This window comes from Virgibacillus sp. JSM 102003 (genome assembly GCF_041949995.1).
Lineage (GTDB): Bacteria > Bacillota > Bacilli > Bacillales > Amphibacillaceae > Lentibacillus.
The window spans coordinates 57,672-114,182 of sequence record NZ_JBHFQH010000007.1 but is presented as its reverse complement, the minus strand read 5'-3'; the positions used below and the strand labels follow the sequence as shown (position 1 = coordinate 114,182).

At 39.4% G+C, this 56,511-nt stretch carries 66 protein-coding genes (2 of these 66 running past the window's edge); 49 read left to right on the top strand and 17 right to left on the bottom strand.

Going from position 1 to position 56,511, the window contains the following annotated elements:
• A protein-coding gene (locus ACE1TG_RS09855) for a bifunctional 4-hydroxy-2-oxoglutarate aldolase/2-dehydro-3-deoxy-phosphogluconate aldolase (RefSeq protein ID WP_375052201.1) crosses the window boundary here: on the top strand, positions 1 to 515 show its 3' portion. Its footprint begins 124 nt before the window's first position; the window shows 515 of its 639 coding nt (coding positions 125-639); the start codon falls outside the window, past its left edge; it ends in the stop codon at positions 513 to 515.
• A gap of 826 nt (positions 516 to 1,341) precedes the next feature.
• Here ACE1TG_RS09855 and ACE1TG_RS09850 read toward each other — a convergent pair.
• Positions 1,342 to 1,584, bottom strand: a complete 243-nt coding sequence (locus tag ACE1TG_RS09850; RefSeq protein WP_375052200.1) for an MFS transporter — start codon at positions 1,582 to 1,584, stop codon at positions 1,342 to 1,344.
• Positions 1,585 to 1,859: 275 nt separating this feature from the next.
• On the opposite strand from ACE1TG_RS09850, the gene ACE1TG_RS09845 reads away from it, so the two are divergent.
• Positions 1,860 to 2,333 carry a GNAT family N-acetyltransferase gene (locus ACE1TG_RS09845; RefSeq protein WP_375052199.1) on the top strand — a complete coding sequence of 158 codons (474 nt, stop codon included), beginning with the start codon at positions 1,860 to 1,862 and terminating at the stop codon, positions 2,331 to 2,333.
• An 89-nt stretch (positions 2,334 to 2,422) separates the two neighbouring features.
• Here ACE1TG_RS09845 and ACE1TG_RS09840 read toward each other — a convergent pair whose 3' ends face one another.
• The 3 genes from ACE1TG_RS09840 to ACE1TG_RS09830 all read right to left on the bottom strand — a co-directional run bounded on the left by ACE1TG_RS09840 (position 2,423) and on the right by ACE1TG_RS09830 (position 4,303).
• A complete protein-coding gene (locus tag ACE1TG_RS09840; protein WP_375052198.1) occupies positions 2,423 to 3,067 on the bottom strand; it encodes a hypothetical protein in 645 nt (214 codons plus the stop codon).
• Positions 3,068 to 3,101: 34 nt separating this feature from the next.
• Positions 3,102 to 3,914 (bottom strand): undecaprenyl-diphosphate phosphatase, encoded by an 813-nt coding sequence (locus ACE1TG_RS09835; RefSeq protein ID WP_375052197.1) that lies wholly within the window; start codon positions 3,912 to 3,914, stop codon positions 3,102 to 3,104.
• A 74-nt stretch (positions 3,915 to 3,988) separates the two neighbouring features.
• Positions 3,989 to 4,303, bottom strand: a complete 315-nt coding sequence (locus ACE1TG_RS09830; RefSeq protein WP_375052196.1) for a PadR family transcriptional regulator — start codon at positions 4,301 to 4,303, stop codon at positions 3,989 to 3,991.
• Positions 4,304 to 4,506: 203 nt separating this feature from the next.
• On the opposite strand from ACE1TG_RS09830, the gene ACE1TG_RS09825 reads away from it, so the two are divergent.
• Entirely contained in the window at positions 4,507 to 4,986 is a 480-nt protein-coding gene (locus ACE1TG_RS09825) for a GNAT family N-acetyltransferase (RefSeq protein ID WP_375052195.1), read from the top strand.
• A 180-nt stretch (positions 4,987 to 5,166) separates the two neighbouring features.
• On the opposite strand, the gene ACE1TG_RS09820 is transcribed toward ACE1TG_RS09825, so the two are convergent.
• Complete coding sequence (locus ACE1TG_RS09820) at positions 5,167 to 5,397, bottom strand: cation transporter (RefSeq protein ID WP_375052194.1); 231 nt, start codon at positions 5,395 to 5,397, stop codon at positions 5,167 to 5,169.
• 414 nt (positions 5,398 to 5,811) lie between these two features.
• The gene (locus ACE1TG_RS09815; protein ID WP_375052193.1) at positions 5,812 to 6,303 is read right to left on the bottom strand and encodes a hypothetical protein; all 492 of its coding nucleotides are present in this window, start codon (positions 6,301 to 6,303) and stop codon (positions 5,812 to 5,814) included.
• Positions 6,304 to 6,816: 513 nt separating this feature from the next.
• Between ACE1TG_RS09815 and ACE1TG_RS09810 the strand changes: the two genes are divergently transcribed.
• The 7 genes from ACE1TG_RS09810 to ACE1TG_RS09780 all read left to right on the top strand — a co-directional run bounded on the left by ACE1TG_RS09810 (position 6,817) and on the right by ACE1TG_RS09780 (position 12,885).
• On the top strand, positions 6,817 to 7,452 hold the full coding sequence (locus tag ACE1TG_RS09810) for an AbiU2 domain-containing protein (protein ID WP_375052192.1): 636 nt from the start codon (positions 6,817 to 6,819) through the stop codon (positions 7,450 to 7,452).
• A 279-nt stretch (positions 7,453 to 7,731) separates the two neighbouring features.
• Positions 7,732 to 7,866 (top strand): hypothetical protein, encoded by a 135-nt coding sequence (locus tag ACE1TG_RS09805; protein ID WP_375052191.1) that lies wholly within the window; start codon positions 7,732 to 7,734, stop codon positions 7,864 to 7,866.
• A gap of 57 nt (positions 7,867 to 7,923) precedes the next feature.
• On the top strand, positions 7,924 to 8,607 hold the full coding sequence (locus ACE1TG_RS09800; RefSeq protein WP_375052190.1) for a response regulator transcription factor: 684 nt from the start codon (positions 7,924 to 7,926) through the stop codon (positions 8,605 to 8,607).
• Positions 8,608 to 8,643: 36 nt separating this feature from the next.
• Positions 8,644 to 9,678, top strand: a complete 1,035-nt coding sequence (locus ACE1TG_RS09795; protein ID WP_375052189.1) for a sensor histidine kinase — start codon at positions 8,644 to 8,646, stop codon at positions 9,676 to 9,678.
• A gap of 176 nt (positions 9,679 to 9,854) precedes the next feature.
• Complete coding sequence (locus ACE1TG_RS09790; protein ID WP_375052188.1) at positions 9,855 to 10,640, top strand: ABC transporter ATP-binding protein; 786 nt, start codon at positions 9,855 to 9,857, stop codon at positions 10,638 to 10,640.
• Positions 10,624 to 12,558, top strand: coding sequence for an ABC transporter permease (locus tag ACE1TG_RS09785; RefSeq protein ID WP_375052187.1), 1,935 nt, complete (start codon positions 10,624 to 10,626; stop codon positions 12,556 to 12,558). Before ACE1TG_RS09790 ends, ACE1TG_RS09785 begins: the two co-directional genes overlap by 17 nt.
• Positions 12,559 to 12,699: 141 nt before the next feature.
• A complete protein-coding gene (locus ACE1TG_RS09780) occupies positions 12,700 to 12,885 on the top strand; it encodes a GNAT family N-acetyltransferase (protein WP_375052186.1) in 186 nt (61 codons plus the stop codon).
• Between the two features lie 163 nt (positions 12,886 to 13,048).
• Here ACE1TG_RS09780 and ACE1TG_RS09775 read toward each other — a convergent pair whose 3' ends face one another.
• A complete protein-coding gene (locus ACE1TG_RS09775) occupies positions 13,049 to 13,180 on the bottom strand; it encodes a hypothetical protein (RefSeq protein ID WP_375052185.1) in 132 nt (43 codons plus the stop codon).
• A 303-nt stretch (positions 13,181 to 13,483) separates the two neighbouring features.
• On the opposite strand from ACE1TG_RS09775, the gene ACE1TG_RS09770 reads away from it, so the two are divergent.
• A complete protein-coding gene (locus ACE1TG_RS09770; protein ID WP_375052184.1) occupies positions 13,484 to 14,278 on the top strand; it encodes a LytTR family transcriptional regulator DNA-binding domain-containing protein in 795 nt (264 codons plus the stop codon).
• A gap of 242 nt (positions 14,279 to 14,520) precedes the next feature.
• Positions 14,521 to 14,694, top strand: coding sequence for an aspartyl-phosphate phosphatase Spo0E family protein (locus ACE1TG_RS09765; protein WP_375052183.1), 174 nt, complete (start codon positions 14,521 to 14,523; stop codon positions 14,692 to 14,694).
• 506 nt (positions 14,695 to 15,200) lie between these two features.
• Here ACE1TG_RS09765 and ACE1TG_RS09760 read toward each other — a convergent pair.
• From ACE1TG_RS09760 to ACE1TG_RS09745, 4 genes are all read right to left on the bottom strand, one after another.
• Positions 15,201 to 15,689, bottom strand: coding sequence for a hypothetical protein (locus ACE1TG_RS09760; protein WP_375052182.1), 489 nt, complete (start codon positions 15,687 to 15,689; stop codon positions 15,201 to 15,203).
• Complete coding sequence (locus ACE1TG_RS09755; protein ID WP_375052181.1) at positions 15,690 to 16,154, bottom strand: hypothetical protein; 465 nt, start codon at positions 16,152 to 16,154, stop codon at positions 15,690 to 15,692.
• Positions 16,155 to 16,563: 409 nt separating this feature from the next.
• Positions 16,564 to 18,036, bottom strand: coding sequence for an MDR family MFS transporter (locus tag ACE1TG_RS09750; protein WP_375052180.1), 1,473 nt, complete (start codon positions 18,034 to 18,036; stop codon positions 16,564 to 16,566).
• Complete coding sequence (locus ACE1TG_RS09745) at positions 18,033 to 18,893, bottom strand: TetR/AcrR family transcriptional regulator (protein WP_375052179.1); 861 nt, start codon at positions 18,891 to 18,893, stop codon at positions 18,033 to 18,035. Before ACE1TG_RS09745 ends, ACE1TG_RS09750 begins: the two co-directional genes overlap by 4 nt.
• A gap of 368 nt (positions 18,894 to 19,261) precedes the next feature.
• On the opposite strand from ACE1TG_RS09745, the gene ACE1TG_RS09740 reads away from it, so the two are divergent.
• The 9 genes from ACE1TG_RS09740 to ACE1TG_RS09695 all read left to right on the top strand — a co-directional run bounded on the left by ACE1TG_RS09740 (position 19,262) and on the right by ACE1TG_RS09695 (position 25,298).
• Positions 19,262 to 19,573 carry a TIGR04104 family putative zinc finger protein gene (locus tag ACE1TG_RS09740; RefSeq protein WP_375052178.1) on the top strand — a complete coding sequence of 104 codons (312 nt, stop codon included), beginning with the start codon at positions 19,262 to 19,264 and terminating at the stop codon, positions 19,571 to 19,573.
• A gap of 404 nt (positions 19,574 to 19,977) precedes the next feature.
• Entirely contained in the window at positions 19,978 to 20,667 is a 690-nt protein-coding gene (locus ACE1TG_RS09735; protein ID WP_375052177.1) for an RNA-guided endonuclease TnpB family protein, read from the top strand.
• 11 nt (positions 20,668 to 20,678) lie between these two features.
• Entirely contained in the window at positions 20,679 to 21,149 is a 471-nt protein-coding gene (locus ACE1TG_RS09725; protein ID WP_483887889.1) for an RNA-guided endonuclease TnpB family protein, read from the top strand.
• Positions 21,150 to 21,448: 299 nt separating this feature from the next.
• Complete coding sequence (locus ACE1TG_RS09720; protein WP_375052176.1) at positions 21,449 to 21,790, top strand: hypothetical protein; 342 nt, start codon at positions 21,449 to 21,451, stop codon at positions 21,788 to 21,790.
• 60 nt (positions 21,791 to 21,850) lie between these two features.
• Entirely contained in the window at positions 21,851 to 22,441 is a 591-nt protein-coding gene (locus ACE1TG_RS09715; RefSeq protein ID WP_375052175.1) for a lysozyme inhibitor LprI family protein, read from the top strand.
• A gap of 405 nt (positions 22,442 to 22,846) precedes the next feature.
• A complete protein-coding gene (locus tag ACE1TG_RS09710; protein WP_375052174.1) occupies positions 22,847 to 23,179 on the top strand; it encodes a PadR family transcriptional regulator in 333 nt (110 codons plus the stop codon).
• Positions 23,180 to 23,198: 19 nt separating this feature from the next.
• Entirely contained in the window at positions 23,199 to 23,540 is a 342-nt protein-coding gene (locus tag ACE1TG_RS09705; protein WP_375052173.1) for a DUF1048 domain-containing protein, read from the top strand.
• A gap of 228 nt (positions 23,541 to 23,768) precedes the next feature.
• Entirely contained in the window at positions 23,769 to 24,530 is a 762-nt protein-coding gene (locus ACE1TG_RS09700; RefSeq protein ID WP_375052172.1) for an ABC transporter ATP-binding protein, read from the top strand.
• Complete coding sequence (locus ACE1TG_RS09695) at positions 24,531 to 25,298, top strand: ABC transporter permease (RefSeq protein WP_375052171.1); 768 nt, start codon at positions 24,531 to 24,533, stop codon at positions 25,296 to 25,298.
• 171 nt (positions 25,299 to 25,469) lie between these two features.
• Here ACE1TG_RS09695 and ACE1TG_RS09690 read toward each other — a convergent pair whose 3' ends face one another.
• Complete coding sequence (locus ACE1TG_RS09690; RefSeq protein WP_375052170.1) at positions 25,470 to 26,123, bottom strand: pyridoxine/pyridoxamine 5'-phosphate oxidase; 654 nt, start codon at positions 26,121 to 26,123, stop codon at positions 25,470 to 25,472.
• Between the two features lie 375 nt (positions 26,124 to 26,498).
• Between ACE1TG_RS09690 and ACE1TG_RS09685 the strand changes: the two genes are divergently transcribed.
• The 14 genes from ACE1TG_RS09685 (at position 26,499) to ACE1TG_RS09620 (ending at position 38,887) form a co-directional block, all read left to right on the top strand.
• Positions 26,499 to 26,996: an SRPBCC domain-containing protein gene (locus tag ACE1TG_RS09685; protein WP_375052169.1), complete on the top strand. Its 498-nt coding sequence runs from the start codon at positions 26,499 to 26,501 to the stop codon at positions 26,994 to 26,996.
• 171 nt (positions 26,997 to 27,167) lie between these two features.
• On the top strand, positions 27,168 to 27,911 hold the full coding sequence (locus ACE1TG_RS09680) for a DUF899 domain-containing protein (protein ID WP_375052168.1): 744 nt from the start codon (positions 27,168 to 27,170) through the stop codon (positions 27,909 to 27,911).
• A 204-nt stretch (positions 27,912 to 28,115) separates the two neighbouring features.
• On the top strand, positions 28,116 to 28,652 hold the full coding sequence (locus ACE1TG_RS09675; protein WP_375052293.1) for a DUF1572 domain-containing protein: 537 nt from the start codon (positions 28,116 to 28,118) through the stop codon (positions 28,650 to 28,652).
• 76 nt (positions 28,653 to 28,728) lie between these two features.
• Positions 28,729 to 29,238, top strand: coding sequence for a YfiT family bacillithiol transferase (locus ACE1TG_RS09670; RefSeq protein ID WP_375052167.1), 510 nt, complete (start codon positions 28,729 to 28,731; stop codon positions 29,236 to 29,238).
• Positions 29,239 to 29,445: 207 nt separating this feature from the next.
• Positions 29,446 to 30,636: an NAD(P)/FAD-dependent oxidoreductase gene (locus ACE1TG_RS09665; protein ID WP_375052166.1), complete on the top strand. Its 1,191-nt coding sequence runs from the start codon at positions 29,446 to 29,448 to the stop codon at positions 30,634 to 30,636.
• A gap of 41 nt (positions 30,637 to 30,677) precedes the next feature.
• Positions 30,678 to 31,541, top strand: coding sequence for an RNA polymerase sigma factor SigJ (gene sigJ, locus ACE1TG_RS09660; RefSeq protein ID WP_375052165.1), 864 nt, complete (start codon positions 30,678 to 30,680; stop codon positions 31,539 to 31,541).
• 224 nt (positions 31,542 to 31,765) lie between these two features.
• Positions 31,766 to 32,116, top strand: a complete 351-nt coding sequence (locus ACE1TG_RS09655) for a DUF2200 domain-containing protein (RefSeq protein ID WP_375052164.1) — start codon at positions 31,766 to 31,768, stop codon at positions 32,114 to 32,116.
• A 230-nt stretch (positions 32,117 to 32,346) separates the two neighbouring features.
• Positions 32,347 to 33,330: a helix-turn-helix transcriptional regulator gene (locus tag ACE1TG_RS09650; RefSeq protein WP_375052163.1), complete on the top strand. Its 984-nt coding sequence runs from the start codon at positions 32,347 to 32,349 to the stop codon at positions 33,328 to 33,330.
• Positions 33,331 to 33,377: 47 nt separating this feature from the next.
• Positions 33,378 to 33,776: a DUF6157 family protein gene (locus ACE1TG_RS09645; protein WP_375052162.1), complete on the top strand. Its 399-nt coding sequence runs from the start codon at positions 33,378 to 33,380 to the stop codon at positions 33,774 to 33,776.
• 182 nt (positions 33,777 to 33,958) lie between these two features.
• The gene (locus ACE1TG_RS09640) at positions 33,959 to 34,474 is read left to right on the top strand and encodes a DinB family protein (RefSeq protein ID WP_375052161.1); all 516 of its coding nucleotides are present in this window, start codon (positions 33,959 to 33,961) and stop codon (positions 34,472 to 34,474) included.
• A gap of 217 nt (positions 34,475 to 34,691) precedes the next feature.
• Positions 34,692 to 35,249: a DUF1697 domain-containing protein gene (locus ACE1TG_RS09635; RefSeq protein WP_375052160.1), complete on the top strand. Its 558-nt coding sequence runs from the start codon at positions 34,692 to 34,694 to the stop codon at positions 35,247 to 35,249.
• A 119-nt stretch (positions 35,250 to 35,368) separates the two neighbouring features.
• Positions 35,369 to 35,899, top strand: a complete 531-nt coding sequence (locus ACE1TG_RS09630; protein WP_375052159.1) for a GNAT family N-acetyltransferase — start codon at positions 35,369 to 35,371, stop codon at positions 35,897 to 35,899.
• 550 nt (positions 35,900 to 36,449) lie between these two features.
• Complete coding sequence (locus ACE1TG_RS09625) at positions 36,450 to 37,040, top strand: hypothetical protein (RefSeq protein ID WP_375052158.1); 591 nt, start codon at positions 36,450 to 36,452, stop codon at positions 37,038 to 37,040.
• 173 nt (positions 37,041 to 37,213) lie between these two features.
• Positions 37,214 to 38,887 (top strand): ABC1 kinase family protein, encoded by a 1,674-nt coding sequence (locus tag ACE1TG_RS09620; RefSeq protein WP_375052157.1) that lies wholly within the window; start codon positions 37,214 to 37,216, stop codon positions 38,885 to 38,887.
• A 266-nt stretch (positions 38,888 to 39,153) separates the two neighbouring features.
• On the opposite strand, the gene ACE1TG_RS09615 is transcribed toward ACE1TG_RS09620, so the two are convergent.
• Positions 39,154 to 40,821, bottom strand: a complete 1,668-nt coding sequence (locus ACE1TG_RS09615; protein WP_375052156.1) for a peptide ABC transporter substrate-binding protein — start codon at positions 40,819 to 40,821, stop codon at positions 39,154 to 39,156.
• 347 nt (positions 40,822 to 41,168) lie between these two features.
• Between ACE1TG_RS09615 and ACE1TG_RS09610 the strand changes: the two genes are divergently transcribed.
• The 3 genes from ACE1TG_RS09610 to arr all read left to right on the top strand — a co-directional run bounded on the left by ACE1TG_RS09610 (position 41,169) and on the right by arr (position 43,089).
• Positions 41,169 to 41,933, top strand: a complete 765-nt coding sequence (locus ACE1TG_RS09610; RefSeq protein WP_375052155.1) for an SDR family NAD(P)-dependent oxidoreductase — start codon at positions 41,169 to 41,171, stop codon at positions 41,931 to 41,933.
• A gap of 212 nt (positions 41,934 to 42,145) precedes the next feature.
• The gene (locus ACE1TG_RS09605; protein ID WP_375052292.1) at positions 42,146 to 42,229 is read left to right on the top strand and encodes a putative holin-like toxin; all 84 of its coding nucleotides are present in this window, start codon (positions 42,146 to 42,148) and stop codon (positions 42,227 to 42,229) included.
• 443 nt (positions 42,230 to 42,672) lie between these two features.
• Positions 42,673 to 43,089 (top strand): NAD(+)--rifampin ADP-ribosyltransferase, encoded by a 417-nt coding sequence (gene arr, locus ACE1TG_RS09600; RefSeq protein ID WP_375052154.1) that lies wholly within the window; start codon positions 42,673 to 42,675, stop codon positions 43,087 to 43,089.
• A 628-nt stretch (positions 43,090 to 43,717) separates the two neighbouring features.
• Here arr and ACE1TG_RS09595 read toward each other — a convergent pair.
• Positions 43,718 to 44,206: a pyridoxamine 5'-phosphate oxidase family protein gene (locus tag ACE1TG_RS09595; protein ID WP_375052153.1), complete on the bottom strand. Its 489-nt coding sequence runs from the start codon at positions 44,204 to 44,206 to the stop codon at positions 43,718 to 43,720.
• Positions 44,207 to 44,336: 130 nt separating this feature from the next.
• Positions 44,337 to 44,603, bottom strand: coding sequence for a DUF1292 domain-containing protein (locus ACE1TG_RS09590; protein WP_375052152.1), 267 nt, complete (start codon positions 44,601 to 44,603; stop codon positions 44,337 to 44,339).
• A gap of 139 nt (positions 44,604 to 44,742) precedes the next feature.
• Here ACE1TG_RS09590 and ACE1TG_RS09585 point away from each other — a divergent pair, with 139 nt between their 5' ends.
• From ACE1TG_RS09585 to ACE1TG_RS09540, 10 genes are all read left to right on the top strand, one after another.
• A complete protein-coding gene (locus ACE1TG_RS09585; RefSeq protein WP_375052151.1) occupies positions 44,743 to 45,261 on the top strand; it encodes an LURP-one-related family protein in 519 nt (172 codons plus the stop codon).
• 161 nt (positions 45,262 to 45,422) lie between these two features.
• Entirely contained in the window at positions 45,423 to 45,701 is a 279-nt protein-coding gene (locus tag ACE1TG_RS09580; protein ID WP_375052150.1) for a (2Fe-2S)-binding protein, read from the top strand.
• Positions 45,698 to 46,000, top strand: coding sequence for a (2Fe-2S)-binding protein (locus ACE1TG_RS09575; RefSeq protein ID WP_375052149.1), 303 nt, complete (start codon positions 45,698 to 45,700; stop codon positions 45,998 to 46,000). Before ACE1TG_RS09580 ends, ACE1TG_RS09575 begins: the two co-directional genes overlap by 4 nt.
• Positions 45,997 to 47,220, top strand: a complete 1,224-nt coding sequence (locus ACE1TG_RS09570; RefSeq protein ID WP_375052148.1) for an NAD(P)/FAD-dependent oxidoreductase — start codon at positions 45,997 to 45,999, stop codon at positions 47,218 to 47,220. The genes ACE1TG_RS09575 and ACE1TG_RS09570 overlap by 4 nt, the downstream gene beginning before the upstream one ends.
• Positions 47,207 to 48,364, top strand: a complete 1,158-nt coding sequence (locus ACE1TG_RS09565) for an NAD(P)/FAD-dependent oxidoreductase (protein ID WP_375052147.1) — start codon at positions 47,207 to 47,209, stop codon at positions 48,362 to 48,364. The genes ACE1TG_RS09570 and ACE1TG_RS09565 overlap by 14 nt, the downstream gene beginning before the upstream one ends.
• A gap of 258 nt (positions 48,365 to 48,622) precedes the next feature.
• Positions 48,623 to 49,975 (top strand): TRAP transporter large permease subunit, encoded by a 1,353-nt coding sequence (locus tag ACE1TG_RS09560; protein ID WP_375052146.1) that lies wholly within the window; start codon positions 48,623 to 48,625, stop codon positions 49,973 to 49,975.
• 1 nt (position 49,976) lies between these two features.
• Complete coding sequence (locus ACE1TG_RS09555) at positions 49,977 to 50,645, top strand: aspartate/glutamate racemase family protein (RefSeq protein ID WP_375052145.1); 669 nt, start codon at positions 49,977 to 49,979, stop codon at positions 50,643 to 50,645.
• 202 nt (positions 50,646 to 50,847) lie between these two features.
• The gene (locus ACE1TG_RS09550) at positions 50,848 to 52,224 is read left to right on the top strand and encodes an MFS transporter (protein ID WP_375052144.1); all 1,377 of its coding nucleotides are present in this window, start codon (positions 50,848 to 50,850) and stop codon (positions 52,222 to 52,224) included.
• A gap of 570 nt (positions 52,225 to 52,794) precedes the next feature.
• A complete protein-coding gene (locus ACE1TG_RS09545) occupies positions 52,795 to 53,118 on the top strand; it encodes an ArsR/SmtB family transcription factor (RefSeq protein ID WP_375052143.1) in 324 nt (107 codons plus the stop codon).
• 99 nt (positions 53,119 to 53,217) lie between these two features.
• Complete coding sequence (locus ACE1TG_RS09540) at positions 53,218 to 53,736, top strand: SRPBCC family protein (protein ID WP_375052142.1); 519 nt, start codon at positions 53,218 to 53,220, stop codon at positions 53,734 to 53,736.
• 128 nt (positions 53,737 to 53,864) lie between these two features.
• Here ACE1TG_RS09540 and ACE1TG_RS09535 read toward each other — a convergent pair whose 3' ends face one another.
• Both ACE1TG_RS09535 and ACE1TG_RS09530 read right to left on the bottom strand, forming a co-directional pair.
• Positions 53,865 to 54,758, bottom strand: coding sequence for a fructose bisphosphate aldolase (locus tag ACE1TG_RS09535; RefSeq protein WP_375052141.1), 894 nt, complete (start codon positions 54,756 to 54,758; stop codon positions 53,865 to 53,867).
• 168 nt (positions 54,759 to 54,926) lie between these two features.
• Positions 54,927 to 55,469 (bottom strand): NADPH-dependent FMN reductase, encoded by a 543-nt coding sequence (locus tag ACE1TG_RS09530; protein WP_375052290.1) that lies wholly within the window; start codon positions 55,467 to 55,469, stop codon positions 54,927 to 54,929.
• A gap of 203 nt (positions 55,470 to 55,672) precedes the next feature.
• Here ACE1TG_RS09530 and ACE1TG_RS09525 point away from each other — a divergent pair, with 203 nt between their 5' ends.
• Positions 55,673 to 56,511: the 5' portion of an alanyl-tRNA editing protein gene (locus ACE1TG_RS09525; protein WP_375052139.1), read on the top strand. It continues 379 nt past the right edge of the window; the window shows 839 of its 1,218 coding nt (coding positions 1-839); its start codon is at positions 55,673 to 55,675; its stop codon lies off the right edge, out of view.

Genomic DNA, 56,511 nt, shown 5'->3' with positions numbered 1-56,511 from the left:
CTGCTGAAACACCAAATTTCCTATCCCTAATTGAGCGTGTGACGAATGAACTTGGTGATGAGGTAATTGTGGGAGTTGGGACCGTACTTGATCCTGAAACTGCGCGGGTGGCAATCATGGCCGGCGCGCAATTTATCTTTTCCCCAACAGTAAATGAGGAAACGATACGTATAGCGAAACGTTACGACGCGGTGAGTATCCCTGGGGCAATGACACCGACTGAAATTCTAAAAGCCTATGAAGAGGGTGCTGATATCATTAAGGTATTCCCTGCACAAACTATGGGACCGAGTTACTTGAAATATGTTCATGGCCCATTACCGCACATCCCGTTGATGCCGACTGGTGGGGTGAACCTTGATAATGTCCAGGAATATTTTCAAAATGGTGCGGTTGCAGTCGGCATGGGCAGTGCCCTTGTAGATTTGGGGCAACCGATGAGCACATCCACTTTACAAGAGATCTCAAGAAAAGCGGTACAGTTTAGAGATAAAGTAAATAAAGTGGTGGGCTAAAATATCGGATGAAGTCCATGATGATACTACTTAATCAGTTGGTCTGGACTCCAGCTTTTTCCGTAATCTTAATGGAAATAATGGCTTAAGGAAATGCTACTAAATTTTACTGTTCAGGTTTAAAAATTTCATGTAGTATTTAAAGGGCAAAATGATATCTTGTTTAAGGTCAAAATAATTGTTTGCAAGCTGCTAATCCTTTTAAGGAAAGCAGCTTGATTTAAACTTGGTTGTAGGATCAAATTAATTATTCTATCGCTTAATTATTTTTTCCCCTCTAATGTAAACCACTACAATCTCTTCAACATCTGTAATATCTAATCCGAGGATCCCTTTAGCTATAAGTAAGTTTGCAACCATTCCTTATTTTAACTACTACAAAACCTGTTCCCTCTATCGAGTATGTCTGTAAGATTTGCTGTTAACAGTGTTAGAAACTCGTTTTCAGTATATCCATGTTCTTTTTAAAAGATTGCTGGTTTGGCAACTATCTTGAGAGCATCAGTCCTTTTAATTTTTGGTCATTGATGGTAGCCAAATAGTGCCTGGATGTGGGGGAGATACGCAATTGTTGCAGTGGAGACAAGGATTTTTTTGATTCAACTTTAAAATGTTACTTAACTTTCGGATACTGAAATAGGTTCAATTACACTATACCAAACGTCAAGGTGTCTTTTCATGGCTTTTATTTTTTAACGTACGTATTCAATCCGAGTTAAGTGTTACCGCTTGTAGAATATAGATTTATTTTTAAGGTGCGAAAGTAGAGTTTTATAGATTTAGAATTGGGGTCAGGCTGGCCGATTACCTCGGCTGAGGCGGGTGCTTATGGTTCAAAGCTTTTTGTTCCCATGGCAACAAGTGTCACCAATATGGCGGTACCAATCGATGCAGATATTTGCTGCAGGGTATTGGCCATGGCTAAACCATGTGCATACCATTTTGGTGGAAGCTGGTTTAATGCGGAAGTCATTATCGGCATTAGGGCAAAGGACAGACCGAACATGCGAATGGCATAGATAGTAGTCAAATAGGTAAATGACGTATCAAGTGATAGTTGTGTAAACATAAATGTGGTTACAGTCACAATACTAAGGGCCGATTAATGCAAGGCACTTTGTTGCATAGTAGACAAATATTACTCAATAATTTAATTGCGTTAAAAAAATGTACTTTAAAGTAAAGATGTTTTATTTATCGGTGGTAGTTTTTCAACAAAACACGCCTTGTAATTGAACAAGGAAATGATTATTAGGAGCATATCAAGGTGATTTTACACGATAAATATGTTGCCGTGGGAACACATGTTTGCTAAAATAAAGTAAACGACAGAGGAGGAGCCTAATGAACAATTTAGTACTTCGGAATGTGATTGAGGATGACCTTCCTATTTTTTTTAAGCATCAGCAGGACAGTGAGGCAAACCAAATGGCCGCCTTTACAAGTAAGGACCCTAATGATTGGAATAGCTTCGCTGAACACTGGAACAAAATACTTACGAATAAGAATATAACTAAGCAAACGATCATTGTTGAAAACACCGTTGTTGGCCATGTTGTACACTTCGAGCAGTTTGGAGAGCCAGAAGTAACCTATTGGATTGGAAAGGAATACTGGGGTAAGGGCATCGCAACCAAAGCTTTACGGGAATTTCTGAAACAGGTTACAATTCGTCCACTTTATGCTCGGGCTGCAAAAGACAATACTGGATCGATAAAGGTTTTAAAAAGATGTGGGTTCATGATTTCGGGGGAAGACAGCGGGTATGCAAACGCGCGTGATAAGGATGTTGAAGAGTTTATTCTCACCCTCAACTAAAGAATTTCAAACTGCTACAGGGTATATTCCTTTATAGGAACGTAACATACCAGGAAAACCTGGTATGTTACGAATATTTTTAAGACAAGTTAATAATTTTCTTTAAGTTTACGATAAATCATAACATCTATGATTTTATATATGAAAAACAGTAAGGAACATCCAAAAAAAGTTACAGCAAATGCGGTTTCTAGTACAATAAGAATTAAGGATGACTTGACCACAACGTTTGATATAAATAGTAATACAAGAGAACATAATGCTGCGATACTAGCATATCCCCATAGATAGAAATGCGCATGCAAGTTAAAGAGTTGGGTATCCTTTGACAAGGTGGAGAACTCTTGAATTTTAAAATGATTAATCGCAATTTGTGATGCTTCCTCTTTAGTTTTCCCCTGATTTGTTAAATCTTGCGTATAATCCTCCAGATACATTGTCAGTTCCAATTTTTCCTCTTGGTTCATCGCCAGGCTATTCACAAAGGCATGTATGTCATTACTTTTTCGATACATAGCATTGACTCGAACGTGTCCAATGTAATTAAAAACTCCCCAACAAACACTAATAATTAAAGCTGATCCGTAGCCCACTAATGCCTTTATAGGAACATGAGAGGGGTTATATTTTAGATCTAAGTATAGAGTTATACAGAAAACTATTATGGATGTAATTAATATCCAACTATACTTCAAGTCTTTCAAACTTACTACTTTATGAAAAAGGTTCTCCATGTTAACTCCTCCTAACTAACTTAAATTGATTGTATTATAAAAATAGAATGACGAGCGCCCCTACAATTACGCAGTAATAGGAGAAATATTTTAAATTGCCTTTTGCCATAATATTGATAAACCCTTTTAAGGCAAAATAGGTTGCAATGAAGGTTGTAATAAATGCAACAACATAAGGGATCATTAATTGATCAAAATTAGGATCACTAATAATGTCTGGTATTTCAAGAACCCCTGTCCCCAAGCTCACTGGAATATATAATAGGAATGAAAAACGAAGGGCTGTCTCCTGCTTCATTCCAACTAACATCGAGGCTACTATAGATGCACCGGACCGACTAATACCAGGAGTAATTGCAACTGCCTGAGCAAATCCAACGATAGTTGCATCTTTTATTGTTAAATCTCCGTCGCTTTTCTTGCCCTTTAAATTGCGTATAACCCAAACAGCAACTGCAGTTATGAGTAAGGTTACCCCTACAACCTTTGTACTGCTAAGTGCTTCACTAATCTCATCCTCAAATAACAAGCCAATGACCCCAACTGGAATCGTCGCAATTACAAGGTAGATAATAAATTGAAAATCACTTTTAGCATTATCATCCTTTTTCATTAGGAAACGAGTACAATTGATAATTAAGCTAACAATATCCTTTCTGTAAATAACAAGGACCGCTAGAAGCGATGCAAAATTCACGAAAATTTCAAAGGAAAGCCCTTCTGCTTCTATATTGAATAGTTCCCGAAAAATAATAAGATGTCCACTAGATGAGATAGGAATTGGTTCTGTTATCCCTTGAACCAAACCTAATATAAAATACTTTATTAATGTCCACATTTCAATCATGCTAAAAATCCTCCCTGAGTATTGTTTCATTGATAACTATTTTGAATCATTATGTACTTTTACAGGTAATTCATTTAAAGAAATAGTTCAACCATCTTCGCCATTTGATTCCAGTCTTCGGTATATTGTTGAAGTTGGTCTTTACCTGCTTCTGTAATTGCATAGTATTTTCTCTTTCCACCTTGGCTCTCTTTTCCCCAATAAGAAGTAATAGCTGCATTCTTCTCCAAGCGTTTTAGTGACAAATAGAGAGTGGCTTCTTGCATATCAAACGTTCCTTTTGTTCTTTCTTTAATCACTCTTGAAATCTCATATCCATACCCATCCTGATTGTCTAATATGGATAGGATAAGAAGATCGATAGTACCTTTAAGCATTTCTTTATTCAAGATGAAGCCTCCCTCAAATTACTTAACATTATTAAGTACTAAATCATAATAATATAAATTACTTAACATTACAAGGGTATTTCGAAAAAAAGCGTGTACAAATTCCATTTAGATGTTCGATTGTGGAATAAGCAGTCGATTTTTTAATGAATAAAATGATAAATTTAACTTAATATTTATTATTTTTGAAGGGACACAAGAATATGAAAATTCGAGGCTATCACGGTGCTGACATTAATAAGATTGTTTCACTTTTTTATGAAACAGTACATTCTGTTAACGCACGGGATTATTCACTAGAACAACTTAATGCATGGGCACCGAAAGATGAAATAGAGGTTAAACTGACAAATTGGAAGGAATCTTTAAGTAATAACATCACATATGTTGCTGAAATAAATGATAAAATTGTCGGTTTTAGTGACATGAGTCATAATGGGCACTTGGATAAACTTTACATTCATAAGGACTTTCAGGGACAAGGAATAGCAACAACATTGGTAAATATGCTTGAATCTGAAGAAAGAGAACTGCGAATTTCGGAAATTGATACGAAAGCAAGTATTACAGCAAGACCCTTTTTTGAACATCACGGATACAAGAATATCGGGTCTCAAACCGTAGAACGTAGAAACATTACATTGATTAATTATAAGATGATCAAAAAATTGGCATCCGAATAACCTGAATGGTCTTGTTACGCTAACGGGGTGCCTTAACGAAAGAAGGGGGTCGGCAACCGATTCTTTCTAAGGAGAATGTGTTTTTTGAAATTAAGGGCTTTGATAACCTGTTTAAATCAGACCAAAAAAGGAAGAGCACAATTTTCCCGTGTCCTTCCTCAATGATTTTCCCCTTTTAATTTACTTGGTGTTAGCCTGGACGACCTTCGCTTCAAACCCCATATTATCAATTCTTTTAATAATATCGGAAACGCCTGTTAAATTATTATTGAACATCACACAACCATTTTCAGTTTCTAAATTAACTTTTACTTCGGTCACTCCATCCATTTTTGAAATTGCTCTTTCAACTTTTGCAGGACAGTCGGGACAATGCATACCCTTTACATCTAAGTAAACGACTTCATTCATTTAGTGATTCACCACCTTCATAGCTAAATAAATTTCCTTGCTTGTATTAATCTTATTTAGAGCGACTGTAATTTATGAAAGGCTTTTGTAGTACAGGTAAGTGGCCATATCAACCTATCCGCTATACCCAATCTTGAGGGAAGCATATCCTTAAAATAGTTTAAAAGAATAGTTTGGAGGGATTAGCAGGTAACCCGGAAATAATTACTCTCTTTCTTGGCTCAATGGGCCATTTTGTTGGGGGGAACGGTTGGCGAGATCTTTAGCTGGGAGTAATATTCAATGGTTAAGATATTGTCTATCTTTCGTTTACCCCATTGTGTCTGCCACACGTTTAGTTTATACCATTCTATTAATCGCAAATGAATAAACATAAATTACCATAGAAGCTTTCAAATGGTAGGGGGGAGGGGTTTACTTTGCAGGTTGACTACGAATGCGCCGTTCCATGATAACCCAAGTGACTGCAAACAATATTGTTAATAATATTACGATGGTATACAATCCTATTTGAGGTATCATGACGCCAACCATCACTCCCATTAATCCCCCCATCGTTCCTGCTACGATCCCATCTAATAAGGGGATCACATCCTGGAATGGAAAACTAATAACACCACTGACAAAAACGGCAGCCAGAAGTCCTACAATATAGGCTGCACTTAATTGGTGACTCATAATAGCCCCAATTACCATACAAATCGTCATTGTAGAAATCATTCCTAAAGACATTGGCAGTGAATGAACAATCGTACTATGTTGTTCACTGAGTCGATGCAAGTGACTTCGTTGCTTCCATAGTGTAAAAACAATATGGAAGACGAGCAGCGCACAAATGAATAAGATAACAATAGCAAAAATCCATGATACACCTGAGGCGTGCATGTGATCCATTTCTCTTTCCAATTGCGTTCTTCTCCTTTCAGGCAATATCGATGGTTACTTAGGTTCGTTCTGCCTCTTTAAATATATATTTCTACGAAGGTAAAAAAATTCAGTTCATTTTTTCAGGATTAAAAATCTTCCCACAACACGAAAATCAGGCAACGGCATCATATGAAATAACATATAGTGATGATAAGGATGAAAGAGTGGTTAGAGCCTTGAATCTTGAAGTTTGGCAAAAGGGTTCGGATTATAAATGGAGGATTATCCGTTGGTATCAGGAAAAAGGTGTATAAGGAATGGGAGAAGTCGTAACAAACAATTAAACAAACGGGTGCGCTAATCAAATTGTGCGTCCTTCTGAAATGGGCTGGATTGTGGAGTAACTCTTTTATTGCGTGGTAGACTCATACTGCGTAGCAAAGGTTTTCATTTTTAGCGGCGACTTTGTAAGATAGAGTATGAGCTTATATATTAATTGAACCAAGTTATGATATAATTTAAGTACCATTAACTCAATTAGGGAGTTGTCATATGTCGAATGATATTGTTAAACAATTTGTAAATGATGTAGAGGGTCTTTTAGAAGAACTTTATCAATTAAATAGTTTTTATTTACTAAACAAATATCTCAAACAAAAAAGTAATCAAGAAGATAACTTAAATGCGATGAACAAAGCACCTGCATTTTTTAACTTGACTATTCATTCTTTTCAGTATTCTTCAATTATGGGTTTAGCAAAAATATTTGAACCAGCCTCTAGAGATAGTAAAAGTATAAATAATTTTTTGAATTTTGTTGAGAGTAATCATAAGAAGATTTTTTTAAACGATTCAACTACTAAGAAAAAACTTGGGCGAACCTTGAATATTGATGAATCAACTATTATTAAACATAAAGAAAAATTATGTGAGGTTGAACCTATAGTCAAAAATTTATTAAGCTGGAGGGATAAATCATTTGCACACAATGACAAAAGGTATTTTAAAGATAGAGAAGCATTAGGAAGAGACTTCCCAATAACATATAAAGAAATTGAGAATTTAATTCAACTTGCAGCAGAAATTTTAAACACTTATCAAGTAGGGTATAACGGTAATAGTACACATATTATTCCATCAAATACCTATGATGTTGATAAAGTCATTAATGCATTGAGGACGATATAGGAGTCTTTTATTATTAATTATTGATATTCAGCAATTAGGCGTTAATGTTGAATTAGCATTACGTAAAAAACAACAGATCTATTTACAGTAGGAAGTGACTGGTAATAGATTAATCATCTAGAGACGATCACATTTAGGGTGGTCGTATTTCTTATTTGACTAATACTGTGCAACAAATAATTACGTCTATGAAAGAATGAACTTTATTAAAGAGGTTTTATTTATCAGAGGCAGGTCTTCAACAATCGGGCCAGATTGTAGAATAAGGGGAGATTTTTAATGAAAGATGATAAAGAGTATTTAGTTGTTAATGTTAGACCAGAAAATTATAAAGTACTTGATATCAGGTCTAAAAAACCATTGGCCTTTCAAGACAATAACCATTCGGGTTCAATGGTCCCTAATGAGGAGTAATTCTTTGTTACCTCAAATTTACAACAGTCAAATTTGCGACACTAGGAGGCTGGCTCGATGAAGATAAACATATTTGTTGTTGAAGATGATGATGCTTTGTTTGCTGCGTTGAAGAAAGGTCTAGAGGCTTGGTCGTTCCGGGTCACGAGACCAGATGATTTTGAAGGTGTGATGCATTCATTTCTTGAACAACAGCCTCAGCTCGTCATCATGGATGTCATACTCCCGAAATTTGACGGTTTTCATTGGTCTCGCGAGATTCGCGCTGTATCCAAAGTACCCATTGTTTTCCTTTCCTCCCGCGATCACCCAATGGATATGGTCATGGCGCTGAACATGGGGGCGGATGACTTCATCCAGAAGCCGTTTCATACAGACGTGCTTTATGCCAAAATTCAAGCCATTCTTCGGAGGACATATGCTTATGGCGAAGAGCAACCGGTTATTCTTGAATGGAACGACGCATTGATTGATTTGAATCGAGGTGTAATTCGAAACGCTGGGAAAGAAGTGGATTTAACAAAAAACGAATTTTTTATACTGATCACGCTCGTGAGATCGAACAATGTTATTATCTCGCGCCATGACTTGATGCGAAAGCTGTGGGAGGACGAGCAGTTCGTGAACGACAATACCCTCACAGCGAATATAACCCGTTTACGGCAGAAGCTGGAGACAATCGATTTGGCAGACTCTATTGTGACAAAAAAAGGGCTTGGTTATATGGCCATCACTTTATAGAGATTATGAACATGTACTGATAAGGGGGACCGTGCCATGTTTATCCGTTATGTTGATGCAAGGAAAAGCTGGATTTTACTGTTTGCTTGCTTGCTCGGCTTAGCCAATGTTCTGATCATGCTTGATCAAGGCATTCAGGTCACATCTACTTCTCTCCTTTATTTTAACGCCTTATTTATTCTGTCCTTTCTCCTGTTTTTTATATGGCGCTTCAAAAGAGAGACAAAATATGTCGCCGCGTTGGCTGCTCTGCAGGAAGACATTGCCTTAGACTGGATTGAGACACTTCCTGAGCCTGAGGACGGCCTAGATCAGATGACCAACGACATCTTACGGGAGGCCTCCCTTCAGTTCAAACGAAATCTTTCTGACTATAAAGAAACTCAACTGATCGAGAATGAATTCACGGCCTCTTGGATCCATGAGGTGAAGACTCCTATCACCGCCATGAAGCTAATCCTGGACGCCCTGCCAAGTGATCCGGAAATACGTAAAATTGAAGCGGAATGGTTGCGGGTGTATTTGTTGGTCGACCGTCAGCTGCATATGACACGTCTGACCGCAATCGAATCAGACTATGATCTTGAATTGACCTCCATACAGCGCCTTGCCACGGAAGAAGTACGGGAACTGGCGCCATGGTGTATGGAAAAAAATCTGGCGGTCAGTATTGAAGGAACGGATGTAAAGGCCATTACAGACCGAAAATGGTGCCGCTTCATCCTTCGTCAACTGTTGACGAATGCCGTGAAATATAGTCCAGCGAATACGGCACTTATGATTGTGACGGATGTAACGGAGACAGGCCAAGTCTTTTTGGATGTCATCGATGAAGGCCCGGGAATACAGCCACACGAATTGCCGCGTATCTTTGACAAAGGCTTCACGGGCGAAAACGGCAGGATTCAAAACGCAGCGACCGGACTTGGGCTCTATCTTGCAAAAACCGTTGCAGATAAATTAGGAATTACCCTCAAGGCGCAACCTGGTCAAACGGAAGGTACGGTGATGCGAATGATCTTTGTCGATCCCAACACATTCGAAGCTGTCCGAAGAGGGGCGGGCGAGTAATATTCAGATATGAAGCAGTCAGGATTGCTCCTGGCTGTTTTTTCGTGTGGAATAGTGAACCTGACAATATTGTCACGTTGTCTTGCCAGATTGTCATGTAAAACGTACGACAAGTGGAAAATCCAACCGTATAATAAAGCCATCATCAAACAACAATTATGATTTGGAGGTACGTTATGAATCAATTGAATGTAGGGAAAACCGTTTTACAAGCACGAAATGTCCACAAAACATTTGGTACCAAAGGAAATGCACAGCATGTATTAAAAGGAATAGATTTACGCGTCACTCGCGGTGAATTTGTCGGCATTATGGGCCCTTCCGGCTCAGGCAAGACGACATTGCTTAACGTCTTAGCCACGATTGATTATACTACGGACGGAACGATTTTAATCGATGACGCAGATATCTCCAAGCTGAGTAATACCGAACTTTCCGCCTTTCGGCGCAACAAGCTGGGATTCATCTTCCAGGATTACAATCTACTGGACACGTTGACAGTGAAGGAAAATATACTGCTGCCCCTTTCCCTTAGCAAAATGAGCAAACGGAAAGCGGAAAGCGAGTTCACAGCCATCGCCGATGTGCTTGACATTAGGGCTCTGTCGAACAAATATCCGCATGAAATATCAGGAGGCCAGAAACAACGGACTGCTGCCGGGCGCGCTCTGATCCACCAGCCTTCGATCGTGTTTGCGGACGAACCGACCGGTGCATTGGATTCCAAATCGGCTTCCTCGTTACTGGATGTGATGGAGAAGGTGAATCAGCAGCGAGACGTCACCGTTGTCATGGTGACCCATGATCCGGTAGCCTCCAGCTATTGCAGCCGTGTTGTGTTTTTAAGAGACGGGAAGACTTATTCCGAGCTTTACCGCGGCAATAAAACAAGACATGCCTTCTTTAATGAAATTATGGACGTGCAAGCTGTACTGGGGGGTGACCATGTTGACGGTTTTTAAATTAGCGCTTCGCAGCATGCGGCAAAATGTGAAGCATTATTATTTGTACTTCTTTGCGCTGATCTTTAGTATGAGCCTGTATTTTGTCTTCACCTCACTACAGCACGATCAGGCTGTTCAGAATATGACACATCCGAGCGTTGATTTCTCTGCCGGGTTTCAAATTGCGGGAGTCATGCTGATTGTGATCGTAGGGATCTTTACCGTCTCGGCCAACGGCATTTTCTTGCGTCGGCGCAGTCGAGAAATCGGACTATATCAGCTGGCTGGTCTTTCCAAAGGCTGGGTAGTCCGATATCTAATGATCGAGAATATACTGCTTGGCTTAGGTGCACTACTTGTTGCGATCATTTGCGGCGCGTTGATTTCAAGGCTGTTCGTCCTGATTTTGTTGAATCTGCTCGGTTTAGAAGGGATTGTCGACATCAGCTTCTCCGTACCAGCGGCTTTTAAAACGTTGATGGTCTATCTTCTCATCATCGTCATCACTTCCATTCAGATGATTCTGAAGGTATACCGCAGCACCCTTCTAAATCTGTTTCAAGCTGACAAACGGCCTGACCTCACTAAGCCGCCCAAAGCGGTGGCATCTGCTATTTTCGCCCTGCTCGGTCTGGCACTGATTGGATACGGTTATGAATTATCGGGTCATATCAATGAACAGTTATTCCTCAACGCACCATTGGTGCTCGGATCCATCGTTGCAGGGACTTACTTATTGTTTCGTGTTACGATCAGATGGTGCTTTTACCGGTTCCGCAAACGTAAAGATGGACACCTAGGCTTAACAAACAGCCTGTCGATGGCTCCGCTGATGCACCATACGAAAACAAATGCCAACTCACTTACCTTAATTACGGTGTTGTCGGCCATGGCCATCACGCTGATTTCCATTGCCTACTCCTTCTACTACTCCGCAGAGCAAGAGAGCAGCCGCGATCTCCCTTATGATTTTATGTTTGAAAACGAGCCGCAGGAGGCGCTGTCGTTCAAGATGGAGTTGGGGAAGGAAGGCATCAATGTTAATCACCACGACGTTCAAGCGGTTCTGACGATGGGGATAGTCCTTGATCCGAATGACGAAACCCGCAAGGTTGAAGAAAGATTGTTATGGCTTCCGGCCGAACAGCTTAAACAAACAGGCGCAGACCTCAACTTGCCGCCAGATGGTGAAGCCATTTTGTACAATGCTGGGGCCTCACTTGCCGGGGACTTAGATGAGCAGTCGAAGCGATATCCAACTGAAATAAAGCTGGAGCAGCAAGGACAGACTGTTATGTATACATTGAGGACAGTGAAGGAAAGGAACATCATGAATTTAGATGCTCCCGGCAAGCAGCTGCTAGTGTCAGAATCGACGATGGACAAAATCGCAGAACAAATGGCCGGTACGTCAGGTTATAAAAAAATTCGCTTTGATACGTTTCAAGTTTTGGACAAGGAAGAGCTTGCCATAGCTTCCTCTATATACAACGCAAAATACGTCAGTGACGAGCGATTAACGTATGATTTCTATTCGCATTACCAAGAAATGCTACAGACGACAGGCTTGCTCATTTTCATCGCAGCTTTCCTTGGACTTGTCTTTTTGGTCTCAACCGGCAGCATCTTGTACTTCAAGCAAATGACCGAAGCCGAGCAGGGAAAGCAAAGCTATAAGACGTTGCGCCAGCTCGGATTTGACGTGGATATGATCATGAAAGGCATTATACGAAAGCAGGCCATCGTGTTCCTTCTCCCTCTATCAATTGGTATGCTGCATTCGATCTTTGCTATCAAGGCGGCTTCATTTATGATCCGGTCGGACATCACGTTTCCAGTATCCATCGTCATGGCGATTTACACGGTTATCTATTTTGTATTCGCTCTGTTTACCATAGGCTACTACCGCAACATTGTAAAAAAAGCTATGTCATAACCATCAATTAAAGGAGGGGTAAGCTATATGGGGTACCGCCAACATTTCGGACATTTTGTACGCTAAGCATATTTCCCAACCTAAAAAAATCGATTCCTTATCGTACAGGGAATCGATTTTTTTGTTTTACAATCGTGCTCGTTGAATAGAGATTTGTACCAAGAAGCGAGAGAACTACGGATTTCGGAAATTGATACGGAAGCAAGTATTACAGCAAGACCCTTTTTTGAACATCGCGGATACCAGAATATTGGGTCTCAAACCGTAGAACGTAGTAACATTACATTGATTAATTATAAATTGATCAAAAAATTGGCATCCGAATAACTTGAATGGTCATCTTACGCTAACGGGGTTCCTTAACGAAAGAAAGGGTTGTTATTTCGGCAACCCACTTGTTTTAAGAAGAATGTGTTTTTTAAAAAATAATGGTTTTATAACCTGGTTAAACCAGACCAAAAAAGGAAGAGCGCAATTTTCCCCTTTTAACTTACTTGGTGTTAGTCTGGACGACCTTTGCTTCAAACCCCATATTTTCAATTCTATTAATAATATAGGAAACGCCTGTTAAATTATTATTAACATCAGGATTTGCCAATACGGGTAGATTTCTAAGTACCATCCTGCTTCCAAGTATATTTTGAAGAGTACCATTTTTAGCTCAGATAGTATCGGTCAAGGATATTATTATGGTTTTATCACGCCTGATGTTTTTTTATCATCGGCTTGATGGGAGTTATCGCTATTAAGGAAAACCGTTCGTTGCAGATAAATAGGCTATGGAACCCCCAAAGCTTTAAATAATCTGTCCAAGGTATTTTTTATGGTATAATACAGAAAAGTGTGAAAAAATTATTTTCAGTTTGGAATTGTTTGAACTTTGTAAATGATGATTACACATATAAAGGCAAGCGGGGAGTAAGGGATGAATGATTACCGGTATGTAAAACAATTAGACCTTCGTCACACGGGGATGGTTTATAAATTCAGAAGAGAGCAGAATGACTTCATCCATACTGAGGTTGAAGGGCAGCTACTCTATAATCTTGGTTTCAAGCAAACTGATATTTTGGGTAAAAATCTCGATGAATTCTTACCATATGATTTAGCAAACTTCAAAAAAGAATATTACTGGAAAGCCTGGAAAGGTGAAACAGTCCACTATGAAAGCGAGAATAATGGGATTCATTATTTCGCCTTTTTAAGACCGGTTTTTGAGTATGGGGAAGTTGTGGAAGTGGTGGGATCGTGCATTGATGTTACTGAACGAATGCAACCACAGAACACCTTTCCATTAGAAGATGTAATCTCGCTATCAACATCAGAATCAAAACATAATAGTGTTTTGCAACAAATCCTGGAAATAAATCAACCGAAGCAAAGCCTTAATTCTGATAGAAAAAACTTGGTTATAAAAGAGAACAGTAAATTTATTTTCATTCCATTGTCAGAAATTATTTTTATTGAAAGAGTAAACAGAAAGTCTGTCATCCATTCCTATAAAAAGCAAGTGGAGACATATGAATCATTAACCAGTTTAAATCAGCAATTAGATGAAAGTTTTCTAAGATGCCATAAGTCTTACATTTTGAATATAGATTATTTAGAAGTCATTGAACTGAAAAATCAGAAATACTGCGGACATTTTTACGATTATGATAAATGGGTAAAGATATCCACGGATTCCGTACAACTGCTAAAAACCTATAAATCTTATTAAAGAGCTCGGCATATTTTGTCGAGTTTTTCTTATTTTTTTTGGAAAAGTTGATTCAACATACTAATTTGTTGAATGAAATGATTATAGTTTTGGTTGAAACTGGTAAAATGCTGACTGAAGTCGATTAGACAAGTAATTTGTAAAGTTATAGAATAATCTTAATGTAAAAAACTCAACTCTGGGCTTTGTGCTGCGTGAGAATAGGATGTTTGGCCGTGAAAAATTAAAGAAAGGACTAGATAATGGAACAAATAAACGCAACCTCATACAAACAATGTCTCAAACAAGAGATAGAATACAGAAGAAAACGTCTCGTGATACTTGGGAATAAGCTGGGGTTAACCCATAAAGAAACCGTGGAAAACAGTCAAATACTTGATGAACTAATAAATGAATATATTCAAAAGAAAAAATAATTCGGTACAATACCTTTTCGCCAAGAGATGAGAACGCTTCATGCAACAATTATACTGAATTCGATTGACCATTTTATTACGATTCTTCTGCTTGGTTTAAAAAACTTCTTCTATATCAAAAGCGAACTTTTCCAGCACCTTTAACTGTTATCACTTTTTCCAGCAGTACCAATAAATTAGAGCCTCCAGTTTTACTTGTAATCCGCACAGTAAATTTTGTTAGTCTTCCGATTTATAATTGGCAATTTTTAATCAAAAGGGTTTTCTGCAATAGGGACATATTGTAGAGTAACTTTTATATTGCGCAGTAGACTAAATACTGTGCAATAAAGGTTTTCATTTTAATTGACTTGGGAGAAATGTACTTAAGCTAAATGGCAGGGATGTGAAACAAATAATAGTAAAACGATTATATTAAAATAGAGCAAAAATCCATCTTTGCTTATTTTATAAACTTGTTATTCTTCTTTAATCTTCCTATCATACAAAAATGTAACTTCATACTTTTAACTTTTTAACGACTTCATAATAAACCTGAAAAATAGTATGTATATGGATGTAGCAAGTAGATAGAAGGCAAATGAATTAAGGAATGTCCAACCACTAAACTTAAAAACATTAAAAAACACAGCTAACCATTCAAAGCCTAGAGCAAAAAGAGACCAAAAGACGACATATGTAGTAATATATTTACCCTTTGGATCAAACTTGTCAAATAAATATACACATAGTAATGCATAGGGAGAATACATCAAATATGTTACTATGTCTGTTATCTCATATTTCTCAAGGTCATTAAGGTCATATAAATCCAATGGTGGCGTTGCTATTAGATGGTCCATAATAATAGCAATTGTTACAGTGAACAAAACCATTAAGATAGAAATTACATGAGGATATCGTTTTGGGAGTAACAAAATCAATATGAAACCACAAATTGTGGTAAGAATTATAAACCATTCATTTTCGTTAAACTGTTCTGGCAACGGTAACAATTAGCTCATCTCTTTTCTAAGTATTTTTCTAAAGATGGTTGAGAGGAAGCTTATAATAAGTAAAATGACAACCCACTCTATTATGGAATAAAAAAGATTCCATTTTTCAAAATCATATACATTAAGAAGGTTGGCTAGATATTCAACCCCTATTAAAAGGGGTATTAAAATAAACAGTATAAACCAATTATTCCTGTTATTAGCCCCCTGGGTATTATCTATATACCAAATAATAAGAACAGGAATAAGGAAGACCCTAATAAGTGCCATTGTCCAATAACTAGTTGAACTGCTATTTAAATTGATCATCTCCATATTCAATGCGAAGATGGTCATAAAATTATGGTGAATAATGTTAATTACCATCCAAATGAAGAATATTTCAAATAGATGAAGATTCTTTTTGGATACAGCATACGTTAGATTTATTATCACTGTTAATGCAAAAAATATTGAAAATGCCATAGATGCTCCTCCACTAATGTGCTTTTAGAAATAGTTTAATCTTCTATGTCTAAAATATTCTTTATTCAATTAAAGTGACTTGTGCTGAAGAAGAACGATTAACAAAACATAGTCATTTGCTGCGGAGTATAAATATAATATGCAATAGAAAAATGATATTCAACAATTAGGCACTATTATTGTATAGAGAAAGACTTATTCCTCAGTAAAACATTGATAATTTAGCCCCTATTATCGTCCAGATTACTTAACTTTCTAAATCCGCACTTCCCTGAGGTTACCCCATTGGTAAATGCGGTGCAAAAAAAGTGGTAATTCTTGTTGCGGTCGCTGTAAATTATTTTAACCAAAAAAGTACCTGCCCCCTGAAACAATCAGTTCCAGGCGACAGGCACTTTTATAAAATTTATTACCTCATACTCGCATCTTCCCCGTGAATTTGCCGCACAATCTCTTTTTCTTTTTTTGGCGGATGAAGAAACAGTGCTAGTATAAAGGCCGCGAATGCAAGGATCGTACTGCCCATAAACGCCCATTCAAATCCAACAACTTGTGCTTGCTGTCCGATCATCTCATTTGTGGCGGGTGCTTCTGGTTCAAAGCTTTTCGTCCCCATGGCAACCAGGGTTACCAATATGGCGGTACCAATCGATGCAGATATTTGCTGCAAGGTATTGGCCATGGCTGATCCGTGTGCATACCATTTTGGCGGAAGCTGGTTCAATGCGGATGTCATTACCGGCATTAGGGCAAAGGACAGACCGAACATACGAATGGCATAGATAGTAGTTAAATAGGTAAATGACGTATCAAGTGATAACTGTGTAAACATAAATGTCGTGACAGTCACAATACTAAGACCAATCAATGCAAGCCATTTGGCACCAAATTTATCAAACAGCCGTCCAGTTATTGGTGACAGAATACCAATGACAATTGCTCCCGGAAGCAGCATTAACCCCGACTTAAGTGGTGAGAAACCCAGCACATTCTGCATAAATAATGGCAGCAACGTTTCTGCTCCGATAAGGGAGACAAGAACTGTCATGGTGATAATAATCGCCAGGGTGAAAATCCGGAATTGAAAGACACGGAATTCCAGCATTGGTGTTTCCAGGACAATCTGGCGCCAGACGAATAGACTGATTACCACTACCCCGATGGCAATGGAACCGATAACGATGCTGCTTCCCCAGCCACTCTCGGATGCAATACTGAAGCCATACAAAAATGAGCCAAAACCTACTGAAGATAGAATAATAGATAATACATCAATTTTCGGCTTTCGAAGGTCGGTTACATTTTTTAAAAACAGTGCTGCGACGATCATCGTGACTGCTACAATTGGAATCACGGTGATAAACAGGGAGCGCCAGCTGTAATGCTCCAGCAGCCAGCCGGATAGTGTTGGTCCAATTGCCGGACCGAACGCAATAACAATTCCAATCATCCCCATTGCAGTACCGCGCCGTTCAACGGAAATAACCGCCAGCAATACTGTCATGAGAAGTGGCAGCATAATACCGGAGCCGGAAGCCTGTACGACACGCCCCAGTAGGAGTACTGGATAAGCTGTAGCTATAGCTGCGATGGCAGTACCAGCACCGAATAAGCCAATCGCGGTTAAAAATAAGCCTCTCGTTGTAAACCGGTCAATCAAAAATGCTGAAATAGGTATCATAATTCCATTTGTCATTAAAAAGGCAGTTGTCATCCATTGCACTTCACCCTGGGAGATAGAAAATGCATCCTGAATGGTTGGTAGTGCTGTTGCTAGTAGAGTTTCATTAATAATTCCCATAAATGCACCGATCAGCAAAGCCGTAATCATCAATGCTTTTTGTTTTGGCGCTAAATCCCAGGAAGTTGCTGATTCGCTCATAATAAATCTCCTTTCCATACTTCCCAAACTGTCATCATGTTGGTTATCCGAGTTTTTAAATAAGAACGACGGTGCAGCTGACCAAGCAGTGCATCGACCAGAAATTCCCTCGGTTTGTCTTGTTTGAATTCTTCTATTAACAAGTCGATTGTCTGTAAATCTTTTTCCGGAGCGTCACTTTTAATCAGTTCTGACCGTAATGTATTTAAGTCACGCGCGATGCTTTCTTTCATGGAAGCAGGCGAATCGGTGTCAGTAGATTTCGGCAGCATTGGTGAAAGATTTTCATCATTTTCTACGATTGCCTTCAGACGTTCGCCTATAAAATCACCCAGCCTGTCCAGTGGCAGGGCGGGCCCTTTCCAGATAATCCACAGCAAGTAACTGTGAATGATCCCTTCCATCATTACGGCCAAATCACTTAAATACACCTTGACCTTTGGACCGAACGCATCAATCAGTGCCTGTTTATGCCATTGGTGATGTGTCTCGCGTATCCGGTTCAGAAATTCAGGTATTTTTCCTTCCTCATATGGGGGGAATTCCGTTACTAATGCAAAGAAAAATGCCTTGTATTCAATTGATTTTTCCAGTTCAACGGTGATTTTCCGTTTCAGTACCACTAGTGGTGACCGCTGTATATCTTCAGAAAATCGGTCTGCTTCGTTGAACATATCATCATAGTAACGTTCAAGAAGTTCCAAGATCATACTTTCCTTGGAATCAAAGTGTTTATAAAATGCACCCTTCGATATATTGCAGGCTTTTGTGATATCAGCAACGGATGTAGTGTTAAACCCGTTTTTCTGAAACAGCTGAACAGCCGCATCCAGAAGCTCATCATGTCGCTGTGCCATTACCATTCTCCTAGCTATGACCTCATGTTTACTTTAGGTAACTATATAGTCACCAATACATAATAACAGCTTGTGTTTTCTGAAACAAGTGGAATACTTAGAGATTTTTAATGTTCACAGTGAACTGTTATTAAGAATCCTGATTTTCTGCGATAGTGCCATTGTGTTGCATAACTGTTAGGGTGTATAACGAATGGATTGAAACTTTTTGAAAATATAATCGTACTTGTTAGTAAGCATTCTTTATAGGTGTCAGAGTTTTTTTTTCTTATTATCGTGTGTATAGCATTAATAATATCTGTTATCTTTAAAAAGAACGTCTAAAACTTTTTGGGGCAGGTCAATAAGTTGAACAAGGAGTGATTACTATGCCAATTTGCCAGAATTGCCATAATAAGTGGAGTTTTAAACAAACCATCAACAAGTCTTTCACCTTGGATCCTTGGATGACTTGTCCCTACTGTGAAGAAAAACAATATCAAACCAAAAAATCAAGAATGAAAAGTAGTTTGTTAAACGCAATTATTTTATTACCACTGCTGATTAACATTTTCTTTGATATTCCAGGAGTTTTCTTGCTGGGTTTATTTCCTGTTGTATTTCTTATAGTTATGTCTCTTTACCCGTTTATAGTGGAGTTAAGCAGCAGGGAAGAGCATATTAATTTTTTTGAAAAGTAAGCGTCCTTCTTGATTAGGGCTATAAGGAATTCGCTCTTGTATAACGAATGCTAGGTTGCTAAAAAGATTGGATAGGGGCATGAAGAAGGTACAATGAGTACACATAAACTTTTAAACTTAATTGGACTATTATCTATAGTATCAGTAATAATTTATTTCATGGCTTATGCCAATGATTATAGTAAAGATGAAGTCATTTCAGGATTGATTTTTTACGTTGCAGCGACTATTATTTATATATTATTTGTGTATCTTTATCATTCTCCGACAGAAAACTCCCTCTTCAATTGTGCGAAGGGCTTCAGCCCAGCAATAAGGGGGAGATGAATGTCGGTTGGCGATAGCCAAAACACCTACTTCATGATATAATCAGAACAAACGTTCCTGTGAAGTGGGTGGGTTTCATGTTCGTCAAAAAAGCTTTTAAGTTTCGCATATACCCCAATCGAAGACAAATCGAGCTAATTAACAAGACGATTGGTTGCTCCAGGTTTGTGTTCAATTTCTTCCTTGCAAAACAGAAGCAAAAAGATGCCTACTGGTTCATAATAGAAGAAATGGTACAAAACGGCCAGCTGCCTTCTAATAATTGGAAAGGTGCGTTTTTCAATAAATATGACACGATAAAGGCTGTTCGCCAGTTAAAAGAACATTACCCTTTTTTAAAGGAAGTGGACAGTATTTCCCTTCAAAAGTCTGTTGAGAATCTGACTGATGCTTACCAACGGTATTACAGAAAACAAAATAAAGCGCCTCAATTCAAAAGCAAAAAGAATAAGGTCCAGTCGTATACCACCAAACAAACCAATGGGAATATCGCTGTTTTGGATAACCACATCAAGTTGCCTAAACTTGGTCTCATGCGGCTTGCCAAAAGTCGTGAAATCAAAGGGCGAATTATCAATGCCACAGTCCGACGTAACCCGAGCGGAAAGTACTTTGTGTCTGTTCTTGCGGAAGTGGAGATTGCGCCATTACCGCAGACTAACTCCAATACGGGTGTTGACCTGGGATTGAAAGACTTCGCTGTTCTGTCGGATGGAACTATCTACAAAAACAATCGTTACTACAAGTCCCTGGAGCTAAATTGGTAAGAGCTCAACAAGTGCTCGCAAGACGTGTAGTGGGTTCCGGCAATTGGAACAAACAACGCATCAAGATAGCCTGCATTCATGAGAAAATTGCAAACAAGCGCGAAGATTTCCTGCATAAGACCTCTACCGCTATCATTAAGAACCACGATGTGATTGGAATCGAGCGTCTGCAGGTATCGAATATGATGAAAAACAAGAAAAGCGCTCCATCCATTGCTGATGTTTCCTGGTATCAATTCAAAGTCATGTTGACATATAAAGCTAAATGGTACGGCAAGACTGTTGTGGAAGTGAGTAAAACCTTTCCCAGTTCGCAGCTGTGTTCGAGTTGCGGGTATCAAAACAAAGCCGTTAAAGACCTGCGTGTGCGTGAGTGGACCTGTGTATGTGGTGCACATCACCAGCGAGATATCAACGCAGGATTAAACCTTAAAAACGAAGCGATAAGACTTCTAACCGCAGGAACTGCGGGGATAGCCTAATCCATAACGGGCGGTTACGCCTGTGTTCTTAGGAATCCCCCACCTCAATCAGACCGTAAGGCCGATAAGTGGCGGGTAGTTCAACACAAAAGCAAACTAGGGCGAAAACTCGTATTATATGGGATTGGTATAATTACGGTAATTCCAGTTTTTCTTCTCCTAAGATGATGAAATAAACAAAGCTTTCTGGCATTGACGGGCGCACTTATCGAACAAGGGGGTGCTGGACGTTTCTATATAATGGCAATTTGTCGAGGGAAATGTGCTGATTTTGAATCAAATAAGAGGGAGTGAATTCGTTGGAATATAAACAGAGGGATGATTGTTTTATCGCCTACAGCACTGAAAATTTGCTTTATGCGTTAAAGAGTGAAGAAGATTATATTATAATCCACGAAGATTTTAAAAAAGAATTCGAGCAAAATACGCAACTGCCACTTACGGAAAAAGAAGAAATGGCAGCTCAACTAGGATTTCGAGGCTGGGCAGGCATTTGGGTAGGATTATGTTTTCATATTATCAATTTTTTCAGCAAAGGAAGTAAGCAACAAAAGAAAATTGACAGTAAGATCCGCAAATACCATTTTAAAAAACAGAATGGACATGAATTTATATTGTATCTGCGTCAATTGGAATATTAGGCAAATACGAAGAAGGTATACCTCCTGATGGATCAGATTACAGAAGAAAGGTAGTATTTAATGAAAAATTATCGAAACTATTTAATAATAATGTTCACAGCACTATTCCTTATATTAGTAGCTTGCGGCAACTTATCTGAGGAATCTAGTACTAAATCAAACAACGGCAGTTCAACGCAACATGCAAATAGTGACCTCACCAATAAAGATGAAAATATAACGGAAAATACCGAAACAAATGACCAGGAGGACACTTCTGCAAATTTAACGGCCAGTGATGGTGACAGTGGAGTAAGTGAAACTAAAAAAGAAGAATATCTCAAGAAACTGAATGATATGGAACAATCAGATAAACACGCAGAGGCTAAAACAACAACAGCAGATATGGAGGAACAGGAGAAAGATAGATATGAAAAATGGGATAAAGCATTGAATGAAATCTATGGAGTATTAAAAGAACATCTTAGTACAGAACAGATGGATCAATTAAGAGAAGAACAACGGAATTGGGTAGAACATAGAGATATAGCTGCTAAAGAAGCATCGCTTAAATATGAAGGCGGTTCGATGGAATCATTAGAATATGTGGCTACGCAGGCAAGTATTACAAGAGAAAGATGCTATGAGTTAGTTGCGAATTATATGATGTAAATTTACCAAAACTATTAGTATTGATTTTCTATTAAACTATCATCCGGTAAGCGGGTGGCTGCTTAGTTAGGCTGAGGATGTGGACTTAAATGTTGGTTGAAAAGGAGGGATAGTTGATGAACAAAGGAGTTAAAATTACACTTTGGACTTTTTTTGGTGTTCTTATATTTTTAGTTGTTATTGGCATTGCAGGCTATTATGCTATCTAGCGCAGTATTGGTGTAAGAGCAGATAAAACTTCAAATTTGAACACCTATGAGCACCGTGAAATGGACTTCTCGGCGAAAAATTCATTCTTGACAAATAACACTATTCTGTAATACTATATACTGGTAATCAGTAATACTGAATATATGTGTTACAAAGTACTGAAAAATATAGTGAAATACAAATGGGGGGGTAAATTTGGAGGGTACCACAGAAATGCTGAAAGGGGTGCTTGAGGGTTGTGTACTAGAGATCATCAGCCATGGCGAAACCTACGGCTATGAAATCACTCAAAAGCTACGGGAACTTGGCTTCACTGATGTGGTTGAAGGCACAGTTTACGCAATTACCTTGAGGTTTGAGAAAAACAACCTGGTGAACATCAAAAAAAAGTCATCCACCAAGGGACCGCCTAGAAAGTTTTACACACTTACTGAAGTAGGTCATGAACATCTTGAAACTTTTTGGGATAACTGGGAGTTAATCTCCAGCAAAATTAATGAACTCAAAATCAACAGAAAATCAAAATGAAATCCAAAGGAGGAGTATGATGAATTTTATTGAAAAAATTATCGGAAGTCTGGATGACAATCGAGAATGGAAAGCTATGGAGGAGCGCGCGAAGGCACTACCACGTGAGTACAGCAAAGCGTACAACGCTATCAAAAAATATATGATGACCACGGGTGCTATTCCCTCAGACTGGAAGGATACAAGCCGTATCTTTGGCGGCATTCTAGATCTTTTCGAAGAAAGTGCCGCAGAAGGCAAGAAAGTATCTGATCTCACGGGTGGGAATGTGGCCGCTTTTTGCGACGAACTAGTAAAAGATGAGGAAACTTGGAAGGAAAAGTATCGCACGAAGTTGAACAATACGATTAATCACGACTAACGACGCATTCCCGATGGAAATAGCTTAGCACTGGGAAGGAAAACCTGAACCATTCGTGTTCAATTAATCTTATTAGTATGAATTGACATCCTCACTATTCAATTCTATTTTTTTAAGCCAGTATTAAGTATCACTGATTACCAGTGATACCGATTAGTGGAATATAAGTAATCTAGTTCCTTGGGCGCGCAAGTAGTCTTGAGGTACGTTTTATAAGGAGGAAAAAGTATGAGCAATATAGCAATATCTGTAAAGGGATTACAAAAATCATTTAGAGCCAATGAGGTCTTAAAAGGACTGGATTTTGAAGTTCAGCGTGGCGAAATCTTTGCACTGCTAGGCTCAAATGGAGCGGGGAAGACGACAACGGTTAATATTCTTTCGACGCTGATGAAGCCCGATAGCGGCAAAGTGGGTATTTGCGACTTTGATGTCCAGCATCAACCGGATCACGTTCGTCAGAGAATCAGTCTGACAGGACAGTTCGCAGCTTTAGATGGCGTGCTTACCGGACGGGAAAACCTGCTGATGATTGCTAAGTTACGAGGAGTTTCCAATCCCCATCAGATCGCAGACAACCTGCTAGCAAGATTTGGCCTAACAGATGCTGCCAATAGCCAGGCCGAGAAGTACTCCGGCGGGATGAAGCGACGGCTTGACATAGCCATGAGTCTGATCGGGAAACCAGCAGTTATTTTTCTTGACGAACCAACGACAGGGCTTGACCCTGGAGCACGGAATGAAGTCTGGGATATCGTCAAGGAGCTTGCCGATAATGGAACAACCATTTTTCTGACGACCCAATATCTTGAGGAAGCTGAACAACTTGCGGATCGTATCGCCATTTTACATGAGGGTAGGATTATTGCTAACGGTACGCTCTCTGAACTAAAGGGACTGTTCCCACCCGCAAAGGTAGAGTATATTGAAAAACAACCCACTTTGGAGGAAATATTCCTCGAAATTGTCGGTGAAAAGGAGGGTAAGTAAATGGAGGCAGTAAAGAGACGTTATTTTAGTAATTTAGGTGTAATGCTTGGACGTTCTATGCGCCATATAACCCGTAGTATGGACACAATCATCTCGGTCACCATTATGCCGGTCGCACTTCTGTTGTTGTTCGTCTATGTGTTCGGTGGCGCCATTCAAACCGGAACAGATAACTATGTGAATTATCTTTTGCCTGGCATACTACTTATTGCAATTGCTAGCGGAGTATCCTACACGGCTTTTCGCCTGTTCACAGATGTGCAACGGGGCATATTCGAAAGGTTTCACTCTATGCCAATTTCACGTTCCACCTTATTGTGGGGGCATGTGCTGACTTCTCTGTTATCGAACGCCGTATCGCTGGTTGTCATTATTCTTGTGGCAATCTTAATGGGATTTCGTTCGTCAGCGGGTATACTGCCGTGGTTTGCGGTAGCCGGAATACTTATGCTGTTTACCCTGGCTTTAACCTGGGGCGCGGTGATTGCTGGACTGTCCGCTAAATCAGTGGATGGCGCAAGCGCCTTTTCCTACCCAATTATTTTTCTGCCGTTTATCAGCTCAGCGTTTGTACCGACTAATTCGATGCCATCGATCGTCCGCGCCTTTGCAGAAAACCAGCCCGTGACCCCGATAGTCGAGGCCATACGTGCGCTGCTGTCAGGTCAGTCGGTGGGCAATGATATTTGGGTCGCTCTTATGTGGTGTGTCGGGATTACATTTATAGCCTATTTTATTGCAATCGGGGTGTATAAAAAGCGGGCGTGATTTTGTTAAGGAAGGAAGCAGCAGTTACACTAACTGCTGCTTTATCCGCTTATTTTATTAACATGATATTTTGGCCGTAGCTAATCTGTGTGAATACTATTTTGGCAGAAACTGATTCAATGCAGATGTCAAACGCACGCTGTTGTGGCAATAGTATTCTGTTAAAGTTGATCATGGCCACAGCAAGCGGTGCCTCCATCGCTCACCGTTACGCTGGTATTGTACCCGCATGTGTTTACGGTCTGGATCACCTTGCCAGAATTCAACTTCATCTGCAACTACAGCAAAAAGCTTCCAGTTGGGACTTATTGTTTTAGGCGTTTGATTTACCAAGTCTTTCGATTTATTCAGTTCCCTCTCTAAATCTTCTTGGTTATCCAATGTTTTACTCTGTTTTCCGATCAGTGCCATTGCCTGAGCAGCACTCGACCTTTTCAAAAAATCCTCTGTGTTTCTCTCTTTAGTCATTTCGGAAGCGACTCCACGTATACGTACCTGCCTGCCTATTTCAGACCAATGAAAAGTTAAGGCGACATTCTGATTTACGTGCAGCTGTTCTCCTTTTCGGCTTGCCAGTGATGTTGCAAAATACCACCTGTCACGGGTTACATCTTTCAAAATTAATACTCTGGCGTCGGGAGCACCATCTGCATCGACAGTGGATAGTGTCATCGCATGGGGTTCGTGAACACCTTCTTCTATAGCCATGTTCAGCCATTGCAAAAACAAATCTGATGGGTTGTTCGTTATCTCGTCTGGATGAAAATCCGGTAACGGACCAGCCAATGACTTTAAATTGCTTAATAAATCCTTTGCTTTCTTCATATTCTTACTCCTTTCATTATGAATCTAGCATCTTAATTTAATATAAAAGAATTAATATCTTTAATCAACTTTATCATTATTTCAAAGGTGGATAGCAGCAGTATTGCTAATGTTTCTTATGTAATCAAATATAAGAACCCTAATCTGAAGCAATAGGGCCAGAAAATTGAGCAATCGAGAAGAAATTCTTCGCAATAGTATGTGATATACTTAAGAAAATATAAGGGTATAATAAGTTTTATCCACCTAAAAATGAATGCGTTAACAGGCGCATTCCCGGAGTAAGGGGTATGGTTTAATAACCGATATTTGCATGAACTACAAAAGAGTGAAAACAAAAAGAATGATAACTAAAAAATTACTGGAGGGACCAAAATGTTAACCCAAGTTGAAATAATCCATACTTACAATGCTCCACGTGAACTAGTGTTTAAGTCATTTACAGAATCAGAGCATTTACAGAACTGGTGGGGGCCGAAAGATTGGACGTTTCATGTTACAAAAGCAGATTTTCGTCCGGGAGGTGTCTTTCATTACAGTCAAAAACCTGCTAATGGTGATGAAATGTGGGTTAAATTTATATACAATGAAATGATTGTACCAGAGAGAGTCGTTTACACCAGTTACTTTTCTGATGAGGAAGGAAACCTTGTGCGTGCACCTTTTAACGAAAGCTGGCCATTGGAAACATTGAATACACTGACGTTCACTGAAAATGGGGATAAAACAACCCTTACAGCGATAGTAGCACCTGCTGCATCAGCAACTGAAGAGGAACTGAAGACCTTTGGAGAATCACAAGTTATGGTTCATGAAGGATTTTTAGGAACCTTCAATCAATTAGAAGATTATTTGTCAAAGGAATCAAAATAATCCGGACCATGCAAGAAAATCACCGACTAAATTAGCGGTGGTTTTTTTGAGGTGGAGAATATAAGGTGCCTGCGTCTAAATTTTATATAAGGGCATTTTTGTTAAGAAAAAGGATTATAAAGCAAACGAAAAGAAGTAATTATGATAAGCAAACAGAAAGGAGTATATTTTATGAGTGAGGATATTAGCGTAAATCTTCCCAAGATTGTCACGCATGATGAATGGCTTGCGGCTCGTCAGAAGTTATTAACAAAGGAGAAGGAGATTACTCGCAAGCAGGATGAGTTGAGTGCTGAGCGTCGCAGGATGCCTATGGTTGAAATCGATAAAAATTATATTTTTCAAGGGCCAAATGGCGAAGTAAGTTTACTTGATTTATTTAAGGATTGTCGCCAGCTTATTGTCTATCATTTTATGTTTGATCCGACTTGGGATGAGGGTTGCGAGGGCTGCTCCATGATTGTTGATAGCATGGGACACCTTTCTCATCTGTATGCTCGTGGTACTTCTTTAGTTTTGGTGTCCCAGGCACCTTTGAGCAAAATCGAACCTTTTAAAGAACGTATGGGTTGGGGGATACCGTGGTTTTCTTCTTTTGAAAGCGAATTTAATTATGATTTTGAGGCTACATCAAAGGATGGCGCACAGCGTCAACACCAGGGCTTGAGTGTTTTTCTGCGTGATGGGGACCGTGTCTTTCACACGTATTCTACGTATTTACGAGGTCTCGATAAACTCTTTAGTCCTTTTAACTACCTTGACCTAACCCCATTTGGCCGTCAAGAAACTTGGGAAAACGCGCCCCAAGGCTGGCCGCAATCTCCCCCGTATGAATGGTGGCGTCTCCATGACGCATACGGTTACACTGAAGTTCCAGGTTCATGTTGTCATTCAAGAAGCATCACTCGTAAATAGTTGTATTTTCGGTTTAGTGCAACAAGGGTATTTATTCAAGTGGAACAAATAAACCTTATTTTAAAAGTGTAAGATAACGGTCAAGGCATTAAGGAAAAAAAGTTACCATACATTTTTAATTCATTTTTTCGTGGCGGAAACTGTTTCTGGATCTTAGTTTAATGGAGCAACAGAACGACGGATTTCTGACAGGGAGGGGCAATGATGAATCTCGAAGATGAGTATTTAAATGTTGTTCAAGAAAGGTTTAAAAGTGTCAAAGACCTCGGGGATAAGGCAATAAGTCAGTTATCAAACGATGAAATCCATTGGAATTTAAATGATGCTTCAAATAGTGTCGCTGTTATAGCTAAACACTTAAGTGGTAATATGGTGTCCAGATGGTCTGATTTTTTAACATCGGATGGTGAAAAGTCATACAGGAAACGTGATCAGGAATTTGAGAATGATATATCGTCAAAACAGGAATTGATAGCAGTTTGGGAAAAGGGTTGGAACACTCTTTTTAAAACATTAAATGGGCTAGAGGGTCAGGATTTGTTGAAAAGTGTGTTCATTCGTGGTGAAAGTCATACGGCATTAGAGGCTCTTGAAAGGCAATTGGCACACTATGCCTACCATATAGGGCAAATCGTTTATATTGGTAAACAATTAAAAGGTGAGAATTGGGAAACGCTCAGTATCCCTAAAGGAAAATCAGAAGAATATTTACAACAAATGCTGAAAAGAAATCAGAAATAAAAAAGGGTTAGCCCTTATTTTCACGAATAGGATTATGAGATATTCTAGTAATAATAAATAGGAAAGGGGATTAAAAATGGATGTAAGATTTCCAATTGGGGAATTACAAGTTCCAAATAAGGTAACATTAGAAAATATTCAACAATGGCTAAAGGAGATTGAAACGTACACGATCCGGCTAAGAGAAACTGTTGCCCCATTAAGTGATGAGGAATTAAGCAGCACATATCGTGATGGTAGCTGGACAGTTCGTCAGCTTGTTCATCACATTGCAGATTCACAGTTGAACATGTATCAACGATTGAAGCTTGCTTTAACAGATGAGAATCCAACAGTACCAGCCTTTGATCAAGATAAGTGGGCAATTCACCCGGATACAGAGCTTCCCGTAGAAAGTTCTATTAAAATGCTGGAAGGTATAAATGAGCGCATCGTATCTTTAGGATCAAGTTTAACGGAAGACCAATTAGATCGAGTTTTTACTCACCCGAAAAACGGGAAAATAACAGTTGCAGCAAAAGTTGCAAAATTAGCTTGGCACGAAGAGCACCACTTAGCCCATATAAAAATCGCATTATCAAAATAGCAAACTATTTATGGAATTGGTTTATCGAACTTCGATAAGCCGTTTTTTTTTAAAATAAGGAATAATGAAAGCAGTTTTACTTAACTAAAAGGCGCGATAATCGTAAAGGATTTTTATTAAAAATTTCCTCGTATGTTCGTTTCCGATGTCACAAATCAGAGTCTTACATTGTTATATGTATGAAACTTATAAAGGAGTTGAGTAATAATGGACGACTTGACATGTATAATTATCGGAGGCGGTTATGCAGGGCTTAAAGCACTCAAACAAATACAGGAAACAACCCGGGACATGGCAAACGGACGGCGGATTCGGTTTGTGCTGGTCGACAAGCAGCCCGGTCATCTGCGCAAATTGAGGTTATTTAAGCCAACTACGGTCGAGGAAGAAATTATGATTCCTTGGGATGATTTAATTATAGGAGAATTTGAATTTGTGCAAGGTACAGTTACATCAGTGGATAGTGAAGAAAAGCGGGTTCAATATGTGGATGTGCAAGGAAATAATGCCCGTATAGATTATGATCTTTTAGTCGTGGCGGTTGGCAGCACCGTTCGTCGACCAGAAACCGACCAAGGTGGGATTGCCTTGATCGATCCGCAATCCGCGGCAGACATCCGGGAACGCTGGCATGTCAATTTACGAAAGGCAGCTGACGAGACGAATCCTGAAGTACAAAAGCGCCTAATGACAATCTCGGTTGCTGGAGCGGGCATCAGTGGCATCGAGACGTCTGCAGAGCTGGCACTCTCTATGCAGAAGGAAGCAGCTGCGCTAGGGTTGAATTCGTCCAATGTTTCCGTATATTTACTGAATTTACAGGAACGCCTGCTCCCAGGAGTGTCGGAGAAATTTAGGCGGAAGTTGGATCAGGAGCTAAGCAAATGTGGAGTGACCGTACTTCACAATCGTAAGGCGATGCGGGAGGAAACAGGAGAGGTGACGCTAAATGATGGCGATTCACTGAAAGTTGGCCTATTGATATGGATGATTGGTCTGATACCGAATCCAGCCCTGCGCGGCATGGGCTTACCGCTTACACCTGATGGTCAGGTGCTGGTAGATGAAAGTTATCGTGTCCAAGGGGCGCCGGGGGTATACAGTATTGGCGACTGTGCGAGAATTGTCGACCCGAAAACCGACAAGGCGGAACAGAAGACGTGCTTTGAAGCTGGGATACAAGGGATTCGATTGGGGAAGATTGTGAGTGCCGATTTGGAGGGTCAACTTGCACCGATTCACAAAGCATCAAAATCAAATATGGATATCTATAATATTGGTCTGGGTCAAAAAGGGGTGTTTTGGATACGCAAATGGGGAATTGATATGGTGATGACAGGAAAGACTCCAGGGAAGCTCAAGAAGCTGGTAGAGGATAAAGCCAGTTACCTTCGATAAGATGCAATAGTTATAACATTCAAGACAGGAGGGACAGTGAGATGGAAGAACTATACGACCAATATAAAGCGTTACTGTTTACGCTGGCATATCAGTTGACAGGGTCTGTTGCAGACGCGGAGGATGCAGTACAGGACGTATTTTTTAAGGCGTACGAAGCTCATGTCGAACATTTAGACGAGCCAAAAGCGTATTTGTGTAAAATGGTGACCAATCGCTGTCTCAATCTGCAGAAGTCGGCACGAAAGAAGAGGGAAGCATACGTCGGTCCGTGGCTTCCTGAACCGATTCGGATGCAAGAATCAGATACACTTGAGTTGACGGTCGTCCGCCGCGATTTGCTGTCTTATGCTATGCTCGTACTATTGGAGAGGCTAACACCTACAGAGCGGGTAGTTTTTGTCTTGCGTGAGGCGTTGGGATTCGATTATCTCGAAATAGCCGAACTGCTCGGCAAGAGAGGGGCGAATTGCCGCAAGCTGATGAGCCGGGCGAGAAACAAGATGGGAATATCAGAGGAAGAGACAGTCGCGACCGAAGCGGAAGAATTGGAATGGGTTAACCGGTTCCTTACCTCCCTTGAACAAGGCGACGTGGATCATCTACTGTCTCTGTTGACTGAAGACGTCATGCTCGTCACTGACGGAGGAGGAAAAGTAAAAGCATTCAGGCATCCAGTACAAAAGCGTGATCTCGTAGCTCGATTCCTGGCTGCTGCGCTTGAAGGCATGGCTCCCTTTTATCAGGAAAGACTTCACTATGAAATTACTTCTTTGAATGGTGAGACCAGTATAGTGCTCCGTTCTGGTGAAGAAACAGTGGCCACTATATGTTTACAACTTCGGCGCGGAAAGTTTGCAAGAATTTATGTTGTACGGAACCCGGATAAGCTTACTCGAGTTTAGGGTAGTCGCTTACAATCCATAGAAAAAACTGTTGGAAAGATGTTTACTTCTACCCATTCAAGCTGCGAGTCACTAATGACTTCTGTTCTTTCTTGTTAAATACTTCACATATCACCGAAATGTGCATAAATGACTTTTATATGTTAAGCAATCCATGAGAAATCAACATTACTTTGATATAATTGAGACAGCTAATCAATAAAACAAGGACGGGAGGGTGTAACATGACCAAACATAAGATCTATACAATGAGTGTTGCAAGTGTCTATCCCCATTATATTACGAAGGCGGAGAAAAAAGGACGTACGAAAGCAGAAGTCGATGAAATTATCCGTTGGTTGACTGGATATAGCCAGGAAGCGTTAGAAGCGCAATTGGAAAAACAATCAGACTTTGAAACCTTCTTTGCGGAAGCACCCCAACTTAATTCTTCTCGGACGTTGATCAAAGGTGTAATATGCGGTGTCCGAGTGGAAGACATCGAAGAACCAACGATGCAGGAAATTCGCTATTTGGATAAGCTGATTGATGAGTTAGCAAAGGGAAAAGCGATGGAGAAAATTTTGCGGAAGTAATAACTATAACTAGAAACACTGGTTCTGTATATAAAATAATAGAATTGGTGTTTTGTTGCAAAATGGATGCGAAATCGTCCAGATTGTTGAATAAACACCTATGACTGTGTAAATGACAATCTTAAGATAAGAAAGATAAATTTTCTCACAATCAACAAAACGTTTAAAAATCCTAATTAATTGTGTATGTTTGAATTAGGAGATTATCCGCTTAAAAGGAGAGAATTTTCTTGGCAAAATGGGACAATATGCTAGCTATTGTATGGCTATTAAGATCAAGAAACAGTATGACGGCGGAACAACTTTCGGAGAGATTGGAAATTAGTGTTCGGACGATTTATCGCTATATTGACGCACTTTGTGCAAGCGGGGTGCCTATTGTAGCTGACCCGGGACATGACGGGGGTTATCATTTGCCGAAAAGTTTTCGGGAAGCACCGCTGTTTTTTAATCTTCATGAATTGAAAAGTCTGTTTCACGCCGCCTCATTTGCACGGGGAGCAGGGTATCCGTATGAAGAGGATTTAAGCCATGCCCTTGAAAAAATCCAACAGAATTTGAACTACAAACAGAAGGCTTATTTGGATCGCCACATGAGTGGTTTTGATGTCATGTTCTCACAACATAATGAATTGATGCACCGCTTGCTTAAGCAGCTTGAACAAACCGTGGCAGAGGGTCAAACCATTGATGTGTTCTATGATAAACGAAAGGGAGAAGGGCCTGTTGAACGTCGGATTGATCCATATGGCTTGGTGTACCGGCAAAATTATTGGTATGTAGTTGCATTCTGTCATTTGAGACAGGAGTTGCGTACGTTTCGCATAGATCGGATTAGCTACCTTTCATATTCTGGTTTATTTTTTGAACGACCATCCGATTTTTCGGCGAGCAAGTATTTACAAAATCAGTGGAGCTTTGATTGGGAAGCAAAAGAGCCAACTGCTATGGTCCATGTTCGGGGGAAACCTGAAGTTATGGATTATCTGTGCCAAATAATGCACCATTGCCTGACGGAACGAGTAGATGAAGAGGCCCATTTCAAAATCAATGTTGAATGGATGGAGAATAAATTCTCTGCATTCCTTCTTACGTTCGGAACAGGTATTCAAGTATTGGATCCACAGGCGTTGAGAAATAAGATGGCAGAAAAGGCCCGACAACTTGCAAACTATTATGAAACAAGTGAGCACCTTGACGGAGTGAAGAGGTAAGTAAGATTCCGAGTCACTTTTTAAAGTAAATAAATGGAGGTGATACCATGAATTATTACAGTACATTTATATTGATTTCTGATGATAGCCCTGTTCAGGCAAGTAAAATACCTGTATCTAACCGAAAAAAGAGGACAATCTCTGAAATTGAATATGCGCTGCTTCATGAGAATCCGGGCTACTATACGCAAGATGAGTTACAATTCGAGGTACATATGATACACAAAGGAATTCCAGAAGAAAACCGTGACAGGGAAGAGGTGCTTTTTTTACAGAAAAGTCGTGCTTGTATGCGAGCTTCTTCTCTACCGAAACGGTTTGGCTGGGGAATTTACTTTGATACGAATGGCAAGGCCGAAATGATTCCAGTTGAATCGGAGAAATATCAAGAGCTTAAACAGCAGGATCAAATTAAGAAGGTGAAGGCGATGAAGTCTAAAAAATAAAGTGCTATCGTTAATTATGGAATAGCCACGTCCAATGGGATTTTAGAAAGGAATAGTAAAAAAGCGCGGCAGTTAGTAACTCTTTGTAAAAATATAACATCCCCTGACAGCAATTGTCAGGGTTATTGTTTTATAATGATAATATTCTCGGAGAAAAGTGAATAAACAAGGAGGAATTTCAAATGAAACATCAAGCAATACTGTCATATGATTATCACCTTTGGGCAAACAACAAATTTTTTGGACATTTAAAAGAGCTACCTGACGAAATATATTCACAGGAAATTGAAAGTGTTTTTCCTTCAATTGCAGAAACGCTCTCCCACATTTACGTCACTGATACCATTTGGCTCGGTGTCATACTAGAAGATAATTTTGATCAAGTTCGGGCCTCCGGCGTTAAAGCTGCTGAGGCAACGAAAGGTAAAAATCTCGAGGACCTGGAAGACATGTTTAAAGAACTGTCTGAACGCTACAAAGCATTTTTTAACAGCGAAGATGATTTTGACAGACCCATGGTACTTGAACATCCACATTATGGTCGGTTGGAAACACAACTTTCCAATTTGGTCCAGCAAGTTGTCAATCACGGAACGTATCATCGTGGTAATCTTACAGCCATGATTCGCCAATTGGGGCACCCAAGCGTTCCAACCGATTATATCCTTTATCTGTATGATAAGAATGCTAAAAACTAGTTAATCCGCTGGAAAAGGGGTTCTTATGGAGGTGCTGACATGATAACGGTTTATAATTACGTACTGGATACGTTATCAGACTGGGAAATCTATACGATGCTTGGTGAAGACGAACGATAAGTGTGCAGTTGTTTTAATAGGGCGCGCTTTTATACCAAAGCGCGCCCCTTCTGGATGGTAAGAACGTAATTTAAGAAAGGCAGAAGAGGGATCGATAATGATTTATATAGCGCTATTGCGTGGTATTAACGTGGGTGGAAAGAATAAAATAAAGATGGCCGAATTGAGGAACGTTCTTGAGACGATAGGGCTTAACCGGGTTCAAACTTATATCCAAAGCGGTAATATTCTGTTCGAATCGAATGAGAAGGAAGAACCGTTACAGAAACAAATTGAAAAGAGAATTGAAGAAGGATTTGGCTATTCTATCAACGTTATTTTAAGAACAGCTACGGAATTGGAAAGGATCATCAGAAATTGTCCATTCTCAGAGAAATCCATATCTGAGGCTGAAGCATCTGCAGCTGGAGAAAGTTTATATGTTGCTTTATTGCCCAATCCACCGTCACAAGAAGGAATTAAACGATTAAGCAATTATAAAAATGAAAAAGAATCATATCAAATCGTAGGTCGGGAAATTTACCTCTTATTCCATCATAGTATTCGAAACTCCCATCTGGCCAGAAGTATTCAGAAATTAGGGATGCCTGTGACAGTACGTAACTGGAAAACGTTAAATAAGCTTGACACAATGGTAAATGAAAGGAATATTTGATCGTTAGAAGAGTGCTGCTCTGAGTATAGCGTTAATAGGCGAGAATAAACAATTAATCCATAGGTTTATTTTATACAAGGAACGAGATTTGAATAACAAGCAGAAAAGGGGAGCTTCCAATGCTTTTTAGTGGAGAAAGAGTTCGACTAAGGAAAATGTCCAGTGAAGATGCTTCTACTTACCATAGGTGGAGAAACGATATAGAGATTATGCATTTCGCTGACTCATCTTTGGATGTTTTTACGTATGCTGACACTGAAAAATTCGTTAAAAACATAACTGAATCTAATAATTCCAGAATATACATGATTGAGGAACTTGAAGCTAATAATCCGATCGGCATAACATCGCTTATTAATATTGATTATGGAAACCGTAACGCTGAATGTAATATAAGCATAGGGGATAAAAGTTACTGGGGTAAAGGTTTTGGGCAGGAATCTTTTCGTCTACTATTGGATTTTGCATTTAACGAGTTGAATCTGCACAAAGTGTATTTACGAGTATTTTCCTTCAATAAAGGGGCAATTAAATTATATCAAAAACTTGGATTTTATGAAGAAGGAGAATTAATAGAACAATTTTATCGGGATGGCTCTTGGCATAATGTTATTTTCATGGGTCTATTGAAAAGAAATTATAATAAGTGACAGATGGATGTTTTTTCATATACGGGTCCAAGAAATGGATTAACATATTGTTAGGTTAAAAAGGATACATTAAGTGAAAATATTGAAGTTGTAAAGGTACGGAAAAAATCTTAGCGTGCTATCATATTTGGCTTTCTTATAAAGTACATATCGTAGCCATTCCAAACAAACATATTTCCACGTTAACCCAATGGGTGTTGCGCAATAACGAACCTAGGAAAATAACAGGATTCTAAGCATCTACACTGGTAGATTATTTCAGGAGGGAAAATTGTTTAATTGAGCGCATTTCTATAAAAATAGTGCAGTATATAGTGTTGATTTCCTGGTGTATTAACCATATAATACATGTAAATGTGTGTTATTCAGTTAATACACTTTTGTTTTGGCAGATAAGAAAGCATAACATAAGTGCTACTAAGGCTTATCTATATTAGGGCTTGGCGATAAGCCAAGTTTTCTAAACATCGCCAAACGATACAGTAATTTCTTACTAAATAAATCGTTAGAGAAACTATAAATTGCAAAATATTTAAGTAGGGGTGATTTGTTGAAAAAGATCAAAGAGTATAAAGGGTATTGGAGTTTTGCGGTTTTTACAAGTATAGTTGGTTTAATTGTAGGGATTTTTTCAGTTATTTCCGATCATTTACCATATGTAGGTGAAGAGATGACCGTTTTTGAATTCTTCATTTCGTATTTAGCAGTAATGATTAATTCCCTACCCATGTGGTTTATACTGGCTATGCTAGTTGGCTATTTATTTGGGAGGAACATTAAGCAAGCTATTTTATTTGGTGCTATTTATACAATCACCGCTATTACGTTTTATTTCGTAATAGGCCACTTTTATACAGACGTACCAGTACCTGTTTCATTTAGTGAGCAAGCAGTCACATATATGATTTGGTACGGAGCCTCAGCTGTTGGAGGGAGCTTAGGCGGGGGTATAGGGTATTTATTTAAAATTAATCCATATGCTTTACTAATTTTACTTGCAGGTTTAATCTTTCAGTTGTTTTTATATGGTACAAGAAGTTGGTTTAATATTGTTGGTGCTGCACAGAATGTTACCTTCTGTTTAATAATAGTAAGCATCGTTATCTATTTACACCTCTCGAGAAAAAGAAAAGTGGAATAAAAGACTTCTTGAACATCGAGATTCAGATTCACCAATCTGACATGATTCAGTCAAAATTTTCATAGGATAGCTGATAGGCATGGCAGAATTGTTGTGTGTGATGTCGTTTAGCTGTATCGTAAAAGAGGAAGATGTAAGTAATGCAAAATTAGATGAAACAGGAGCTGATTAACTTGCTCGGGCAACGACTCAGACATACAAAGCGCTATCGTGAAATAATTAATGTACTAATGAAAAATGGATTCAGCCATTTCCTGTTCCGTGTTGGCCTGGCAGATAGAGGTTTTGCAGCAGGGCATGGAGCTGATGAGATCGATCGGAATATGAAAAACGTTGGGAAAAGGCTGCGGCATGCACTGCAGGATCTTGGTCCATCGTTCATTAAGCTCGGTCAGATTGCCAGTACACGCCATGATGCGCTGCCTCAGGAAATAATAGAAGAATTGGAAAAGCTCCAGGATCATGCACGGGTGATACCATACGAACATGTGCGGTCTACAATTGAATCAGAGCTTGAGGATGAGATCGGAAATCTGTTTGCAAACGTGGATTCCGATCCGCTTGCGACAGCCTCAATTGGACAAGTCCACACTGCTAAGCTTCTTAGTGGTGAGGATGTCGTGCTTAAGGTGCAGCGGCCGGGGCTGAAGTCCAAGATTGAAACCGATTTGGAAATTTTGCAGGGATTTGGCCGTATATTGGAGGAACGTACTGTCTGGGCAAAACGATACCGTCTCTGTGACATCATTGATGAACTCTCCAATTCGCTGAAAAATGAGCTGGATTACTTAATGGAAGGTCTTGGTGCCGGACGGATTTCCAAGCAATTTGAGGATGATGCGTATATAAAAGTCCCAGACGTTTACTGGGATTTTTCGACCAAACGGGTATTGACAATGGAAAAAATCGACGCCATCAAGATTTCCAGGATTGAAGAACTGGATGCCAATGGATATGACCGGGTTAAAATTGCTCGGCGCCTGGCAGATACAATGCTGCGGCAACTTTTCGAGAATGGTTTTTTCCATGCCGACCCTCACGCCGGCAATATTTATGTGTTGCCAAAAAACTCAATTGCATTTTTTGACTTTGGGGAAACCGGAATGATTAATAAAAAGACGCGACAGCACTTTGCATCGCTACTTGTCAACCTTCATCAAGGCAACACAAAATCGATGATCAAAACTTTTTCTAAGATGGACATTATCAGTGAAGAGACAGACACTGAGGCATTGAGGCGTGACCTGGAAGACCTGCATGTTCGCTATGAAAATATCAAAATGAAAGAACTTAGCCTAGGCAGGGTTATCCTGGAAATATTGAATGTCTCATATCACAACTACATAAAAATCCCAACAGAACTGGCGCTGATCAGCAAGGTAATCCTAACGCTTGAGGGGGTTCTCCGGCGGCTTGATCCGGAATTCAGTCTCATGCGGTCGGCAGAACCTTTTGCACAAAAACTGATGTGGCAGCGTTACCGTCCAAGAGAAATTATCCGAAATTCATTGGAAGAGATTGGGGAAGACATCGGTATTATTTCCGAATTGCCAAGTGATTTGAAGGAAGTAATGGACGTAATAAAAAAAGGCAAAATCGGGCTGGATATTAACGTGAAACGCGGCGACCAAATCATGCGCAGGGTGGACAAGATCAGTAACCGGCTGTCATTCAGTGTTCTGATGCTTGCCTTCAGTATTTTAATGGGCAGTCTAATTATCGGCTTAGCAATTGTCGGGCAGGACACCATCATCTGGAACCTGCCAATCATCGAAATCGGTGCAGTCATCGCAGCCCTCATGTTTGTACTGATGGTGATAACGATTATCCGGTCAGGACGGATGTGAAGAGGATCTAAGATTGAATGGAGTTGAAAGCGGGTAACACAAATTAACAAGTACTGTTATTGAGGAGGTCAAGAATGAAGCAGGCACTTACCGTTTTTCTAATTCTTGCTGTCTTGATGGTCACCTTTTTTGTAGTGATAGAATTTGTTTAGTTTAATGAAGAAGTGGGACGGACAAGGAACCTGTCCCTAATTGTCCCACAAAAGTAAGCTATGAATAGTAAAGTAGCAGGATCCAATAGTACTGGATCCTGCTACTTTAATGGATTACTCTGCGACGTCTGCCCATTTATATTCGTATGTTGCTCCGAATGGGTTGACGTGAATACCTTTTACTTTCGGTGAAATTAGTTGGGCTCTTGAGCTTTGATAAATTGGTGCAATTGCGGCATCCTCAAAGAGAATTTTTTCAGCCTTTAAGAAGTTTTCGTAGCGTGCAACATTATCAGTAGCCAATGTTGTTGCTGTTTCTTTGACTAATTTATCATATTTCGGATTGGAATAGCCCATCATATTGTTTCCGCTTTTAGTTGTCCAAAGGTTCATAAATGTGAATGGATCAAGGAAGTCAGGTCCCCATCTGGATACTTGAAGTTGATAATCCATCTTTGTATCTAAATCAAGACGTTGTTCTTTAGGTACTTGTTTTAAATTAATTTCTAATCCTGGCAGATTTGTAGATAGCTGATTTGCAAGATATTCTACCATCGTTTTTGTTGTCTTATCATCCCCAGTTAATAATTCTAACTCTATTGTATCTGTGCCAAGCTCTTCTAACCCTTTTTCCCACAATTTTTTTGCCTTTTCCAAATCATAGGTTACAAGGTCACCACTTACTTCGCGGAAATCTTCTCCGGATTCTGGAAGCGGTGTGAAATTTTTAGGTACCAGCCCGTTAGCAACGATGGACCCATTATTAAGAATTTCATCCACTAATGCTTGTTTATTAAAGGCTCTGCTGATTGCAGCCCGAATATTTCTGTTGGCAAGTGCTTCAGATGTTGTCTGGTTGAACTTTATAAAGTAAACAAAAGTATCCGGTGATACGACATAATCTTCGTGTGTACTATATTTATCAACAAGGTCAGCAGATAGGTTAATCCGGTCCATTGTGCCTGATTCGTATAAATCAACAGCAGTCTGTGGATCCTTTACTACTTTGAACTTCAATTTATCCATCTTAACTGCATCTGCGTCCCAATAATTATCATTTTTAACTAATTCCCATGAATCACTGGTACTTTCCCAATTTTCTAATGTATAAGGCCCGTTTGCTAATACTGTGTCAGAACTTGTGGCAAATTTATCTCCCTGTTCCTCTACAAATTCCTGGTTTAGCGGGAAGAAGGTACCAAAGGTTGTTAACGATTCAAAATATGGTGTTGGATTTTCCAGATTAACTACTAATGTATAGTCTCCATCAGCTTTTACACCTAGTTTTTCAACAGGAAGTTCTCCACTGCTTACTTTTGTGGCATTTTTAATTACGTTATTCATCATATATGGACCGTATTCAGATCCAGTATCTGGATTGACTGCACGGCGCCATGCATAAACAAAATCATGAGCGGTTACGGGATCACCATTTCCCCAAGTTGCATCTTCCCTTAATGTAAATGTCCATGTAAGTCCATCTTCACTAATTTCATGTCCCGTGGCAATGCCCTCTGTAATTTTTGCGTTCTCATCAAGTCGATATAGCCCTTCCGTGGTAGCTGCTAAAAAATTGAAGGAAGCTTCATCTGTTGCGATTGAAGGGTCCATGGTTGCGATGTTTACTTTGTTTGTAAAGTTTAATACTTTCTCTCCATTTTCTGTCGTCTCTGTTGCTGAGTCATTGGTATCCGCTGCGTCATTAGAGTCTTCTGAACACGCGGCCAATATACTTAATAATAGAGTCAGTACTGTGAATATAACCCATTTTTTTAAATTCATGTGAGCCCTCCTATGTTGTTTTTTGAAAATTATCCCTATTGAATTTAATGGAAACTTTACAACATTGTAATCCCGTTAACTTAGTTTGTAAAGAAAGAAATGATAGAATTTTATCGGAATTTGTAATTTTTTATAAAAGTAAGCCTTATCATAATGTTGTCTTGGACATCGTTTGTTAATGGTTCACTATATTTATATAATATCGAAAGAATTTAATGTGGAAAATGGGACAAGGAACCTGTCCCTAAATGTCCCAAAAAAACAAATTATTTGATAATTGTGTGATTATACAATATAATAATTGATAGTTACAAAATATTAGTAGGTTACAATAAGGAGGAATAGTGATGAATGACAAGGTAGTACTGATTACTGGTGGTGCTGGTGGTATTGGCAGAGCTACTGCACAGCTGTTTTTGGACAAGGGTGCAAAAGTGGTATTGGTCGACATAAATCAGGAGGCATTGGATAACGCTAAAAATGCTCTAAATGCTGAAGATGACCGTATCAAAGTGGTACAGGCTAACGTAACCGATGAAGATAATGTGAAGAATTATGTGAAACAAACAGTGGATACGTTTGGAAGGATAGACGTATTCTTTAATAATGCGGGTGTAAATGGGCCGTTTGAAATGATTAAGGACTTGGAGAAAGAAAAATTTGAACAGATAATGAATATTAATGTTATGGGGGTATTCCTTGGTCTGAAGCACGTAATAAGACAGATGGAGACGCAAGGTCATGGCAGTATTATAAACACTGCATCAAACGCAGCGTATATTGGCTCAGCAGGAATGGCTGGCTACATTGCTTCGAAGCATGGAGTAGCTGGGATCACAAAAACAGCTGCCCTTGAAGTTGCAGGCAATGGAATTCGTGTAAACGCGGTTGCGCCCGCAGCCATTGACACACAAATGCTTGCAGATATTCAGAATAATATTACACCAGGCGAACCGGAAAAATCTGGTGAAGCAATTAAACAAGGTATCCCCGCAGGACGCTTTGGTGCACCAGAAGAAGTTGCACAAATTGTTTTATTCCTTGCATCCGATAATGCATCGTTCGTAAATGGTTCACTATATAATGTGGATGGCGGTATGCAAGCAGATTAATTAAGAGATTCATAGAAGGGGATAGACTCAAATAGGGGTATATTCTTTTTTTCGATAATTAGTGCCTGTCACTTGAAACTATTGTTAAGTGACAGGTGTTTTTAGTCCGAGGAGAATTTGTTTATTATCCTCAATAAGAATCTTTGATATAATAGAGATAGTGTAATAAGGTTTTTCATGGGTGGTGGCTCACTTTCCCTGTAAAGGGGGTGATGCCTATGACATTTTTTGAGACCATGTTTCTCATGATCTCGTTCGGAACGTTAATTGTTGCGATAATGTCAAACAAAAAATAACCACCCTGAGCCTGAGCAAGCGTTTAGGGTAGTTATTTCTTAACTCTTTACGTGAGCCGCCCCTTTGAAGGGCTATTACACGTAGACTGAATGGTGTTAGCGCACCGTTCAGTCTTTATTAATGTATGACTTTCTATTTATAGTATACCCTATTTTAATTAAATGTTAAACATCTTCTAAGTTTTTAACGTTATGAGTATACAAGGATTCAATAAATTAAATGCAACAAGAGCTTTCAGATGTTTCGTGTGCTCTAGTTGTATTTAATGACCTGGTTGTGTAGCTATAAATGGAGCAAAATGTAAAAATAAGTAATAATCGTTAGGTATTATTCTTTCTACTTACATTATACCATTATTTACAAATTATTTATAGACTACTCTTTTTGTAATTCCCCTATTATACTGGTATATACAAATCTAAAATACAAGGGGTGTATAAGTATGAATGACAAAAAAGATGTTTTAGATAATGGTCCTTTTTTTCATGGTACTAAAGCAGAACTAAAAATTGGGGATCTATTAGAGCCACAGTACTTATCAAATCACCAAGATAAAAAATCTAACCATATTTATTTTACTGCAACATTGGATGCTGCTAAATGGGGTGCTGAATTAGCAAGATCTGGATCAAAAGAAAGAATTTATATTGTAGAACCATTAAGTGATTTTGAAAATGATCCGAATGTAACTGACAAAAAATTTCCTGGAAACCCAACACGTTCGTATAGGTCTAAATCTCCTTTGAAAATAATAGCTGAATTAAGTTCATGGGAAAGACATTCCGATGAAGAAATAAATCATATGCTTGCATCTCTAAAAAAGTTAACTGAAGAAGGAAAAAATGTAATATACGATTAATACTTAAAATCTATAAAGTCATGATCTTCAAAATATAGACAAATAAAATCGAACTCCCCAGCCTTTCAATTCTTGAGGAGCTCCTTTTCTAATACCATTATGTTATTTTTGCCATGAAATTACCTGATAAAAGAGCAATTGTTTTTCAATACCATTGGTACACATTTGAGGTATGCAAAATGGATTGTCCTATCACTAGACAATCCACTTTTGTTAGCAGTAAGAAAGTATAACTGCTTTCTTACTGCATAAGTGCAACTAAGGCAATTCGCCCAAAGGCTTGGCGAATGCCAAGTTTTCTAATTGTATATGAAATTATAAAATTTAAGTGCTGTGGGTAACTAGGCTTCTGAATCAGCGACGTCCAGCTCCGACGTACAGGACGTACTAGTGCCGGTGACGCCACAGGACGTGGCGTTCTCACCGGCCAGCGCCTAGCGCCTAGTGGACTTCCCTCCCCGTGTCTACGATAAGTCAACATCGAATCGCTTACGCTCTTCGTGTATCCTTTATCTCACACGGGAAAAGGAAGATCGACTAACACCGCCGCTTTGCGCGGCAACGTCGACCCACCCGCAGCGCTGAGCGCAGTCCATACGGCGCTGAACAGGCGCTTGCGCTTTTGTTATTAATTCTTAAACTCTAATGTTTCATTAATGTCTGTTGATTTAGAACCTTGCTTGGTCATGCGTTTATAGTAAAAGGCAATTTTCTTTATGTAATTTCCTCCTTCCCAATATTCGGCTGCTTCCACATTTACCTTTATCAAAATAACATTAGGATCATCATAAGAAGATTGCATTATTTTCTCGTATATTTTGCTCCACAATTCCTTTTTCTTGCCTAAATCTTCAACGATTTCCGCTCTACCACGGACGGAAACATAGGATTTACCTACATATGCTACATTAACATCTTGATTATGTAATATTTCATCATATTTATTCGTCTCTTTCTTAGTGAAAAACCACAAGTCACCATCAAACTCTACTTCTTGTGTTTTCATAGGACGAGAAACCAGCCCTTCTTCAGTAACTGTAGTCAGCATGGCCGTGTCTACATCTTTAATTATCTCTCTTAATGTTTCAATATCATCTTGTTTCATGTTGTTAGACATTTTATCACTCCTTCAAGGGTATAGTGCCCTATATACCAACTTTTATCCAGCTATAAAAGAGTAAATGCTTGTTACATCATCATAAAATTAAAAAGGAAGGACCATTAATAATAGTCACTCCCTTTAAACCTTACTCCTCATCTAAAATTGCATCGAATGCCTTTGATACTCTATCAAATTCCTCGTCGGATTCAATTGCTGATAAATCATTGTCATCGTCTATTTTGAGGAAGAAGAGATCAATGTCATCATCACTTTCTGCTTGTAAATCCTGTACAAAGCTGACAGCCACATAGTCAGTATCTTTTAATGTAACCTTTGCCAGTACTTCAACTGATTGTTCTTCTTCTGTCTCATCACTTATTGTAAACACTTCGCCAACTTCAATTTCGCCCATATTATTACTCCTCCTCATGCTTGTTCCTATTCATTATTTTCTCTTTAAGTATGAAATTAATACTATCTTTTGTAAAATGAAACATAGTCAACACCTAATTCGTAGCTAAAGTAACAGCATAAAACTAGGAGGATTTTTGATGGGGGAGTCAATTTATTTTAAAGATAACTTTTTTTCAAAGGGAACAACGGAAATTTTTAATGGTGAGCAGGAGATAGTCGGGTCACTTGATTTAAAAAGTGCTTTCTCCTCAAGTGTCGCTATTCTCGACGTTGATGGGAATATTGTAGTGACGGGTTCTTCCCCTTTTTTCTCAAGAGGCTGGATTGTGAAGGACAAAAGTGAGCAGGAACTTGGGAAACTAAAGCAGCGTTTTGCCTTGTTTTCCAAGAAGTTTGTCTATCATTCCTATGATCATGGTGAGTATGAGATTAAATCAGAGGCGTTTTCCAAGGAGTATGACATTCTTGATCAGGATGAAAATCTGGTTGCTACATTCAAGAAGGTCAGTGGTTTCTTTCAATCACCTGCATATGTGTTAAGCAATAATTCATCTTTGTTAGCCAAGGAAGAATTAATAGCGGTTGTGATGGGAGTTAATCTGATTATTAAACAGAATAATTCTGCAGGAGCAGGTGGTGGAGCAGGAGGTTCTTAGTAAAGGAATAATGAAGATAGGCAGAGTACCTTAGGAGGTGCTCTGTTTTTTATTTCCAAAATCCTGGATAAGTTTAAGCCTGCATGAAAGAAACTTCTTATTCATAAAATTATATAAGTTCTTTTCCTGTCCATGTTCAGTCGAACGATAAGGAGGTAAATATGTCTAAAGACATACTAATATGCAGATGTGAAGAAGTTATGTTAAGTGAACTGAAAGCAGGCATAAATGAAGGATTAACAACAGCGAAGGCATTAAAGCTGAAAACAAGAGCTGGAATGGGGATATGTCAGGGAAAAACGTGCCGTCCGCTCATCGAACAGATTGTTGCTCACTATACTGACAAGGAAATACCAGATGGTTCGGACTTAACCTTTACTTATCCTGTACGACCTTTAAGTCTGGCTGAACTAGCCGGTGAGAGAAAGGGTGTTGAATGATGCGAATTACGGACCATCCGATTCTCGAAGATATGGAAAAGAGACCGGTAACGATTACATTCAATGGGGTGGATTACCAGGCATATGAAGGGGAGTCGATTGCGGCTGCGTTACTTGCTAATCATATTCGTGTACTGCGGTATTCAGAAAAAAATAGAGAGCCACGCGGTATATACTGTGGAATCGGTCACTGTTATGAATGTCGTGTAACGGTTGATGGAAAACGAAGTGTGCGATCATGTATCACAAATGTACGGGATCAGATGTGTATTGAATCGCAGGATGGGGATGACTCATGAAGTACGATCTGATTGTTATTGGTGCAGGACCTGCAGGGATGAGCGCGGCAATCAAAGCTGCGTCATACGGTGCAAAGGTAGCGATAATTGATGAAAATCCATCTGCAGGTGGTAAATTGTTAGGCCAGCTGCATAAAGAACCAAAAAGTGGTTGGTGGCATGGCGGAAAAACTGCCCGGAAAATGGAAACAAATTTGCGTCAGACAGGAGTTACCTGTTTTCAGGGCAAAGAGGTGTGGGCAATCTACCCACGCTGGAAGGTGTTTATGAACAACGGAGAAGAACTTCAATCGGAATATATTTTAATTGCTTCAGGAGCTGCTGAAAAAGCAATTCCAATTCCCGGGTGGACGTTACCGGGAGCAATGGCAGTCGGGGCTGCTCAGACTTTAACAAACTACCATCGTGTAAAGCCTGGCAGAAAAATAGCGATTATCGGCGTAGACCCTCTTTCCTTATCAGTAGCGCATCAATTAAAAATGGCTGGGGTTCATGTGGTCGGGATATTTCTTCCACCCGACAGTGTGTTTTCAAAAGACAAGTCATCACCAAGCAAGATGATCAGTTATTTATCCAGTATGGCACACGCCGCACCTAACTTATTCTTCAAGATGGCTGGGAATCTGGCAAAATATCCATTTATCCAACATGTGGGGGCTAAATTTTATCCACGGTTTGGAATGAAGATTTGGGGGATCCCTCTTTATTTAAGAAAAACAGTCTTAGAAATTGGCGGTGCTGTACAGGTGGAGCATATCAAGGTAATCCCAGTAAGTCAGGAAGGTATTCCTAATGAGGATCGTGTCAAGACAGTTGATGTAGATTGTGTCTGTATTTCAGGAGGCCTGTATCCACTTATGGAATTAGCGGGTGCAGCTGGGTGCGAATCCGTGTACATCGAGGAACTAGGTGGTCATATTCCGTTACATAGCCCAGAGATGGAAACAACCCAACCCGGAATTTATGTAGCCGGCAATATTACCGGAATTGAGAGCGCGAAGGTTGCGATGGAGCAGGGTGACCTTGTTGGAACAACAGTTGCCGCAAAACTTGGACTGGTCAGCTGTAATTTAATAGACGAAGCACAGGAAAATGTAATACAGGCAAGGGAAAATGCGGTAATAACGTTTCAGCAGAATATAGCAGCAGGCAGGGAAAAGTCACAACAATATTGGAAGGAATACAATTCTAAAGGGGTGAAGCTATATGCAGACAGCTGATGCTGTCGTAATTGGCGGAGGTGTGATTGGCACGTCGATTGCATACCGGTTGGCAGAGCACCGAAAAGTGGTTTTAATTGAAAAAGGTGAAATAGGGGCACAAACCTCTGGATCTTGTGATAAGGCAATTTTCCTGCAATCAAAGAAACCCGGTTTTCCTATTAAACTAGCAAATGCTAGCAGAACGATTTACGAGAATTTAGAAGATGAACTGGAAGCTTCGATTGAGTTCAAGAAAGATGGCGGGATGATCGTCATCGAAAAGGAATCACATTTACCCTTCATGAAGGATTTTATCAATAAGCAAAACAAGGCTGGAATTGATGTGAAGTTGTTGGACAGGAAAGAATCACTTGCATGGCAGCCGAGTTTATCATCGCATATTGCTGGTTCTGCTTACAACAAGGAGGATGCCGAGGTGAATCCACTTCTATTAAGCCAAGGATTCGCAGAGGCATCAAAGCGAAAGGGAGTTGAAATTCAAACACATACTGAAGTGACCGATATTGCTGTAAATCAAGGGAAAGTAGTAGGTGTACAAACAGATAAGGGATACATTGCAACGGAGCTTGTGGTTAATGCAGCGGGCCCTTTTGCTCCTAAAATAGCAGAAATGGCCGAAATTGGACTAACCATTATGCCCCGGCGTGGTGCAATTCTAATTTCGGAAAAAGTAAAACCATTAATTCATGGAAATATTTTATGTTCACAGTATATTGCCGCCAAGCATCTGGAAGAAAGTAATTCAAATGATCCGCCATATGGAATTGGGCTTTCTCTTGGGCAGACGGAAAGTGGAAATCTGCTGATCGGGGGAAGCAGGGAATTTAAGGGTTTTGATAAAGCTGTTGAGCCTAAAGTACTTTCTGCTATAGCCGCACATGCAAGTCGGATTGCACCGGCATTAAAAGAGACCCGAATTATCCGAACGATGGTAGGTTTCAGGCCATTTACAGGTGACGGACTTCCGATTATTGATGAATCACGAGATGTGAAAGGGTTTATTATAGCCGCTGGTCATGAAGGGGATGGAATAGCACTTGCGCCAATCACTGGAGTGCTGGTTGCCAGTTTAGCAGACAACAACTCAAACGATAAGGGTTTGCTCGAACCATTACGAATGGACAGGATGCAAGCTGTTTAGTTTTTAAATTAAGGCTGTTTTTTTAAAGGTTATTGCTTTTTCCTGAACTGTAGTAGATACAAACTGCGACATACTGTGGAAAACTGCGACACTCCTAGGGGAAGAGCAGCAAGTGAAACTCTGCAGTGTGCGTTTTTTGTTAAAGAGCTGACTGTTTTTTACACATCGGCAGTCCAACGTCTACTTATAGGCTAAGTCGCCGTTTACATCAATAGCAACAATCCTTAAAAAACAGCCGAAACAAGGGGTTGGGAATGTATGATTGAAATTATTGTTCCGCTGGCGTTACTTTTTATCATTGCATTGGTGAAACAAATACCAAAGATAGGAGGAGATATACGGGTTGCGCTCCTTGTTGCTGCTGTATCATCTGCAATTATTTCAGGATTAAACCTAGGGGAAACAGCACTTGCATTCGTGGATGGAATTGACCGTCTCTCCTGGGTTATCATGCTGTCGTTGTTTGGCAGTCTTTATGCTGAATCGCAAGCCAAATTAGGTGCTATTGATACAACATTGAACAGTCTCCGCGCAGCATTCGGGAACTCACCTAAGGGTTTAATAGTCGCGATATTTATTACACTTATTCTAGCCGGATCGCTTCTCGGGGACGCCATAGCGGCAGCAACAGTCATTGGGTTTCTCGTTATCAATTCATTAACAGAATTAAAACTGAAGCCGGAACAAATTGGTATGATCATTTTACTTGGTGCTTCCATCGGATCCATTATGCCGCCAATTACACAAGGTGTATTTCTCTCTGCTTCATTGGTAGGGGTTGATCCAAGTCCGGTTATAAAGATTGCTTACATAACCGTGACAATCGGTGCGATATTGGCTATCTTGGAATCATTTCGGTTTGTCCGCGGAAAAAAGATGCCAAAGGAATTAATTCCGGAACAGAAGGTTATCCAAATTTTAAAAGAACGATGGAAGACGTTGATACCACTGCTCGTTTTAATCGCTATTGTGCTGGCCAATACGTTATTTGACTATAATATTTTTACCGAAATTTCTCTATTTGCTTTTATTCTGGAGCCTTTAAAAGAAATAAGAATTGTGCAGGGAATTACCTTTCAGGTTGTAAGTGCAATTATCGTTGCTTTTCTGGTCAGCTTTTTATTTCCTGCGGTCAGAAAAGATACCAAAGGGGTATTTAAAAATGGCCTGGGAAAAGTAAATCAGACTGTCCAAATACAGATTTGTGCAGGGGTTATGGTTGGTGTTTTTTATGCGTCCGGACTAATAGATAAGGTTGCTCTCATGACAGAGGGGCTGGGTTCATCAATGGTGAAATTGGGCGGGGCATTGTCGATGGTAGTTGTAGGTATGCTAACCGGATCACAAACAACTTCTCAATCCGTTATCGTTACATTTCTTGGTCCCATCCTCGAAAAAATGGAGGTGGCTCCTGAACTGATTGCTTTAGGTGCATCCCATATAGCGGCAGCGGGCCAGAATATGCCGCCAGTAGGTCTAACAGCGTTTGTCATCTGTGGTTTAATAGGCGGGATTTTAAATACGAAAGTAGATCCGTTAAAAGTCATGATGCTGGCATTACCGAACTCGCTATATTTCTTACTCATCGGATTGATCGTGTGGTTCATCTAAAATGAAGGCAGCAAAATTGGGGATTCTAATGCTGGATACCGATTTTTACCGGCCGAAGGGAGATATAGGGATCCCGGATACCTTTCCTTTTCCTGTTGAATATAGAGTGGTAGAAAAAGCAACTATCGACCGTGTAGTTAAAAAGGGAGATAATGCATTGATCGAACCTTTTATTGAATCAGCGAGGTATTTAGAGGGAAAAGGCGTTACAGCAATAACCACAAGCTGTGGCTTTCTTTCCATCTTTCAACAGGAAATTCAAAATCAGTTAAAAGTTCCTTTCTTTGCATCAAGCTTAATCCAAATTCCGATGCATCATACAGTAACAGGTGGGAGAATTGGAATTCTTACAGCAAGAAAAGCGAGTTTGGGCAAACAGCATTTGGAAGGTGCGAACGCTGGTGACATCCCAATCGCAATTGAGGGTATGGATGACAGGTCGGCATTTACTGCAGCAATTGTTGATGAAACACATGCAATGGACATGGAAAAAGTGTCTCTTGAAATGAAAGAAGCAGTTCGTATGCTCATCAGCAATTATCCGGATATAACTGCTATTGTACTTGAGTGTACCAATATGCCGCCTTATAAACGTGCCATACACGAAGTGACAGATCTACCAGTTTTTGATATCACGACTTTGATAAACTATGTGGTAAAAGAATTTTGAATTCTGCAATCACACATGCCTGTCTCCTTGGACAATTCGTTTAAGGTGACAGGCACTTATTCTTTTGATAATCATTCAATTTAAATAATTCCCTCTTTATTATATTTTTGTTAAACTCATTCAACATGATGTTTTTTATTTTCGCTTTACTGGATTATTTCTACTATAGAAAGCTATTAATAGGGAAGGGGGGAATTGAGAAATGAGTGCGATTGCTGAACAAGTGACTAAAGAATATACGTTATCCAATTCAGAGAAAAAGAAAATCATCTTCTTGATGTGTTCAGTATTATTATTTTCTGTTATGAATGGAACAATGTTCATGATTGCTGTACCTGATATTGCAAAATCCTTTTCTCTTTTACCCTCACAGGTAAGCTGGGTTGTAACAGGGTATATCATTTTGTATGCAATCGGTGCGTTGATGTATGGAAAATTAGCTGATATTTATCCGTTGAAACTGTTATTGACGATTGGGTTGAGCTTATTTTCGATAGGTTCGGTTTTTGGTTTTTTTGCACCAACATTTCTAATGGTTGTCATTGCGCGTTTGATTCAAGCGATGGGAGCGTCTTCCATTCTTGCATTGGCATTTATTGTGCCGTCACGGTATTTCTGGGATGAAAGAGGCAGGGTACTAGGAATTGTTTCAAGTACAATGGCGTTTGCCTCCGGCGTAGGACCAGTGATTGGTGGATTTGTTGCGGGTGCGTTGAATTGGCAATTTTTATTTTTAATTTCTGCACTAGTAATGGTTACCATACCTTTCTTCCAAATCTGGATGCCTGAGGAGGAGAAAAAGGATGGGAAAGTTGACATACTTGGGGCTGTATTGATTGCCTTAGCTGTTGCTGATCTTATCCTTTTTATTACGATGTTTGATTGGTGGTACCTCGTCAGTAGCATTGTATTCTTTGGTTTGTTTGCGTGGAGAATCTCCAAAAGTGATATTCCGTTTATTCGTCCGGATTTATTTAAAAACGCTCCATATCGAACAACGATTATTGCTGGTTTCTTTGCAATTATGACAATGATGGGTCTAATGTTTATCATGCCTCTTTTGTTAAGTGAGGTAAACGAACTGAATACGCTACTTATTGGTCTTACATTATTCCCGGGTGCAATGGTTGCTGCTTTTATGGGAAGATTGGCCGGAATTTTAACTGATAGACAAGGTAGTGAACAAGTAGTCTTTATTGCTTTTGCGTTGATGATTACTGGATTCTTGCTAATATCCATTTTCACAGGAGGACCTGCTTGGCTTATCAGTACGGTTCTAATTATAACCTTTATCGCATTTCCGTTTATCCAGACTTCTACAGCAAACCTGATTTCAACCGTTCTCCCACAGAATGAGATTGGGGTCGGAATGGGGATCTATAATTTAGTTAATTTTATGTCTGGTGCTTTCGGTGGAGCTATTATTGGAAAAATACTAGACTATGATAATGATATAAAATTAAATCCATTTTCAATTGCACAGGGGAACGAGATTGTTTACAGTAATGTCTTTGTTGGGTTTGTCGTGCTGACGATATTGAATGGATGTTTCTTTTATATGTCGTTTAGAAGGAAGTAGTATGCAAGCTAACAGGGGTAATTTTGGGAAAGAAAAACACTAATTTCAATGTAAATAATTTTGTCCTTAAATAGCAAGACAAAAAGCTCAGAATTTATTCTGAGCTTTATTGGAAGTTAAGAAAGTATAAATACTTTCTTACTGCAAAGTGCAACTATGGCACTCGCCATTAGGGCTCGGCGATAAGCCAGGTTTTCTATACGTTGTAGCATACTGTCCTTCTTCAGCTAAAGCCATCTGCTAGCATTCTCGAATTTATTCACTAGGCAGTGCCCATTGTTTTGGCGGATCCTCATTCCGTTATTTCCTTAAAAACGCCTATTTTGATCGTGTTGTGTAATCCTCATTCCGCTATTTCCCCTTTTCAGCCACATTTTTCATCGTTTTTGGGTAAATAACGGAACCAGGAACCGTTTCACCCTTCCAGGAAAGCTTTTTTATCCATTTAGCGGAACTACGATTCACTTCATTACTTTCCAATTCACATTCTGTCCCTTGAACCCTTCATCTGAGAGAGGCACTTACAAATATTCCTTGACAAGAATATTCCTGTAAAGGTATATTATGTGTATGGAAAAAATTATGAGTGCTCTTGCTGAATCTAATCGTTTAAACATCATTGAATTATTGCGCGATGGCCCCCTCACAGTTGGGGAAGTCGCCGAACAACTTCAGCTTCGTCAGCCTCAAGTTTCCAAACACCTCCGTGTACTTAGTGATGCTGGGCTCGTTGAGGTAGAACCAATTGCTAATCGAAGAATCTATAAGCTCAGACCTCAGCCACTCATGAAGTTAGACGCCTGGCTGGAATCATACCGCCAAGTCTGGGAGGAGAGATTTGACCGATTGGACGATTATTTGGTGAAACTGCAGGAAAAGGAAGATGAAGAGTAAGGAATGATATCGCAGTCGGATTACTGTTATATTATTTCACATTAAAGGAAGGAGATTTGTTTAATTTTAGTCAACAAAATAATTTTAGGAGGAAATTAAATGTCAGAAAACAAATTATCGCACAGAACGGATGGCCGGACACTTGTAATGGAGCGAGTGTTTGAAGCACCAAGGGAATTAGTATTTAAAGCATTTTCGGAGTCAGATCATTTGGTAAAATGGTGGGGACCAGAAGGATGGGAAACCGAAACTCGCAAATTTGAGTTTAAGCCCGGTGGTTTGTGGCATTATTGCATGCGGTGCACAGATAAAAACCAGGGAGACTTTTATGGCCAGGAATCCTGGGGTAAAACAGTTTATGAAGAAATCAGTACACCTGAGAAAATCGTTTACACCGATGTATTCTCGGATGAGGAAGGTAATAGTTCAACTGGTATGCCAGAAACTTATGTAACGATGAATTTTATTGATCAGGGTGAAAAGACTAAACTCATTGTGCGTTCCCAATTTGAGTCGGTTGAAGCACTACAAAAAGTTGTAGATATGGGTGTAGTAGAAGGAACCGGTTCACAATATAGATGTCTTGATGACTACCTGAAACAAATTCAGTATGCGTAATTAACAAACAGTTGCAGTATAAATCTTTGGAGATCAAGGAATAATTGAATTTCGAAGACACTAAAAAATGCCTGGAACCTTGGACAACTCAACATTGTCTAAGGTACCAGGCACTTGTTTTAACTGTATTAATTTTTATTAACCGAAGCGTCATAAATGGAATCTACTGCTTCTTTTAAGGCAGCATTAAACTCTTCATCTGTTTGGTTAACATTCAAGTCATCGCTTAATGCTCTGGAGAAACTAGCGATTAAGCCTTCATTTTTCGCAAGCTTTTCGTTAGCTTCCGCGCGAGGGTACCCGCCAGATAGAGCAACAACCCGAACAACGCGTGGGTGTTGGATTAATTCTTGATAATTGTTTGCTTTTGTTGGAATTGATAATTTCAGCATCACGTTATCTGTTTCAGATAAGTCGTTAAGATGGCTCAGTAATTCGTCTTTTAATATTTCTTCCGATTTCTCTTTGTCGCTGCTGTTAATATCCACTTCTGGTTCGATAATCGGAACTAAGCCCGCTTCTATAATTTGTTTTCCAACTTCAAATTGCTGGTCAACGACAGCCTTAATACCTTCTGGATTAGCTTCTTTGATAACGGAACGCATCTTTGTACCAAAGATATTACGTTCATTTGCACGTTCAAGTAATTTATCCAAACCTGGGTTAGGCTTCATCAGCTGCACACCATTTGAAAGATCTGCTAGTCCTTTGTCCACTTTTAAAAATGGTACAATTTCTTTCTTATCAGCTAAATAATCTGCTGTATACATACCTTCAATTTTACTATCCATCGTTTGTTCGAATAAAATGGCACCAAGGATATATGTAGAATCAAAAGCAGGTGATGTGATAATCCGTGTGCGCATTTCATGTACCAGGTTAAACATTTCTTCTTCGTTTGAATAAGCATCTTCCAAGACTCCATAATTCGCTAATGCTTTTGGGGTACTGCCACCACTTTGATCAAGGGCCGCAATAAATCCTTTTCCATTTTTTATTTTCTCAAATTGACTATTGTTCATTTTATCCACTCCTTTAGATTACTAATACAAGCTTTTCTCTGGTAAACTTGGTTATTGCCAAGCTTTAGTTGCACCAATGCAATAATACAGACTTAACTGCTTACATAACCAATTATACATTAGTATGGTATAGAACGAAAATTTTACAAAAGCTTGGCCTGGAAATCATTATCTATTATTAATCCCCCGCTGCAGATAAATCATTTCATCAGCAAGATTTTGAATTCTATCAGCAACATTACGATCTGTAATTTCATCACTATCCAGGTTAAAGGCATCATTATGGATAAAGACATTCCCCGTTGGAACTAATCCCTTAAAATAGGAAAGAACTGGCTTTAACTGATATTCTGGTACAAGAAAATGATTGCTGGACCATCCTGTAGCTATAATACCTGTTACTTTATATTTAAAGGCATTTTCTGGGAAATGGTCTAACAGGTTTTTTAATGCTCCTGAAATGGATGCCTGATAAATTGGCGTGCCAAATACCAGAAAATCGGCAGCTGATATTTTACTAACAACATCCCAAGTATCATCGTTATAATCTGCTAATGGGGCACCAACAGCAAACTCAACATCATACTCCCTTAAATCAATTAACTCTGTCTGAATGGTTGAGTCAATAAGTTGAGCAGCGACCAAAACGTCGTTTACAGCTAGAGATGTCTTCTCACCAGCCAGTGCTCCTGATACTCCGACAAGTTTCATCATTATTCCCTCACAATATTATTTAGTATTTGCATTGAATAAGGTGTCTCTATCACGTTTATGTACGAGTATATTTTACTGCTACATTTACTAGTGAAGTTATCTTATTCTGAATTTTAATGCAACAAATTTGCTTGTATGAAGCGGGGGAAAAACATGTTTGTGATAAAATAACTAGTATTATAAAATAAAGGAGTACAACTATGGTGACAGAAAAATTATATTACCAGAATCAGTATATGCGCAGCTTTAAAGCCAGACTGCAAAAGTCAGACAAGGATGAGCAGGGGCGTTTTTATGTTGTTTTAGATAAAACGGCTTTTTACCCAACTGGTGGCGGCCAGCCTCATGATACTGGAACACTGAATGGTGTTAATGTATATGATGTTGAGGAAATTGATGGGGAAGTCCGACATTATATAGAAGAGCCTGCTGAAATACATAATGAATATACTGGTGAATTAGACTGGGACCGGCGTTTTGATCACATGCAGCAGCATACCGGCCAGCATATACTATCGGCAGCTTTTGAAAGTGAATATAATTACAGAACGGTTAACTTCCATTTAGGTACGGAAATTTGCTCAATTGACCTTGAGGCAATGAGCCTTTCAGATGAGGAAATTCTCCGTGTGGAAAATACGGCAAATAACATGATCCTGGAAAATCGACCTGTTGAAACAAGATGGGTATCAAAGGAGGAACTTTCAAGCTTTCCGCTGCGGAAAGAAGTATCCGTTGAGGATAATATTCGTCTCGTAATCATTCCGGATTTTGATTATAACGGCTGTGGGGGGACACATCCAGACTCGACCGGGCAGATAAATTCTGTTAAAATTTTGCATTGGGAAAAGCAAAAAAAGAACAAGATACGCGTTTACTTTGTTTGCGGAACTAGAGTGCTAAAACAGCTCGATGAAAAACATAAGGTTATTCAAAATTTAACAGATACGCTGAATGCACCGCAAAAGGATTTGAATGAAACGGCAATTCGGACGTTGCGTCTGAATAAGAAACTTGATAAAAAGATCAATGAGTTGAA

Excerpts from the sequence above, each read along its gene's own strand:
- ACE1TG_RS09540 (WP_375052142.1), top strand. The coding sequence starts at position 53,218 with ATGTCAGAAAACAAATTATCGCACAGAACGGATGGCCGGACACTTGTA.
- ACE1TG_RS09675 (WP_375052293.1), top strand. The coding sequence starts at position 28,116 with ATGAATCTCGAAGATGAGTATTTAAATGTTGTTCAAGAAAGGTTTAAA.
- ACE1TG_RS09825 (WP_375052195.1), top strand. The coding sequence starts at position 4,507 with ATGAAAATTCGAGGCTATCACGGTGCTGACATTAATAAGATTGTTTCA.
- ACE1TG_RS09755 (WP_375052181.1), bottom strand. The coding sequence starts at position 16,154 with ATGGCATTTTCAATATTTTTTGCATTAACAGTGATAATAAATCTAACG.
- ACE1TG_RS09560 (WP_375052146.1), top strand. The coding sequence starts at position 48,623 with ATGATTGAAATTATTGTTCCGCTGGCGTTACTTTTTATCATTGCATTG.
- ACE1TG_RS09665 (WP_375052166.1), top strand. The coding sequence starts at position 29,446 with ATGGACGACTTGACATGTATAATTATCGGAGGCGGTTATGCAGGGCTT.
- ACE1TG_RS09765 (WP_375052183.1), top strand. The coding sequence starts at position 14,521 with ATGGAACAAATAAACGCAACCTCATACAAACAATGTCTCAAACAAGAG.
- ACE1TG_RS09695 (WP_375052171.1), top strand. The coding sequence starts at position 24,531 with ATGGAGGCAGTAAAGAGACGTTATTTTAGTAATTTAGGTGTAATGCTT.
- ACE1TG_RS09715 (WP_375052175.1), top strand. The coding sequence starts at position 21,851 with ATGAAAAATTATCGAAACTATTTAATAATAATGTTCACAGCACTATTC.
- ACE1TG_RS09655 (WP_375052164.1), top strand. The coding sequence starts at position 31,766 with ATGACCAAACATAAGATCTATACAATGAGTGTTGCAAGTGTCTATCCC.
- ACE1TG_RS09555 (WP_375052145.1), top strand. The coding sequence starts at position 49,977 with ATGAAGGCAGCAAAATTGGGGATTCTAATGCTGGATACCGATTTTTAC.
- ACE1TG_RS09630 (WP_375052159.1), top strand. The coding sequence starts at position 35,369 with ATGCTTTTTAGTGGAGAAAGAGTTCGACTAAGGAAAATGTCCAGTGAA.
- ACE1TG_RS09605 (WP_375052292.1), top strand. The coding sequence starts at position 42,146 with ATGCCTATGACATTTTTTGAGACCATGTTTCTCATGATCTCGTTCGGA.
- ACE1TG_RS09820 (WP_375052194.1), bottom strand. The coding sequence starts at position 5,397 with ATGAATGAAGTCGTTTACTTAGATGTAAAGGGTATGCATTGTCCCGAC.
- ACE1TG_RS09705 (WP_375052173.1), top strand. The coding sequence starts at position 23,199 with ATGAATTTTATTGAAAAAATTATCGGAAGTCTGGATGACAATCGAGAA.
- ACE1TG_RS09850 (WP_375052200.1), bottom strand. The coding sequence starts at position 1,584 with ATGTTTACACAACTATCACTTGATACGTCATTTACCTATTTGACTACT.
- ACE1TG_RS09610 (WP_375052155.1), top strand. The coding sequence starts at position 41,169 with ATGAATGACAAGGTAGTACTGATTACTGGTGGTGCTGGTGGTATTGGC.
- arr (WP_375052154.1), top strand. The coding sequence starts at position 42,673 with ATGAATGACAAAAAAGATGTTTTAGATAATGGTCCTTTTTTTCATGGT.
- ACE1TG_RS09800 (WP_375052190.1), top strand. The coding sequence starts at position 7,924 with ATGAAGATAAACATATTTGTTGTTGAAGATGATGATGCTTTGTTTGCT.
- ACE1TG_RS09845 (WP_375052199.1), top strand. The coding sequence starts at position 1,860 with ATGAACAATTTAGTACTTCGGAATGTGATTGAGGATGACCTTCCTATT.
- ACE1TG_RS09745 (WP_375052179.1), bottom strand. The coding sequence starts at position 18,893 with ATGGCACAGCGACATGATGAGCTTCTGGATGCGGCTGTTCAGCTGTTT.
- ACE1TG_RS09785 (WP_375052187.1), top strand. The coding sequence starts at position 10,624 with ATGTTGACGGTTTTTAAATTAGCGCTTCGCAGCATGCGGCAAAATGTG.
- ACE1TG_RS09545 (WP_375052143.1), top strand. The coding sequence starts at position 52,795 with ATGGAAAAAATTATGAGTGCTCTTGCTGAATCTAATCGTTTAAACATC.
- ACE1TG_RS09645 (WP_375052162.1), top strand. The coding sequence starts at position 33,378 with ATGAATTATTACAGTACATTTATATTGATTTCTGATGATAGCCCTGTT.
- ACE1TG_RS09635 (WP_375052160.1), top strand. The coding sequence starts at position 34,692 with ATGATTTATATAGCGCTATTGCGTGGTATTAACGTGGGTGGAAAGAAT.
- ACE1TG_RS09530 (WP_375052290.1), bottom strand. The coding sequence starts at position 55,469 with ATGAAACTTGTCGGAGTATCAGGAGCACTGGCTGGTGAGAAGACATCT.
- ACE1TG_RS09805 (WP_375052191.1), top strand. The coding sequence starts at position 7,732 with ATGAAAGATGATAAAGAGTATTTAGTTGTTAATGTTAGACCAGAAAAT.
- ACE1TG_RS09615 (WP_375052156.1), bottom strand. The coding sequence starts at position 40,821 with ATGAATTTAAAAAAATGGGTTATATTCACAGTACTGACTCTATTATTA.
- ACE1TG_RS09590 (WP_375052152.1), bottom strand. The coding sequence starts at position 44,603 with ATGGGCGAAATTGAAGTTGGCGAAGTGTTTACAATAAGTGATGAGACA.
- ACE1TG_RS09835 (WP_375052197.1), bottom strand. The coding sequence starts at position 3,914 with ATGATTGAAATGTGGACATTAATAAAGTATTTTATATTAGGTTTGGTT.
- ACE1TG_RS09810 (WP_375052192.1), top strand. The coding sequence starts at position 6,817 with ATGTCGAATGATATTGTTAAACAATTTGTAAATGATGTAGAGGGTCTT.
- ACE1TG_RS09795 (WP_375052189.1), top strand. The coding sequence starts at position 8,644 with ATGTTTATCCGTTATGTTGATGCAAGGAAAAGCTGGATTTTACTGTTT.
- ACE1TG_RS09680 (WP_375052168.1), top strand. The coding sequence starts at position 27,168 with ATGAGTGAGGATATTAGCGTAAATCTTCCCAAGATTGTCACGCATGAT.
- ACE1TG_RS09640 (WP_375052161.1), top strand. The coding sequence starts at position 33,959 with ATGAAACATCAAGCAATACTGTCATATGATTATCACCTTTGGGCAAAC.
- ACE1TG_RS09670 (WP_375052167.1), top strand. The coding sequence starts at position 28,729 with ATGGATGTAAGATTTCCAATTGGGGAATTACAAGTTCCAAATAAGGTA.
- ACE1TG_RS09770 (WP_375052184.1), top strand. The coding sequence starts at position 13,484 with ATGAATGATTACCGGTATGTAAAACAATTAGACCTTCGTCACACGGGG.
- ACE1TG_RS09690 (WP_375052170.1), bottom strand. The coding sequence starts at position 26,123 with ATGAAGAAAGCAAAGGATTTATTAAGCAATTTAAAGTCATTGGCTGGT.
- ACE1TG_RS09700 (WP_375052172.1), top strand. The coding sequence starts at position 23,769 with ATGAGCAATATAGCAATATCTGTAAAGGGATTACAAAAATCATTTAGA.
- sigJ (WP_375052165.1), top strand. The coding sequence starts at position 30,678 with ATGGAAGAACTATACGACCAATATAAAGCGTTACTGTTTACGCTGGCA.
- ACE1TG_RS09740 (WP_375052178.1), top strand. The coding sequence starts at position 19,262 with ATGCCAATTTGCCAGAATTGCCATAATAAGTGGAGTTTTAAACAAACC.
- ACE1TG_RS09580 (WP_375052150.1), top strand. The coding sequence starts at position 45,423 with ATGTCTAAAGACATACTAATATGCAGATGTGAAGAAGTTATGTTAAGT.
- ACE1TG_RS09790 (WP_375052188.1), top strand. The coding sequence starts at position 9,855 with ATGAATCAATTGAATGTAGGGAAAACCGTTTTACAAGCACGAAATGTC.
- ACE1TG_RS09595 (WP_375052153.1), bottom strand. The coding sequence starts at position 44,206 with ATGTCTAACAACATGAAACAAGATGATATTGAAACATTAAGAGAGATA.
- ACE1TG_RS09750 (WP_375052180.1), bottom strand. The coding sequence starts at position 18,036 with ATGAGCGAATCAGCAACTTCCTGGGATTTAGCGCCAAAACAAAAAGCA.
- ACE1TG_RS09570 (WP_375052148.1), top strand. The coding sequence starts at position 45,997 with ATGAAGTACGATCTGATTGTTATTGGTGCAGGACCTGCAGGGATGAGC.
- ACE1TG_RS09840 (WP_375052198.1), bottom strand. The coding sequence starts at position 3,067 with ATGGAGAACCTTTTTCATAAAGTAGTAAGTTTGAAAGACTTGAAGTAT.
- ACE1TG_RS09775 (WP_375052185.1), bottom strand. The coding sequence starts at position 13,180 with ATGGTACTTAGAAATCTACCCGTATTGGCAAATCCTGATGTTAATAAT.
- ACE1TG_RS09685 (WP_375052169.1), top strand. The coding sequence starts at position 26,499 with ATGTTAACCCAAGTTGAAATAATCCATACTTACAATGCTCCACGTGAA.
- ACE1TG_RS09735 (WP_375052177.1), top strand. The coding sequence starts at position 19,978 with ATGTTCGTCAAAAAAGCTTTTAAGTTTCGCATATACCCCAATCGAAGA.
- ACE1TG_RS09535 (WP_375052141.1), bottom strand. The coding sequence starts at position 54,758 with ATGAACAATAGTCAATTTGAGAAAATAAAAAATGGAAAAGGATTTATT.
- ACE1TG_RS09575 (WP_375052149.1), top strand. The coding sequence starts at position 45,698 with ATGATGCGAATTACGGACCATCCGATTCTCGAAGATATGGAAAAGAGA.
- ACE1TG_RS09550 (WP_375052144.1), top strand. The coding sequence starts at position 50,848 with ATGAGTGCGATTGCTGAACAAGTGACTAAAGAATATACGTTATCCAAT.
- ACE1TG_RS09565 (WP_375052147.1), top strand. The coding sequence starts at position 47,207 with ATGCAGACAGCTGATGCTGTCGTAATTGGCGGAGGTGTGATTGGCACG.
- ACE1TG_RS09585 (WP_375052151.1), top strand. The coding sequence starts at position 44,743 with ATGGGGGAGTCAATTTATTTTAAAGATAACTTTTTTTCAAAGGGAACA.